The organism is Bradyrhizobium sp. URHD0069 (assembly GCF_000701345.1).
Lineage (GTDB): Bacteria > Pseudomonadota > Alphaproteobacteria > Rhizobiales > Xanthobacteraceae > Bradyrhizobium.
The window spans coordinates 57,672-115,342 of sequence record NZ_JNIJ01000016.1 but is presented as its reverse complement, the minus strand read 5'-3'; the positions used below and the strand labels follow the sequence as shown (position 1 = coordinate 115,342).

General features: G+C 61.2%; 51 protein-coding genes (2 of these 51 cut by a window edge). 28 read left to right on the top strand and 23 right to left on the bottom strand.

What is annotated here, in order from left to right; translation table 11 throughout:
- The 12 genes from N554_RS0110995 to N554_RS0110940 form a co-directional block, all read right to left on the bottom strand.
- On the bottom strand, nt 1–78 hold the 5' portion of the coding sequence (locus tag N554_RS0110995; RefSeq protein WP_029583518.1) for a phenylacetate--CoA ligase family protein. 1,149 nt of this gene lie to the left of the window's left edge; only the first 78 of its 1,227 coding nucleotides appear in the window; it begins with the start codon at nt 76–78; the stop codon falls past the left edge of the window.
- A 184-nt stretch (nt 79–262) separates the two neighbouring features.
- Nucleotides 263–1,102 carry an ABC transporter ATP-binding protein gene (locus N554_RS0110990; protein WP_029583517.1) on the bottom strand — a complete coding sequence of 280 codons (840 nt, stop codon included), beginning with the start codon at nt 1,100–1,102 and terminating at the stop codon, nt 263–265.
- Nucleotides 1,103–1,290: 188 nt separating this feature from the next.
- Nucleotides 1,291–2,571 (bottom strand): ABC transporter substrate-binding protein, encoded by a 1,281-nt coding sequence (locus tag N554_RS0110985; protein ID WP_029583516.1) that lies wholly within the window; start codon nt 2,569–2,571, stop codon nt 1,291–1,293.
- Nucleotides 2,572–2,629: 58 nt separating this feature from the next.
- Nucleotides 2,630–3,703 carry a branched-chain amino acid ABC transporter permease gene (locus N554_RS0110980; protein ID WP_029583515.1) on the bottom strand — a complete coding sequence of 358 codons (1,074 nt, stop codon included), beginning with the start codon at nt 3,701–3,703 and terminating at the stop codon, nt 2,630–2,632.
- A 6-nt stretch (nt 3,704–3,709) separates the two neighbouring features.
- Nucleotides 3,710–4,603 (bottom strand): branched-chain amino acid ABC transporter permease, encoded by an 894-nt coding sequence (locus N554_RS0110975; protein ID WP_029583514.1) that lies wholly within the window; start codon nt 4,601–4,603, stop codon nt 3,710–3,712.
- Nucleotides 4,600–6,531, bottom strand: coding sequence for a long-chain fatty acid--CoA ligase (locus N554_RS0110970; RefSeq protein WP_029583513.1), 1,932 nt, complete (start codon nt 6,529–6,531; stop codon nt 4,600–4,602). Before N554_RS0110970 ends, N554_RS0110975 begins: the two co-directional genes overlap by 4 nt.
- The gene (locus N554_RS0110965; protein ID WP_029583512.1) at nt 6,528–7,349 is read right to left on the bottom strand and encodes an ABC transporter ATP-binding protein; all 822 of its coding nucleotides are present in this window, start codon (nt 7,347–7,349) and stop codon (nt 6,528–6,530) included. The genes N554_RS0110970 and N554_RS0110965 overlap by 4 nt, the downstream gene beginning before the upstream one ends.
- 231 nt (nt 7,350–7,580) lie before the next feature.
- Entirely contained in the window at nt 7,581–8,276 is a 696-nt protein-coding gene (locus N554_RS0110960) for an ABC transporter ATP-binding protein (RefSeq protein WP_029583511.1), read from the bottom strand.
- Nucleotides 8,276–9,025 (bottom strand): ABC transporter ATP-binding protein, encoded by a 750-nt coding sequence (locus N554_RS0110955; protein ID WP_029583510.1) that lies wholly within the window; start codon nt 9,023–9,025, stop codon nt 8,276–8,278. The genes N554_RS0110960 and N554_RS0110955 overlap by 1 nt, the downstream gene beginning before the upstream one ends.
- A complete protein-coding gene (locus N554_RS0110950; protein ID WP_029583509.1) occupies nt 9,022–10,323 on the bottom strand; it encodes a branched-chain amino acid ABC transporter permease in 1,302 nt (433 codons plus the stop codon). The genes N554_RS0110955 and N554_RS0110950 overlap by 4 nt, the downstream gene beginning before the upstream one ends.
- Complete coding sequence (locus N554_RS0110945) at nt 10,320–11,267, bottom strand: branched-chain amino acid ABC transporter permease (RefSeq protein WP_029583508.1); 948 nt, start codon at nt 11,265–11,267, stop codon at nt 10,320–10,322. Before N554_RS0110945 ends, N554_RS0110950 begins: the two co-directional genes overlap by 4 nt.
- A gap of 75 nt (nt 11,268–11,342) precedes the next feature.
- Entirely contained in the window at nt 11,343–12,578 is a 1,236-nt protein-coding gene (locus tag N554_RS0110940) for a branched-chain amino acid ABC transporter substrate-binding protein (protein WP_029583507.1), read from the bottom strand.
- A gap of 306 nt (nt 12,579–12,884) precedes the next feature.
- On the opposite strand from N554_RS0110940, the gene gmd reads away from it, so the two are divergent.
- Both gmd and N554_RS0110930 read left to right on the top strand, forming a co-directional pair.
- A complete protein-coding gene (gene gmd / locus N554_RS0110935; protein WP_029583506.1) occupies nt 12,885–13,970 on the top strand; it encodes a GDP-mannose 4,6-dehydratase in 1,086 nt (361 codons plus the stop codon).
- Nucleotides 13,951–14,907 (top strand): GDP-L-fucose synthase, encoded by a 957-nt coding sequence (locus N554_RS0110930; protein WP_036052898.1) that lies wholly within the window; start codon nt 13,951–13,953, stop codon nt 14,905–14,907. Before gmd ends, N554_RS0110930 begins: the two co-directional genes overlap by 20 nt.
- Nucleotides 14,908–14,976: 69 nt before the next feature.
- Here N554_RS0110930 and N554_RS0110925 read toward each other — a convergent pair whose 3' ends face one another.
- Nucleotides 14,977–15,840, bottom strand: coding sequence for a uroporphyrinogen-III synthase (locus N554_RS0110925; protein ID WP_029583504.1), 864 nt, complete (start codon nt 15,838–15,840; stop codon nt 14,977–14,979).
- Between the two features lie 137 nt (nt 15,841–15,977).
- Here N554_RS0110925 and purU point away from each other — a divergent pair, with 137 nt between their 5' ends.
- Nucleotides 15,978–16,841, top strand: a complete 864-nt coding sequence (gene purU / locus N554_RS0110920; RefSeq protein WP_029583503.1) for a formyltetrahydrofolate deformylase — start codon at nt 15,978–15,980, stop codon at nt 16,839–16,841.
- 142 nt (nt 16,842–16,983) lie between these two features.
- On the opposite strand, the gene N554_RS0110915 is transcribed toward purU, so the two are convergent.
- Nucleotides 16,984–17,268, bottom strand: coding sequence for a hypothetical protein (locus N554_RS0110915; protein ID WP_029583502.1), 285 nt, complete (start codon nt 17,266–17,268; stop codon nt 16,984–16,986).
- Nucleotides 17,269–17,654: 386 nt separating this feature from the next.
- Here N554_RS0110915 and N554_RS0110905 point away from each other — a divergent pair, with 386 nt between their 5' ends.
- From N554_RS0110905 to N554_RS0110840, 14 genes are all read left to right on the top strand, one after another.
- On the top strand, nt 17,655–18,839 hold the full coding sequence (locus N554_RS0110905) for an ABC transporter substrate-binding protein (protein WP_029583501.1): 1,185 nt from the start codon (nt 17,655–17,657) through the stop codon (nt 18,837–18,839).
- 135 nt (nt 18,840–18,974) lie between these two features.
- Nucleotides 18,975–19,844, top strand: coding sequence for a branched-chain amino acid ABC transporter permease (locus tag N554_RS0110900; protein ID WP_029583500.1), 870 nt, complete (start codon nt 18,975–18,977; stop codon nt 19,842–19,844).
- Between the two features lie 8 nt (nt 19,845–19,852).
- Nucleotides 19,853–20,884 carry a branched-chain amino acid ABC transporter permease gene (locus N554_RS0110895; RefSeq protein WP_029583499.1) on the top strand — a complete coding sequence of 344 codons (1,032 nt, stop codon included), beginning with the start codon at nt 19,853–19,855 and terminating at the stop codon, nt 20,882–20,884.
- Entirely contained in the window at nt 20,881–21,633 is a 753-nt protein-coding gene (locus N554_RS0110890; protein ID WP_029583498.1) for an ABC transporter ATP-binding protein, read from the top strand. The genes N554_RS0110895 and N554_RS0110890 overlap by 4 nt, the downstream gene beginning before the upstream one ends.
- Nucleotides 21,626–22,336, top strand: coding sequence for an ABC transporter ATP-binding protein (locus tag N554_RS0110885; RefSeq protein ID WP_029583497.1), 711 nt, complete (start codon nt 21,626–21,628; stop codon nt 22,334–22,336). Before N554_RS0110890 ends, N554_RS0110885 begins: the two co-directional genes overlap by 8 nt.
- Nucleotides 22,337–22,522: 186 nt before the next feature.
- A complete protein-coding gene (locus tag N554_RS0110880) occupies nt 22,523–23,641 on the top strand; it encodes a cobalamin-independent methionine synthase II family protein (RefSeq protein WP_029583496.1) in 1,119 nt (372 codons plus the stop codon).
- Between the two features lie 236 nt (nt 23,642–23,877).
- Nucleotides 23,878–25,233: a hypothetical protein gene (locus N554_RS0110875; protein ID WP_029583495.1), complete on the top strand. Its 1,356-nt coding sequence runs from the start codon at nt 23,878–23,880 to the stop codon at nt 25,231–25,233.
- 57 nt (nt 25,234–25,290) lie between these two features.
- Entirely contained in the window at nt 25,291–26,487 is a 1,197-nt protein-coding gene (gene metK, locus N554_RS0110870; protein WP_029583494.1) for a methionine adenosyltransferase, read from the top strand.
- 219 nt (nt 26,488–26,706) lie between these two features.
- A complete protein-coding gene (gene ahcY, locus N554_RS0110865) occupies nt 26,707–28,137 on the top strand; it encodes an adenosylhomocysteinase (RefSeq protein ID WP_029583493.1) in 1,431 nt (476 codons plus the stop codon).
- Between the two features lie 165 nt (nt 28,138–28,302).
- A complete protein-coding gene (locus tag N554_RS0110860; protein ID WP_081851226.1) occupies nt 28,303–29,544 on the top strand; it encodes a glycosyltransferase family 87 protein in 1,242 nt (413 codons plus the stop codon).
- Between the two features lie 100 nt (nt 29,545–29,644).
- Nucleotides 29,645–31,108 carry a flavin-containing monooxygenase gene (locus N554_RS0110855; protein WP_029583491.1) on the top strand — a complete coding sequence of 488 codons (1,464 nt, stop codon included), beginning with the start codon at nt 29,645–29,647 and terminating at the stop codon, nt 31,106–31,108.
- Between the two features lie 292 nt (nt 31,109–31,400).
- Nucleotides 31,401–31,706: a hypothetical protein gene (locus tag N554_RS0110850; RefSeq protein ID WP_029583490.1), complete on the top strand. Its 306-nt coding sequence runs from the start codon at nt 31,401–31,403 to the stop codon at nt 31,704–31,706.
- Between the two features lie 148 nt (nt 31,707–31,854).
- The gene (locus N554_RS39810; RefSeq protein ID WP_156041883.1) at nt 31,855–32,040 is read left to right on the top strand and encodes a hypothetical protein; all 186 of its coding nucleotides are present in this window, start codon (nt 31,855–31,857) and stop codon (nt 32,038–32,040) included.
- Nucleotides 32,041–32,137: 97 nt separating this feature from the next.
- Nucleotides 32,138–33,190: an alpha/beta fold hydrolase gene (locus N554_RS0110840; protein WP_029583488.1), complete on the top strand. Its 1,053-nt coding sequence runs from the start codon at nt 32,138–32,140 to the stop codon at nt 33,188–33,190.
- A gap of 377 nt (nt 33,191–33,567) precedes the next feature.
- Here N554_RS0110840 and N554_RS0110825 read toward each other — a convergent pair whose 3' ends face one another.
- The 4 genes from N554_RS0110825 to galE form a co-directional block, all read right to left on the bottom strand.
- Nucleotides 33,568–34,914, bottom strand: coding sequence for a globin-coupled sensor protein (locus N554_RS0110825; protein ID WP_029583486.1), 1,347 nt, complete (start codon nt 34,912–34,914; stop codon nt 33,568–33,570).
- 271 nt (nt 34,915–35,185) lie between these two features.
- Nucleotides 35,186–35,887 (bottom strand): fumarylacetoacetate hydrolase family protein, encoded by a 702-nt coding sequence (locus N554_RS0110820; protein ID WP_029583485.1) that lies wholly within the window; start codon nt 35,885–35,887, stop codon nt 35,186–35,188.
- Nucleotides 35,888–35,931: 44 nt separating this feature from the next.
- Nucleotides 35,932–37,740: an ABC transporter ATP-binding protein gene (locus N554_RS0110815; RefSeq protein WP_029583484.1), complete on the bottom strand. Its 1,809-nt coding sequence runs from the start codon at nt 37,738–37,740 to the stop codon at nt 35,932–35,934.
- A 117-nt stretch (nt 37,741–37,857) separates the two neighbouring features.
- Nucleotides 37,858–38,871 (bottom strand): UDP-glucose 4-epimerase GalE, encoded by a 1,014-nt coding sequence (gene galE / locus N554_RS0110810; protein ID WP_029583483.1) that lies wholly within the window; start codon nt 38,869–38,871, stop codon nt 37,858–37,860.
- A gap of 127 nt (nt 38,872–38,998) precedes the next feature.
- Here galE and N554_RS0110805 point away from each other — a divergent pair, with 127 nt between their 5' ends.
- Nucleotides 38,999–40,045, top strand: coding sequence for a glycosyltransferase family 4 protein (locus N554_RS0110805; RefSeq protein WP_029583482.1), 1,047 nt, complete (start codon nt 38,999–39,001; stop codon nt 40,043–40,045).
- On the opposite strand, the gene N554_RS0110800 is transcribed toward N554_RS0110805, so the two are convergent.
- The 3 genes from N554_RS0110800 to waaF all read right to left on the bottom strand — a co-directional run bounded on the left by N554_RS0110800 (nt 40,027) and on the right by waaF (nt 42,308).
- Nucleotides 40,027–40,569 carry a D-glycero-alpha-D-manno-heptose-1,7-bisphosphate 7-phosphatase gene (locus N554_RS0110800; RefSeq protein ID WP_029583481.1) on the bottom strand — a complete coding sequence of 181 codons (543 nt, stop codon included), beginning with the start codon at nt 40,567–40,569 and terminating at the stop codon, nt 40,027–40,029. The two genes, N554_RS0110805 and N554_RS0110800, sit on opposite strands and share 19 nt — an antisense overlap.
- Nucleotides 40,566–41,156, bottom strand: a complete 591-nt coding sequence (locus N554_RS0110795; protein WP_245283569.1) for a D-sedoheptulose 7-phosphate isomerase — start codon at nt 41,154–41,156, stop codon at nt 40,566–40,568. The genes N554_RS0110800 and N554_RS0110795 overlap by 4 nt, the downstream gene beginning before the upstream one ends.
- 81 nt (nt 41,157–41,237) lie before the next feature.
- A complete protein-coding gene (gene waaF, locus N554_RS0110790) occupies nt 41,238–42,308 on the bottom strand; it encodes a lipopolysaccharide heptosyltransferase II (protein WP_029583479.1) in 1,071 nt (356 codons plus the stop codon).
- Between the two features lie 163 nt (nt 42,309–42,471).
- On the opposite strand from waaF, the gene rfaD reads away from it, so the two are divergent.
- The 5 genes from rfaD (at nt 42,472) to N554_RS0110765 (ending at nt 49,488) form a co-directional block, all read left to right on the top strand.
- Nucleotides 42,472–43,452 carry an ADP-glyceromanno-heptose 6-epimerase gene (gene rfaD / locus N554_RS0110785; RefSeq protein WP_029583478.1) on the top strand — a complete coding sequence of 327 codons (981 nt, stop codon included), beginning with the start codon at nt 42,472–42,474 and terminating at the stop codon, nt 43,450–43,452.
- 23 nt (nt 43,453–43,475) lie between these two features.
- Nucleotides 43,476–44,948 carry a D-glycero-beta-D-manno-heptose-7-phosphate kinase gene (rfaE1, locus tag N554_RS0110780; RefSeq protein ID WP_029583477.1) on the top strand — a complete coding sequence of 491 codons (1,473 nt, stop codon included), beginning with the start codon at nt 43,476–43,478 and terminating at the stop codon, nt 44,946–44,948.
- Nucleotides 44,945–46,222 carry an O-antigen ligase family protein gene (locus N554_RS0110775; protein WP_029583476.1) on the top strand — a complete coding sequence of 426 codons (1,278 nt, stop codon included), beginning with the start codon at nt 44,945–44,947 and terminating at the stop codon, nt 46,220–46,222. The genes rfaE1 and N554_RS0110775 overlap by 4 nt, the downstream gene beginning before the upstream one ends.
- Nucleotides 46,223–46,314: 92 nt before the next feature.
- Nucleotides 46,315–48,222, top strand: a complete 1,908-nt coding sequence (locus N554_RS0110770; protein ID WP_029583475.1) for an SDR family NAD(P)-dependent oxidoreductase — start codon at nt 46,315–46,317, stop codon at nt 48,220–48,222.
- Nucleotides 48,223–48,282: 60 nt separating this feature from the next.
- On the top strand, nt 48,283–49,488 hold the full coding sequence (locus tag N554_RS0110765) for a glycosyltransferase family 4 protein (RefSeq protein WP_029583474.1): 1,206 nt from the start codon (nt 48,283–48,285) through the stop codon (nt 49,486–49,488).
- A 62-nt stretch (nt 49,489–49,550) separates the two neighbouring features.
- On the opposite strand, the gene N554_RS0110760 is transcribed toward N554_RS0110765, so the two are convergent.
- Both N554_RS0110760 and N554_RS0110755 read right to left on the bottom strand, forming a co-directional pair.
- On the bottom strand, nt 49,551–50,567 hold the full coding sequence (locus tag N554_RS0110760; RefSeq protein WP_029583473.1) for an MraY family glycosyltransferase: 1,017 nt from the start codon (nt 50,565–50,567) through the stop codon (nt 49,551–49,553).
- A 17-nt stretch (nt 50,568–50,584) separates the two neighbouring features.
- Entirely contained in the window at nt 50,585–51,544 is a 960-nt protein-coding gene (locus tag N554_RS0110755; RefSeq protein WP_029583472.1) for a lysylphosphatidylglycerol synthase transmembrane domain-containing protein, read from the bottom strand.
- A gap of 196 nt (nt 51,545–51,740) precedes the next feature.
- Between N554_RS0110755 and N554_RS0110750 the strand changes: the two genes are divergently transcribed.
- The 5 genes from N554_RS0110750 to murJ form a co-directional block, all read left to right on the top strand.
- On the top strand, nt 51,741–52,757 hold the full coding sequence (locus N554_RS0110750) for an NAD-dependent epimerase (protein ID WP_029583471.1): 1,017 nt from the start codon (nt 51,741–51,743) through the stop codon (nt 52,755–52,757).
- Between the two features lie 13 nt (nt 52,758–52,770).
- Nucleotides 52,771–54,183, top strand: a complete 1,413-nt coding sequence (locus N554_RS0110745) for a mannose-1-phosphate guanylyltransferase/mannose-6-phosphate isomerase (RefSeq protein WP_029583470.1) — start codon at nt 52,771–52,773, stop codon at nt 54,181–54,183.
- Nucleotides 54,184–54,426: 243 nt separating this feature from the next.
- Nucleotides 54,427–55,434: a Gfo/Idh/MocA family protein gene (locus N554_RS0110740; RefSeq protein WP_029583469.1), complete on the top strand. Its 1,008-nt coding sequence runs from the start codon at nt 54,427–54,429 to the stop codon at nt 55,432–55,434.
- 39 nt (nt 55,435–55,473) lie between these two features.
- Nucleotides 55,474–56,625: a DegT/DnrJ/EryC1/StrS family aminotransferase gene (locus N554_RS0110735; RefSeq protein ID WP_029583468.1), complete on the top strand. Its 1,152-nt coding sequence runs from the start codon at nt 55,474–55,476 to the stop codon at nt 56,623–56,625.
- Between the two features lie 103 nt (nt 56,626–56,728).
- Nucleotides 56,729–57,671 carry the 5' portion of a murein biosynthesis integral membrane protein MurJ gene (gene murJ / locus N554_RS0110730; RefSeq protein WP_029583467.1) on the top strand. The gene runs 587 nt beyond the window's last position, so 943 of the gene's 1,530 nt are visible here — the first part of the coding sequence; the start codon lies at nt 56,729–56,731; its stop codon lies off the right edge, out of view.

The window sequence follows — 57,671 nt, the reverse complement described above, 5'->3', positions numbered from 1 at the left end:
GTCCGGCAGCCCTGAGAACAGCTCCGCCTCGCGTTCGGCGGGGGCGCGCGTTTCAAGGGCGTCGTAGTGCTCGGTCATCTCTTGGCCATTCCGGGGCGCGAGTGAAACGAGCGAACCTGGAATCCATAACCACGATCGGGGGCATGGATTCCGGACCTGCGCCAGCCAAGTCGGCTGTTGCCGACTTGGCTAATGATATTGCCGAACTCGGATAAACCCGAGTTCGATTGGCGCATCCCAAAATGACGTGCTGAGAGGACGTTCACAGCCACCGTTTCCTTCGCTTGAAACTCTTCAGATTCTTAAAGCTCTTGCGCTGGTCGCCGGCGCCGCCGAGGTAGAACTCCTTGACATCCTCATTGTTGCGCAACTCGTCGGCGCTGCCGTCGAGCACCACCTTGCCTTGCTCCATGATGTAGCCGTGACTCGCGACCAAGAGCGCGGCGCGCGCGTTCTGTTCGACTAGCAAAATGGTGACGCCCAGATCGCGGTTGATATCCCGGATGATCGCGAACACTTCCTTGACCAGGAGCGGCGACAAGCCCATCGACGGCTCGTCCATCAGGATCATCTTCGGGCGCGCCATCAGCGCACGGCCGATCGCCAGCATCTGCTGCTCGCCGCCGGAGAGATAACCGGCGAGGCCAGTTCGCTCCTTCAGGCGCGGGAAATAATTGTAGACCATGTCGATGTCGGCGCCGACCTCATTGTCGCTGCGGGTGAAGGCGCCGAGCCGCAAATTCTCCTGCGACGTCATGTCGGCGATGATGCGACGGCCCTCCATCACCTGGAGGATGCCGCGGCGAACGATCCTGTCGGGATCGACGCTGTTGATGCGTTCGCCGTTGAAGACGATTTCGCCGCGGGTGACTTCGCCGTCTTCGGTCTTGAGCAATCCGGAGATCGCTTTCAATGTCGTCGACTTGCCCGCTCCGTTGGCGCCGAGTAGCGCAACGATCGCGCCTTGCGGCACCTCGAGGCTTAAGCCGCGGAGCACCAGGATGACGTTGTCATAGACCACCTCGATGTTGCGCACGCTGAGTAGCGGCGCAACAGCTTGTGCCGCTACCGGTGGGCGATCGATTTCAGTCGCTTCAATCATGCCCCACTCCTGGAGTTGTCGGGGGAGCGGCTTTCCGTTCCGCTTCCCGCCGTCATCACCCGCGAAGCGGGTGATCCAGTATTCCAGAGGCGCCTGCGATCAACCGAGAAGCCGCGGCGTACTGGATCCCCGCTTTCGCGGGGATGACGGCTCAGTAGATCGCTATCACCTGCGGACAACCCGCTGTCTCACCACCCAAGCCACTCGGCCTTGCGCGGCAGATCAATGGTCTTCACCTTATCGAGCTTGATAGCTCCGTTCTTGACAAGGTCGCCAAGCGGCGCATCGGTCGCACCCGCGACTTTCATTCGGTAAAGATCCACCTTGAGCGTGCCGCGATGATCCTTCTCGGTCCAGGTTGACGGATTGCAGACGCCGTCCATTCCGGCCGGCACCCAGTCGGCCTTCTGGTAGAAGCCCTTCTTGACGTTCTCGCCGGTCGCGCCGCCATTCTTGGCGGCCCATTCGACGGCTTCCTTCATGTAGAGCGCGGTGCAGACGCCGGCAATGTAGTGCACCGGACGATAGGCCGTTCCGGCCGCGTCAGACATCTTGGAGATTTCCATCACGGTTTTCATGCCGGGTGCGGTGCCGCCCCAGGCAACCGCGGTACGCAATGGAAATACCACGCCATCCGCGGCGGCGCCGGCGGCCTTGGCGGCGTTCTCGTCCATGCCCCAGACATTGCCGAGGAACTGCACGTCGACCCCCGCGGCCTTGCAGGCGTTCAGCACCGAGATGTTCGAACCTGCGGTGTTGCCGAGATAGGCGTAGTTTGCGCCCGAGCTCTTCAAGCTCAGGCACTGCGCGCTGTAGTCACCGGGAGTCAAAGCGAACACGATGGGGGGCAGCAGCTCGAAGCCGAGTTCGGCCGCAATGGCTTCACCCGCCGCCTTTGGTGCGTTCGGATACGGATGATTGGCACCCATATGGACGAATTTCGGCTTGCCGGCCTTGCCCTTGGCTTTCCAGTCCTCGGCAGCCCAAGTCAGCATGCCGCGAACAGCATCCGAATAGCTTGGACCATAGAAGAAGTTGTAGGGAGCGGGTTTCGCCTTGCCGCCGGCGCCGGTCGGGTCGGAAAGCGCCGCTGCGTAGGAAGCCGAAATATCGGGGATCTTGTCTTCAGCCAGGAAGCCTGTGAGGGCTTCGGTGTCGGCCGTGCCCCATCCGAGAATGGCAGCTACCTTGTCGGCGCCCGACCATTTCTTGTACTGCGCGATGGCCCGTGGCACCTGGTAACTGTAGTCAACCGTATCGACGTTGACCTTGGTGCCGTTGATGCCGCCGTTCTTGTTGATCCAGGCATAGGTATCGGCGACACCTTGACCAAAGGGTGTTCCGACGTCGGACGTGGGGCCCGAATAGTCGGCAAGATGCCCAAGGGCGATCTGGGCCTGTGCCGTCCTCGCCGCGCCGCCGAGCAGCAATGCAAGGCAAGCCGCACTCAACAATGTTTTCGTTGTCATAGACTTCATCCTCCGGTTTCCTCTCAAAAGGTTTTCTTATATCTGTCCCGTTCGGACCTCAATGCGAGAACGGGTAAAGTTTCCAGTAGGTTTTGATTTGGCGCCACCGATGCGCCAGCCCGTCTGGTTCAAAAACTAGAAAGACGATGATGATGACGCCGATGGCCATCTCGCGCAAGAACGCGATGTTGTTCTTGAGACCCAGAAACCGGTCGATCGGGCTGTCGCGAAGTGCGACGCTGAGCCATTCCATCGATTCCGGCAGCAATACCATGAAGGCCGTGCCCATCAGCGTGCCCATGATCGAGCCGAGGCCGCCGATGATGATCATGGCCAGGAAAATGATCGAGCGCTCGATGCCGAAGCCCTCATTGGAGACCACCTGATTGTAGTGCGCATAGAGCGCGCCGCCGACCCCGGCAAAGAATGCGGCGAGACCGAACGACAGCGTGCGGTATTTCGTCAGATTGATGCCCATGATCTCTGCCGAGAGATAGTGATCGCGTACCGCGACCAGCGCGCGCCCGTCGCGCGAACGCATCAAGTTCGTCACCAGCAGATAGCAGACGACGACGTACGCCAGTACCACATAAAAATATTTCTTATCGCCGCGCAGCGAATAGCCGAAGATCGAGAACGGCTCCGCGCTGGCGGGAACGCTTCCGCCAGTGAACCATTCCGCGCGCGCGAAGAAATCCAGCAGGATGTATTGCGCGGCCAGTGTCGCGATCGCGAGATAAAGGCCTTTCAGGCGCGCAGCAGGCAGGCCGAAGATCAGGCCGACAGCCGCCGTGACCACACCCGCGAGCGGAACGCAGAAAAATACCGGAATCGCAAACCGGTTCGAGAGATAGGCGGAGGTGAACGCCCCGAAACCGAAGAAGGCGGCGTGGCCGATCGAGATCTGCCCGGTGAAGCCGACAACGATATTGAGGCCGAGCGCAGCAATGCCGAAGATGCCGATCTGAATAAGCAGGCTGAGGCTGTACTCGTTGAGAACATGCGGCGCAAAGCAGATCAATGCGATGCCGGCGATCATCGCATTGCGGCTGGTTTTGGTCGGAAACACGGTGGTGTCCGCGGCATAGCTGGTGCGGAAATCGCCGGCGGGGATAAGGGTCTGACCTGCCATGATTGACTACACCCGCTCGATATCTTTGGTGCCGAACAGGCCGTAAGGCTTGATCATCAGGATAATGATTAGGGCATAGAACGGTGCTATCTCGTAGAGATTGCCCCAGTGCAGATATTCGCTGTCGACGAAATGCGCGACGTTTTCCAGAAGACCGATGATGATGCCGCCGAGTACCGCCCCGCCGACACTGTCGAGGCCGCCGAGGATCGCCGCCGGAAACACCTTGACGCCGTAAGCGGAAAGACCGGCCGAGACGCCGTTGACGACCGCTACTACGACGCCGGCGACCGCTGACACGGTCGCCGAGATCGCCCATGCCATGGCGAAGACACTCTTCACCGATATGCCCAGCGACTGCGCCACCTGCTGGTTGAACGCGGTGGCGCGCATGGCGAGACCGTATTTGGACAGCCGGAAAAACCACGCCATTCCCACAATCATCGCCAACGAGACCGCAAGACTCATCAGATAGACGGTTTGGACCTGCAGCCCGAGAACGTTCACGTTCTGGGTGTTGAAGACACGCGGAAACGGCTGGAGATTGACGCCGAACATCCATTTCATCATCGCGGAGAATACGGTGGACAGCGCGATCGTCACCATGATCACCGAGATTATCGGCTCGCCGATCATCGGGCGCAGGATCACCACCTGAATCGCGATGCCGAAGACGAACATGAAGACCAGGGTGATCGGCATGCCCAAATAGAACGGCACCTGATATTTGGTGAGCAGCCACCAGCACACCCAGGCACCGATCAGCAGCAATTCGCCTTGTGCGAAATTCACCACCTGGCTCGCCTTGTAGATCAGCACGAACGACATCGCGACCACGCCATACAGCGTGCCGACCACGAGGCCGTTGATCAGGAGCTGGACCAGAAGCTGGGTGTTCATTCCGCGGCCTCCGCAAGCGGCGCTTCTTGCCCGAGATCAACGACCTTAAGCGTGGTGCGGATGCGCTGGGTGGTGCCGTCCTGGAAGCGGATCACCGTATCGACGGGAATGTCGCGCTTGTCGCTATAGATCGCGTCGATGATGTCAGCGTACTTCTCGTTGATGACGCTGCGGCGGACTTTACGGGTGCGGGTGAGTTCGCCGTCATCGGCGTCGAGTTCCTTGTAGAGCAGCAGGAAGCGGGAAATGCGCTGCGCCGGCGGCAGCGTGGCATTGACGGATTCAACCTCCTTGCACAGCAGCGCGTACACTTCAGGCCGCGAGGCGAGGTCGGTATAGGTGGTGAATGAGATCCGGTTTTTCTCCGCCCATTTCGAGATGATCGAAAAGCGGATACAGATCATTGCCGCGAGCGCGTCGCGGCCGGCGCCCAGCACCACAGTCTCCGCGATGTAGGGCGAGAATTTCAGTTTGTTCTCGATATATTGCGGCGAGAAACGCTCGCCACGCGCGGTTTCCGCGAGGTCCTTGATGCGATCGATCACTACGAGCTGTTTGTTGTCGTTGAAATAGCCGGCATCGCCCGAGTGCATCCAGCCATCCTTCATATCGGCGGCGGAAGCTTCCGGGTTCTTATAGTAGCCGCGGAACATGTTGGGATGGCGCACCACGATCTCGCCGACGCCATGGATATCCGGGTTCTCGATGCGGATTTCGATATTGTCGGCCAGCGCCACGCCCGTGGTGTCGGGGTCGACCTGACTCAAAGGGTGCAGCGTGTAGGCGCCGAGCAGTTCTGTCTGGCCGTACAGCGTGCGCAGCGGCACGCCCATGGCTTGAAAGAATTTGAAGGTGTCGGGACCGAGCGCCGCGCCGCCGGTCGCCGCTGAGCGCAGCCGCGTAAAGCCGAGGCGATCGCGAAGCGCGCGGAACAGCAGCGTATCCAAGATCACGGAGCGCTTGCCCCGCGCCAGCGCCGACAATCCCGTTTTCATGCCGAGTTCATAGAGGCGTTGCTTGAGCGGGGAGGAGTCCATCACGCCGGCGCGCACGTCGGCGGCGATGGATTCCCAGACCCTTGGTGCGAACAGCACGAAGGTCGGCGCGATCTCGCGGAAATCGTGCATCATGGTGTCGGGCTGCTCGACGAAGTTGACCTTCATCCGGCACAGCAGGCCTTTGCCAAGGGCGTAGACCTGTTCCATGATCCAGGGCAGCGGCAGCACCGAGACGTATTCGTCGTCGGGGCCCTTGGGGTCGAAGGCGAGATAGGCCGCGCAATGCCGCAGTACCCGCCCGGCGGCGAGCATCGCCAGTTTAGGGTTGGCGGTCGTGCCCGAGGTGGTGCAGAGAATCGCGACGTCTTCGCCTTTGGTTAAGTCCACCAGGCCGTCGTAGAGATCGGGTTCGCGCACGGCGCGGTCGCGCCCCAGGCTGGCGAGCTTGTCGGCTTCCATCAGCCGGGGGTCGTCATACTTCCGCATGCCGCGCGGATCGGAATAGACGATGTGCTTGAGATGCGGCACGCGATCGGCAAGCGTCAGCAGCTTGTCGACCTGTTCTTCGTCCTCGGCGAAGACCAGTTTGGCTTCGCCATAGCTGAGCAGGTAGGCGGCCTCCTCGTCGAGCACGTCCCTATAGAGACCGAGACTCATGGCCCCGACGGCGTGGGCGGCGATTTCGGCCGACACCCAGTCCGGCCGGTTGTCGCCGATGATGCCGATGACGTCGCCGCTGCCGATGCCGAGTTCGACCATGCCGAGCGCGAAGTCGCGCACCCGGGTCTGGTAGTCGTTCCAGGTGAACAGCCGCCACAGCCCGAAATCTTTTTCGCGCAGCGCGATCTCGCCGCCATGTTCGTGCGCGTTGAGGCGCAACAATTTTGGAAAGGTATCGGCTTGCGCGACGCGGCCGGCGTAATCCATCATGCCATGCTCTCCGCCGGCGTCGGCTTATCGTCGGGATCGACCAGGACCGCGTCCTCTTCGCCGAGATAGGCGCGCTTCACATGGGGATCGGCCAGTACCGCGGCCGGACCGCCTTCGGCGATCTTGCGGCCGAAATCCAGCACCATGACGCGGTGGGAAATATCCATCACCACGCCCATGTCGTGCTCGATCATCATGACCGTCATGCCGAACTCTTCGTTGAGATCGACGATGTAGCGCGCCATGTCCTCTTTTTCCTCGAAATTCATGCCGGCCATCGGCTCGTCAAGCAGGATCAGCTGCGGCTCCAGCGCCATGGCGCGGGCCAGCTCGACGCGCTTGCGCAGGCCGTAGGGAAGGGTGCCGGCGGTTGCCTTCCGCACCGACTGCAGATCGAGGAAATCGATGATCTCCTCGACCTTGCGGCGATGCTCGAGCTCTTCGCGCCGCGCTCCGGTCAGCCAGTACAGCGATCCCGTGATAAAGTTGTTTTTCAGCAAGTGGTGACGCCCGACCATGATGTTGTCGAGCACGCTCATATGATGAAACAGCGCGAGGTTCTGGAAGGTGCGGCCAATGCCGAGCCGGGGCCGCGCATTGGGATTTAGCGCGGTGATATCCTTGCCGCGGTAGAACAGCTGGCCCTCGGTCGGCCGGTAGCGTCCTGAGATGCAGTTGACGATAGAGGTCTTGCCGGCGCCGTTGGGGCCGATGATCGAAAACAATTCGCCGTCGTTCACGCCAAAGCTGACGTCGGTGAGCGCACGTACGCCACCGAAGCGCAGTGACACCCCGCGCACTTCCAACGTGTAAGCCACTCATCCCTCCGAGATACGGCGCTTGACGCGCTCTTTATCTGTTATCTGTTCGTTGCTGTTAGCGGGCCCATCATATATCGACCCTCACGGTCAGGCCATTCCACTTAAGCCATCCCACAAGGTGCCCTGTGCCGCGGGCGGGGCTTGGTCCGCCACAATTCGGGTTTGGCACTAGACTTCACCGGGGTACCCGGGGCGGCCGTCCTGTTTCGATGCCAATCCACTTGGGTATCAGACCTCGAGCCATTCCTGGCGAACCGCCGCGTTGGCTTTGAGTTCGGCCGGCGTGCCCTCGAACACGATGCGGCCGTGGCCCATTACATAGAGGCGATGCGAAATACGCATCGCGATCGACAGTTTCTGCTCGACCAGCAGGATCGCGACGCCGCGGCGCGCAATCTCGGCAATGAGATCGCCGACCTGTTGCACGATAAGTGGCGCCAGCCCCTCGGTGGGCTCGTCGATCATGACGAGTTCGGGGTCGCCCATCAGCGTGCGGCAAATGGTCAGCATCTGCTTTTCGCCGCCCGACAATACGCCCGCAGCGGTATCTGCGCGTGCGGCGAGGTTGGGAAACATCTCCAGCATATCCTCAAGCCGCCACTTGCCCGCGCGCCTGGGATCCTTGATGCCAAGCATCAGGTTTTGCCGCACGGTAAGGCCGGGGAAGATATCGCGATGCTCGGGAACGTAACCAAGCCCCAGATGCGCGATCCGGTAGCTCGGCAAGCCGGCTATATCGGCGCCCTTGAACCAGATAGAGCCCTGCGGCGGAACTTCACCCATGATGGCCTTGACGGTCGTCGAGCGGCCGACGCCGTTGCGGCCGAGCAGGCTGACCACCTCGCCGGCATCGATATGCATATCCACGCCCTGCAGGATATGGCTCTTGCCGTAATAGGCGTGCAGGTCGCGGACCTCGAGCATCAGGCGGCCTCCTCACCAAGATAGGCTTCCCGGACTTTCGGATTGCCGCGAATCTCCTCAGGCGTTCCGGATGCGATGATCTGGCCATACACCAGCACCGAAATGCGGTCGGCGAGACCAAACACCACGCTCATGTCGTGCTCGACGATCAGCAGAGTGCGGCCTTCTGTCAGCCGGCGGATCAGCGCCACCGCGCGTTCGGTTTCGGCGTGGCTCATGCCGGCGGTCGGCTCGTCCAGTAGAATGACATCGGCGCCGCCGGCAATGGTGATGCCGATCTCGAGAGCGCGCTGCTCCGCGTAGGTCAGTAGACCAGCCGGCACGTCGCGCCGGGCGATGAGGTGGATATCCCCGAGAATTTGCGCGGTCCGGTCGCGCACTTCCGGCAGGTTGTCGATATTCTTCCAGAATGCATAGCGGTAACCGGCTGCCCACAGCACGGCGCAGCGAAGGTTCTCCCACACGCTCATATTGGCGAACACGTTGGTCACCTGAAAGCTGCGTGACAGCCCGCGGCGATTGATTTGATAGGGCGGCAGGCCGGAGATCACTTTGTCCCGCAACAGGATGCTGCCGGTGGTCGGGAGCATGTAGCCGCTGATCAGATTGAACAGGGTGGATTTGCCGGCGCCATTCGGTCCGATCAAGGCATGGCGCTCGCCCTGCGCGACCGCCAGGTTGACGTTACGGATCACCGAGGTGATGCCGAAGCTCTTCTCGACCCCGCGCAATTCGATCGCAGTGCTCACGAGGCGACTCCTTTTTCGCGCGCCACGCTGGTCGCGTCATCCCAGGCATGCCCGACCCATGTCCAGGTTTTGCGCGCCACCAGAAAGCCACCGATCAGGAGGATCGCCGCCATCGCCCATATGTACGGGTTCGCCGCATCGAACCTGACGCCGAACGCCTTGATGTGAGAATCTTCGCCGGGATTGACGGTGAAATGCACCGTCGTTTCAATCGCGAGGATGAGGCCTACGATCATCGCCAGCGTCGGCACGAAGGCGATCAGGTAGCTGGGCAGGACCTTGCTCAACCTGCCGGCCTTCAACAGCGGGCGATGCATCATCAGCAGGCCGGTGATGCCGCCCGGCGCAAACATCACCACCGCGATGAAGATCAATCCGAAATAGAGCTGCCATACCGGCGTCAGATCACTGAGGCCGAGCGAAAGCAGCGTGACGAAGATCGCGCCGATGATCGGTCCGATAAAGAAGCCGACGCCGCCGATATAGGTGGCGAACAGCACCGTCCCCGACTGCACGGCGCCGAGATAGGCCGAATTGGCGATCTCGAAGTTGATGGCCGCGAGCGCCCCTGCAATGCCGGCAAAGAAGCCGGAAAAGCAGAAAGCCAGATAGCGCACGACGTGCGGATCGTAGCCGACGAACTGCACCCGCTCGGGATTGTCGCGCACCGCGTTGCACATCCGCCCGAGCGGCGTGCGGGTGAGGGCGTACATGGCGATAACGGCCAGCAGCGTCCACGCCGCAACCAGATAATAGATCTGGATTTGCGGCCCGAAACTCCAGTCGAATACGCGGAATAGTTTGGTGCGGTTGGCGGAGATGCCGGCTTCGCCGCCGAAAAACGTCCGCAGGATCAGCGCCGAGGAGGCGACCAGTTCGGCGACGCCGAGCGAGATCATCGCGAAGGCGGTTCCGCTGCGCTGGGTCGAGACCCAACCGAGCAGGACCGCGAACAGCAATCCGGTCAATCCACCGATCAGCGGCACCACCGGCAGCGGGATCGGCAGCTTGTTCATGCCGATGATGTTGATGGCGTGAATCACCAGGAAACCGCCGAGGCCGTAATATACCGCGTGGCCGAACGACAGCAGGCCGGTCTGGCCCAGCAGGATGTTGTAGGACAGCGAGAAGATAATCGAGATGCCGATCAGGCTGAACGTGGTCAGCGATCCGCCTGAGCTGAATAGCTTCGGCAGTACCAGCAGCGCGATCGCGGCCGCAACCCACAATCCATAGAATTTGAACTTTTCGGCGGTGGCCGGATAGGGAGGCGCGGCGCTTGAGGTCAGGTCGCTCATGTGTCGCGTGTCCCGAGCAGGCCCATCGGCCGGAAGATCAGAATGAGGACCAGCAGCACGTAGGGCATGATCGGCGCGATCTGCGCGACGGTCACGTTCCAGATATCGGCGAGCCACGTCGTCGCATAGGCGGGGCTGAGCGGGCCGAAGGCCTCGGACAATGAGCCATTTATCGAGACCGCAAACGTCTGGACCAGGCCGATCAACAGCGAAGCGACAAAGGCCCCAGGCAGCGAGCCAAGGCCCCCGACCACGACCACCACAAACAAGATGGGTCCGAGTAGTCCGGCCATGTTCGACTGCGTCACCAGCGCGGGCCCGGCGATTACGCCGGCGACCGCGGCGAGCGCTGTGCCGACGCCGAACACCAGCATGAAGATGCGCCCGACGTTATGGCCGAGATGGCCCACCATATGCGGGTGGGTCAGCGCGGCCTGCACGATCAGGCCGATCCGCGTCTTTTTCAGCGTGATGAGCAGCGCCGCGAAAATCGCGACCGAGACCAGCAACATGAATATCTTGTAGGCGGGGTAATTGGTGGAAAAGATCGTGAAGGCGGGAAAATCGAGCAATGGCGGCACGCGGAAATCCACCGGACTCTTGCCCCAGATGATCTGCACGATCTCCTCGATCGCGAACGCCAGACCGAATGTGAACAGCAGTTCGGCGACATGTCCATTTTTGTGCACGCGGCGCAGTCCGTAACGCTCGACCCCGGCGCCGATTGCCCCGGCCAGCAGCGGTGCGATCAATAGCGCAGGCCAGAAGCCGAACCATCGGCTGATCTGAAATCCGAAGAAGGCGCCGAGCATGTAGAAGCTCGCATGCGCAAAGTTCAGCACTCCGAGCATGCTGAAGATGACGGTGAGGCCGCTCGCCATCAAAAACAGCAGCATGCCGAACAATACACCGTTGAGCGTGGAGATGACGATCAGTTCCAGCACGACGCACCGCTTGGAGATTAAGGGTCCGCGTCCGCCCCGAAGTTTGTCCGGGACGGACGAATTACGCGCGAACGATCAGTTCGGCCGTTCCATCTTGCAGGTGGTCGGAAGCACGGTCGCGGGAGTGTCGATCTTCGCAATGAGCTTCCAGCCCCAGCCGGTTTTTTCCTCGTCGAACGGCTCTTTTTCGGTGCGTTCGCCAAACGAGGAAATGTAGATCGGCTGGAAGAACTGATGATCGTCCTTCCTCATGTAGCCCTTGCCACCGTTGAACACCTCGAACTCCATGCCCTCAAGCGCCATTGCGACCTTGACCGGATCGATCGACTTGGCCTTGTCGGCCGCCGCCGCCAGCATGCGCATCTCGTTGACCGCGCGCGGATAGAACAGGCTGAAGTCATACTTCGCGCGGAGCGCTTTTTCGAAATCCTGCGACGGTTTGTTGTCGAGGTTTGGAATGCCTTCGCTGACCTGAAAAACCTGATGGTTGAGGTTGGCCTGTTTGACGGCCGTCGGACCGCCGGTACCGCCGGCATAGTAGGTGTACCAATTTACCTTCAGGCCGGCGTCGGCGGCGGCCTTCAGCAGCAACGCAAAATCCTGGCCCCAGTTGCCGGTCACCACGGTGTCGGCGCCCGACGCCTTGATCTTGGCGATGTACGGCGCAAAGTCGGTGATCTTGAGCAGCGGATGCAGTTCGTCGCCGACGATCTGGATGTCAGGTCGTTTGACGGCCAGCATGGCCTTGGCGGTGGATCGAACAGATTCGCCGAACGAATAATCCTGATTGATCAGGTAGAGCTTCTTGATGCTCGAAGCGGTCTTCATGTAGTTGGTGAGCGCTTCCATCTTGATGTCGGAATTCGCGTCCCAGCGGAAATGCCAGAAGCTGCACTTCGCGTTGGTAAGGACCGGGTCCACCGCGGCGTAGTTGAAGTAGAGAACTTCCTTGCCGGGATTGCGCTCGTTGAATTTGGTGACGAAATCCGACAGCGCGCCGGCGACCGACGAACCGTTGCCCTGGGTGATGTAGCGCACGCCGGCATCGATCGCCTTCTGCGCCTGGATCAGGCTTTCCTGCGGATTGGTCTTGTTGTCGAGCGGGACGATCTCGACCTTCTTGCCCTGAATGCCGCCCTTGGCATTTAGTTCGTCGGCGATGAACTGGAACGTCTTCAGTCCGACTTCGCCGATGCTGGCGCCACCTCCTGACAACGGATCGATATAACCGATCTTGAGCGTCTCCTGCGCCATCGCCGTGCTGCCGAACGTCAGCAGCGCGAAGGCCGCAGCCGTCATGAGTTTGCGCATGTCATTACTCCCTGAATTGGCTTTTGCTGGATATTGGCCGGGCTCGGTTGCCGGAATGGTTGAAGTTCCAGCCATTCCGGGCTCGGCCCTCATGTGACTTGATTGTGATCCAAGGCTTCATAACCCGCAAGCCCGGTCGTCGCCTAGCCAATAACGGCTACTCATTTGCCTGCGGGAAGGGGGTCATGATAGGGGTTTTGTCCGCCCGGTCTGCGTCCCAATTGGCAGTCGCGGTCCAGCGCGATATCGCGATTTGGCGTCGTTGGGCTGCTTTTGGGCGGCCCCCGGCGCGTTGTTGGAGTAGGCATGGCGGCTCAGGATTCGAAACGGCGCGTTGCGCTTCTTACCGGCGTCACCGGGCAGGATGGCGCCTATCTCTCCGAATATCTGCTTGGTCTCGGCTATACGGTGCACGGCATCAAGCGGCGTTCGTCCTCGTTCAACACCGCGCGCGTCGATCACCTCTACGAAGACCCGCACGCCGGCAATGTGCCGTTCCTCCTGCACTATGGCGACATGACGGATTCGACCAACCTGATCCGGCTGATGCAGCAGATCCGGCCGACCGAGATCTACAACCTTGCCGCGCAGAGCCATGTCGGCGTCAGTTTCGAAAGCCCGGAATACACCGCGAATGCCGACGCGATCGGCGTGCTGCGGCTATTGGAAGCGATTCGGATTCTCGGCATGGAAAGGGAGACGCGGTTCTATCAAGCATCCACTTCAGAGCTGTACGGGCTGGTTCAAGAGGTCCCGCAAAAGGAAACCACGCCGTTCTATCCGCGCTCGCCCTATGGGGTCGCCAAGCTTTACGGCTACTGGATCACGGTGAATTACCGCGAAGCCTACGGCATGTTTGCCTCCAACGGCATCCTGTTCAATCATGAAAGTCCGATCCGCGGCGAAACTTTCGTAACGCGCAAGATTACGCGCGGCGTCGCCCGCATCGAGACCGGCCTGGAAAACACGCTCTATCTCGGAAACCTCGCGGCGAAACGCGACTGGGGTCACGCCCGGGATTATGTCGAGGGCATGCACCGGATCTTGCAGGTGGACGCGCCGGACGATTTCGTACTGGCGACGGGCGAGACCCGCTCGGTGCGCGAATTTGTCCAACTTGCATTCGCGGAAGTCGGCCGCAAGATCGAATGGCGCGGCAAGGGCGTTGAGGAAACCGGCGTTGACATGAAATCCGGCAAAACGGTCGTTCGCATCGATCCGACGTATTTTCGCCCCACCGAAGTCGACCTCCTGGTCGGCGACGCCAGCAAGGCGCGCGAAAAGCTCGGCTGGACGCCGAAGACGAGCTTCGCGCAACTCGTCCAGGAGATGGTGGCCGGCGATCTTGCGATAGCCCGCCGGGAGGTTGCCAGTGGCAAGGACCCCGTTTGAGCTGAAAGGCAAGTCGGTCTACGTTGCCGGGCATCGGGGGATGGTCGGGGCCGCGCTGTTGCGCAGGCTCGCCATGGAAGACGTCGAACTGCTGACGGTCAAGCGCAGCGAACTCGATCTGCGCGATCAGGCTGCGGTGTTCGGCTGGTTCGCGAAAATGCGCCCGCAGGTCGTGTTTATGGCGGCGGCGAAGGTCGGCGGCATCGCCGCCAACAACGCCTTGCGCGCCGAATTCATCTACGACAACGTCATCATCGCCGCCAACGCCATCCACGCCGCGCACACAAACGGCACCGAGAAGCTGATGTTTCTCGGCTCGTCCTGCATCTATCCCAAGCTCGCGCCGCAGCCCCTGCGTGAAAATTCCATGCTGACCGGACCGCTTGAGCCGACCAACGAGCCTTATGCGATTGCCAAGATTGCCGGAATCAAGATGGTCGAAGCCTATCGCACCCAGTATGGCTCCGACTTCATCAATGTGATGCCGACCAATCTCTACGGGCCCGGCGACAATTACCATCCCGAACACAGCCACGTCGTCGCCGCGCTGATCCGCCGGTTTCATGAAGCGAAGCTTGCCGGTATCTCGAATGTGGTGGTCTGGGGTACCGGCACGCCACGACGGGAATTCCTCTACGTCGATGATATGGCGGACGCCTGCATTCATCTGATGAAGACCTATTCCAGCGATGAACTGATCAACATCGGCACCGGCGAGGACATCACGATTGCCGAATTCGCCGGCGTGGTCGCCGCTGCTGTCGGGTACACCGGCGAAATCAGCTTCGACCCATCGCGGCCCGACGGCACGCCGCGCAAATTGCTCGATGTCAGCCGGCTCGCCGCATTGGGCTGGCGTGCGCGCACCTCGCTCGAGGATGGAATTCGATTGGCCTATCGGGCTTATCTCAGCGAATCCAAGCAGGCGGCGGAGTGATCATTGGGTGGGCACGTGATCTTTTCGTCATTGCGAGGACCAGGGTGACGCAACAATCCAGTTGTTCGTTTAGGCTTGCTTCGCGTCGCTCGCAATGACGGTCGCGCGCGGCGGATTTTTGCCAAGCGCCGCCGCCATCGCCGAAATCAGCGGCTTCATGAAAAAGGCATCGTTGGCGGGATAGATGTCGGTGCGCAGGCCGTGGGACTTGAGTTCGTCCGATACCACCGGTCCCACCGAAGCAATCGGCGTGCGGTCGAGCCCTTCGCGTAACCGATCTTCATAGCCATGCGCCCGCGCGACCTCCACGAGACGGCGGACCTGCCCTAAATTGGTCAGCGCAACGGCGTCGATGCGGCCCTGTGCCATTTCGTCGATCGCGGTAACGATGTTGGTGTCAGCCGCCTGCGCGTCGTAGACATATGGCAGCACGGTATCAACCTCGGCGCCCTGCGCCGACATGGCCCCGATCAACGTGCTGTGATCCTTGTCCGGATAAAGCTGCAATCCGACGCGATGACCTCTGAGGTCGATGCGCGACAGCATCTCGGCGATGCCTGCGGACGTCGGCTTCTCTGTCGTCATCTGCGGCTCCAGCCCGATTTCGCGCAGCGCCCGCCCGGGCTTTGGGCCGCGCGCAAATTTTCGCGCTTTGCCGAGCGCGGCGATGAAATCCTGATCGAGATCGATCCGGCGCGCCACCTTCATCAGGCGCCGCAGTCCCTCGCCGGTCATCAACACCAGATCGTCGCACGGCTTTTCGATGAAACGGCGGATCCAGGCCTCGATCGGCTTGGAATCGGGCGCGTCGTGGATGGTGAACATCGGGCATTGCACTACATCCGCGCCCTGCTCGGTGAGCAGACGTGAAAACTGCGCTTCCTCGCGCGTTTCCAGGATCAGGATGCGATAGCCGCTCAATCGGTCTGCCATGATTTTCTCCAACGCCCATCGCCTGTTGTTTGTTCAACATGGCCCCTGGGGCGGGATTGGCGCAAGGGCGCTGCCGGTGATAGAGCAGGGCCGCAAATCGCGGTTCCCTCTTCATCTTCTTGTAATCAAGCCACTCCATGCCCGATCATCAATTCGTGTTGACCTTGTCCTGCCCGGATCGCCCCGGCATCGTATCCGCAGTGTCGACGTTTCTAGCCCATAATGGGCAGAACATTCTCGATGCCCAGCAATTCGACGACGTCGAGACCGGCCACTTCTTCATGCGGGTGGTGTTCAACGCCGCCGATCTGGCGGTCAATCTGGCGGCGCTGCAAACCGGCTTCGCAGCGATCGCGGAACGCTTCCGTATGGACTGGCAGATGCGCGACCGCGCCACCCGCCGCCGGGTGATGCTGCTGGTTTCGAAATCCGACCATTGTCTCGCCGATATCCTCTATCGCTGGCGCACCGGCGAACTTGAGATGATCCCAACCGCCATCGTCTCCAATCATCCGCGCGAGACCTACAGCAATCTCGATTTCGGAGAGATTCCTTTTCACTATTTGCCGGTGACAAAGGAGACCAAGCGCGAGCAGGAGAGCGCGATCTGGGATCTGGTCGGCCAAACCAGGACCGATCTCGTCGTGCTGGCGCGCTACATGCAAATCCTGTCGGACGAGATGTCGGCGAAGCTCTCGGGGCGCTGCATCAACATCCATCACTCGTTCCTGCCGGGCTTCAAAGGCGCGCGGCCCTATCATCAGGCGCACGAGCGCGGCGTCAAATTGATCGGCGCTACCGCGCATTACGTCACCAGCGCACTCGATGAAGGTCCGATCATCGATCAGGACGTCGAGCGTATCAGCCATCGCGATACGCCCGCCGATCTCGTTCGCAAGGGCCGCGATATCGAACGCCGCGTGCTGGCCCGCGCGATACGCCATCATCTGGAGGACCGTGTGATCCTCAACGGCCGCAAGACCGTGGTGTTTATGGATTGACCCTTCTCGTCATTGCGAGGAGCAAAGCGACGAAGCAATCTACTCTTTCTTGCGGCTCTGGATTGCTTCGTGGAGCCTGTCATCAGGCGCGCATTCACGCGACCCGTTGGCTCGCAATGACGATTTCAAGACGTCGGTCCTTTCAGTGAACGGCGTCCAGCCCTGAGGACGCCGCCGATGGCTTGGCCGCCTCATCCTTCGCTGGCGCGGGCTCCAGGCGTTTTCTCTCCCGCTCTTTCATAAATTCATCGTATTTGGCGGTGCCGGGACGGGGCGGCGCATCACGTGGCAAGCCGCCAACCCAATGCGGGATGCTATCGGAAACTCCGGCTGCGATTTTCTCGTTGATGGTGCCGCACCCGGCCAACCCGCACGCCAGAAGTGCGAAGGTGGTGATGACGGCAAGATGGCGGAAGCGAATGAGCATTTTGCGAGCAACGCAACCTTACGCGATGGGTTGGCACCGGTTTTTGGCTGGTGCGTTCGATTTCTTCCCTGATGCACTTATGGCGTCGCGCAGCCTGGATGCAGGCCGAGACTACCCTCTTAAAGAGGCTACCTCCTTAAAGGTAAAATTGGCTTATTCGAGAGGGTGAGGTAATATAATACCTCAGTGTCAGAACATTTGACCTGCTGTCCAGGGCTCGACGGGCAAGCCACCGGTCCCAGCAATCGCACCAATCGTCGCGATTGACATCGCCGCGCGCCTGGGACGCCATGCCGCGCCGGTATACGGCTGAAAAATCTGGGCTAAGGTGCGGCAAGGGCCGGGGACTCGGTTCGAGGCACGAAACCGATCAGGGGAGAACGTTCATGTTCATTCGCACCAAGGCGTTGTTGGCCGCGGCCGGCGTTGCAATCCTAAGCGCGGCCGCCTTGGCGCCCGCGCAGCCGCAGGCGCAGGAGACCGTGAAGATCGGCCTGATCCTGCCGATGACCGGCGGTCAGGCGTCAACCGGCAAGCAGATCGACAATGCGGTGAAGTTGTACATGCAGCAGAAGGGCGACACCGTCGCCGGCAGGAAGATCGAAGTCATCCTGAGGGACGACGCTGCGGTTCCAGACAACACCAAGCGCCTGGCGCAGGAATTGATCGTCAATGACAAGGTGAATTTCATCGCTGGATTCGGCGTTACTCCTGCCGCGCTGGCGGCGGCGCCGCTGGCGACGCAAGCAAAGGTTCCGGAAATCGTGATGGCGGCGGGCACCTCGATCATCACCGAGCGTTCGCCCTATATCGTGCGCACCAGCTTCACGCTGGCTCAGTCCTCCACCATCATCGGCGACTGGGCCGCCAAGAACGGCATCAAGAAAGTCGCAACCCTGACCTCGGACTACGCCCCCGGCAACGACGCGCTGAATTTCTTCAAGCAGAATTTCACCGCCGGCGGCGGCGAGATCGTCGAGGAGGTCAAGGTGCCCCTGGCCAATCCCGATTTCGCGCCGTTCCTGCAGCGGATGAAGGATTCCAAGCCCGACGCCATGTTCGTGTTCGTGCCGGCGGGGCAGGGCGGCAATTTCATGAAGCAATATGCCGAACGCGGTCTCGACAAGGCGGGCATCAAGGTGATCGGGCCCGGCGACGTCATGGACGACGATCTCCTGAACGGCATGGGCGACGCGGCGCTCGGCACCGTGACCGCACATTTGTATTCCGCAGCCCACCCGTCGGCGAAGAACAAGGATTTCGTCGCTGCCTACAAGAAGGCCTTCAACTCGCGTCCGGGCTTCATGGCGGTGGGCGGCTATGACGGCATTCACCTGATCTATGAGGCGCTGAAGAAGACCGGCGGCCAGACCGACGGCGACGCGCTGATCGAAGCCATGAAGGGAATGAAGTGGGAAAGCCCGCGCGGCCCGATCTCGATCGATCCGGAAACCCGCGACATCGTGCAGAACATCTACATCCGAAAGGTCGAGAAGGTCGACGGCGAACTCTACAACGTCGAATTCGCGACCTTCGAGGCCGTCAAGGATGCCGGCAAGACGAAAAAGTGACGCCGTCTTCGGTGTCATTCCGGGGCGCTGGCGAAGCCAGTGAACCCGGAATCTCGAAGTTGTTGAAAAAGATTCCGGGTTCAGCGCTACGCGCTGCCCCGGAATGATCGATCCAGATTTGTCCGGCCTTTACCCATGACCACGCTGTTCACCATACTGTTCGACGGCGTCGCCTATGGCATGCTGCTGTTCGTGCTGGCCTGTGGCCTTGCCGTGACACTCGGACTGATGAATTTCGTCAACCTCGCACACGGCGCGTTCGCCATGACAGGCGGTTATGTCTGCGCGGTGCTGGTCAATCGATCAGGCTGGCCGTTCTTCGCGGCGCTGCCGCTGGCGTTTGTCGCAAGCGCCTTGATTGGCGCGCTGCTGGAGCGCTCGCTGTACCGTCATCTCTACAACCGCAGTCATCTCGATCAGGTGCTGTTCAGCGTCGGCCTGGTCTTCATGTCGGTGGCGGCGGTCGACTACATCATGGGATCGTCGCGGGTCTTTATAAAACTCCCGGCCGCGCTGGAAGGCCAAATCGATTTCTTCGGCGTCGGCATCGGCCGCTACCGGCTAATGATCATCGTGATCTGCGGCTTGCTCACCGCAGCGCTGCAACTGGTACTGGCGCGCACGCGGTTCGGAAGCCGGTTGCGGGCGGCGGTAGACGATCCGCGCGCGGCAAGTGGGCTCGGCATCAATGTGCCGCAGGTATTCGCATTCACGTTCGCATTCGGCTGCGGTCTGGCCGGCCTCGGCGGCGCGCTGAGCGCGGAAATTCTCGGGCTTGACCCGTACTTTCCGCTAAAGTTCATGATCTACTTTTTGATCGTGGTGACCGTCGGTGGCTCTTCCAGCATCACTGGGCCGTTTCTGGCGTCCCTGCTGCTCGGCATCGGTGATGTCGCCGGCAAGTACTACGTGCCGAAGATGGGGCCGTTCGTCATCTACACCATCATGATCGTGATCCTGATCTGGCGCCCGAACGGCCTGTTCGGCCGCACCGCCGCCCGCTGAGCGCAGCCATGACCGCGCGAGCCGACGTCGGATATCACGCCACCCGGCAGGCGCGCTGGCGTTGGACCGAGATCGCGTTCTGGATCCTCGCACTCGCCTGCGCGTTGCTGTTCCCCTCTCGCTATCTCATCATGACGGATATCGTGCGGCTGGCGTTGTTCGCGCTGTCGCTCGATCTGATCCTGGGCTACGCCGGTATCGTTTCCCTCGGCCACGCGGCGTTCTTCGGCATCGGCGCCTATTGCGCCGGGCTGCTCGCGTTGCACGGCATCATTGCCGAGCCGGTGATCGCGCTGGTTGTTGCCGGTCTCGTCGCCATGGCGGTCGGCTTTCTCACCAGTTTTCTGGTAATAAGGGGCGCCGACCTGACGCGCCTGATGGTGACGCTGGGCATTGCCTTGCTGCTGGAGGCGCTGGCCGAGCGTTTTTCCAACATCACCGGCGGTACCGATGGTTTGCAGGGCATCGAGATGCAGCCGATCCTCGGGCTGTTTACCTTCGACATGTTCGGTAAGGTCGGCTTCTTCTACTCGCTTATCGTTCTGTTCCTGTTGTTCCTGCTGGCGCGGCGGATCGTGCACTCGCCGTTCGGCCTGTCGCTGCGTGCGATCAGAAACAATCCTCTGCGTGCGGCTGCGATCGGCATCCCGGTCAACCGCCGTCTGATCGCGATTTACACGCTCGCCGCATTTTATGCTGGAATCGCCGGCGCGCTGTTCACCCAGACGACGGCGCTCGCCTCGCTCGACGTGTTCTCGTTCGAGCGTTCCGCGGATTTGATGCTGGTCTTGGTGATCGGCGGCACCGGCTATCTCTACGGCGGATTGATCGGCGCGGTGGTGTTCAAAATGCTGCAGGAAGTGTTTTCGACCATCACGCCGCAATACTGGCAGTTCTGGATCGGCCTCGTGCTGGTCGTGATCGTGCTGGTCGGCCGGGCGCGCCTGCATCGCTGGGCGCTGTGGGCGCCGAACCTGATCATCAGGCAGTTCGGCGGACGAAGAGCCATCGTCGCCGTTCCCGAAAGCGACGCGCCATGACGATCGCGCTGGAAACCAGGGGGCTCGAAAAGCAGTTCGAGGCACTGAAGGTCACCCGCGATCTCTCGCTGAAGATCGAGGCCGGTGCGCGCCACGCGCTGATCGGCCCGAACGGCGCCGGTAAGACCACCGTCATCAATCTCTTGACCGGCGTGCTCAAGCCCAATGCCGGGCGTATCCTGCTCGAAGGCAACGACATCACGGATTTGCCGGTGCACGCGCGTGTGCGGCGCGGGCTGTCCCGCACCTTCCAGATCAACCAGCTCTACGCCGATCTGACGCCGCTCGAGACCATCGGGCTTGCGGTGTCGGAACGGCTCGGCCGTGGCGGCGACTGGTGGCGCCGGATGGGGACGCGCGACGACGTCAACGCCGAGATCGCGGAAAATCTCGCGCGCTTCCATCTGCTTGATGTGATGAACGACCTCACTGCGACGCTACCCTATGGCAAGCAGCGCCTGCTGGAGATCGCGGTCGCCATTGCCGCCCAGCCGCGGGTGCTGCTGCTCGATGAGCCCGCCGCCGGCGTGCCGGAAAACGAACGCCAGGATATCTTGGCGGCCGTCGCCGCGTTGCCGCGCGATGTCACGATACTTTTGATCGAGCACGACATGGATCTGGTGTTCAGTTTTGCCGACCGCATTTCGGTGCTGGTCAATGGCGCGATGCTGGTCGAAGGCCCGCCGGCTGAAGTAGCGCGGGACGCCAGAGTCAAGGCGGTCTATCTCGGTGAGGCCGCCGATGCCTGATCTCCTGCGCATCGAAGGCCTGCGCGCCGGCTATGGGGAAGCCGTGGTATTGCCCGGCATGTCGCTGCGGCTAGCGGAAAGCGAGGTGCTGGCACTCTTGGGGCGTAACGGCACCGGCAAGACCACCCTGATCAATTCGATTGTCGGAATTACCCACCGCTTCGGCGGAAGCGTTATCCTTGGCGGTCAGGACATCACCGAGATGCGGCCCGACCAGCGGGCGCGGGCGGGCATCGGCTGGGTGCCGCAAGAGCGCAACATCTTCCGCTCGCTGACGGTGGAAGAGAACATGACTGCGGTGGCGCGCCCCGGACCGTGGACGGTGGCAAAGGTCTACGAGATGTTTCCGAGGCTGAAAGAGCGCCGCAACAATTTCGGCAACCAGCTCTCCGGCGGCGAGCAGCAGATGCTGGCGATCGGCCGCGCGCTCACGCTCAATCCAAAAGTGCTGCTGCTGGACGAGCCGACCGAGGGGCTGGCCCCGATCATTGTCGAAGAGCTGCTCAAGGCGCTCGGTACCATCACCCGCGCCGGGGGTACCTGTTCGATTATTGTCGAGCAGAATGCGCAAAAGATTCTGGGGTTGGCCGACCGCATCGTGATATTGGAGCGCGGCGCGATCGTTCATGATGCGGCGAGTGCCGCCTTGAAAGCCGATCCCGCGGTGCTCGAGCGATACCTCGGCGTGGCGGGTAAGTCGTGACACCGTCGAATTTTCGGTCCTTGCGAGGAGCGAAGCGACAAAGCAATCCAGTTGTCCGTTATATTTATATTTCTGGATTGCTTCGCGGAGCCTGTCATCGGGCGGCCTTTTGCGCCGACCCGTTTGCAATGACGACTGGATGGTGTTGCAATCATAGGAACTGGCCAAGCGTCGTAGGAGCAAGACATGCAACGAATAAAAGCCCCGTTCCGCGCCGACGAAGTCGGCAGCCTGCTGCGGCCGCTGCGCATCAAGGAGGCGCGCGCCAAACTGGAAAAGGGCGAGATCTCGGCCGACCATCTGCGCAAGGTCGAGGACATGGAGATCGAAAAGGTCGTGCACAAGCAGGCGTCGATCGGCCTGAAGCTTGCGACCGACGGCGAGTTTCGCCGTTCGTGGTGGCATTTCGACTTTCTCGCCAAGTTGACCGGCTGCGAACTGTTTCATCCCGACGAGGGCATCCAGTTCGCAGGCGTCCAGACCCGGCCCGACGCGGTGCGTGTCATCGGCAAACTTGATTTTCCTGACGATCATCCGATGTTGGCGCATTTCAAGTTTCTGAAAAAGCAGTGCGAGATTGCGCACGTCATGCCGAAGATGACGATCCCATCGCCGGCGGTGCTGCACTTCCGCGGCGGCCGCAGGTCGATCTCGAAAGAGGTGTATCCGGACCTCAAGGCGTTCTTCGAGGATCTCGGCAAGACGTACCGCAAGGCCGTGAGAGCTTTTTACGACGCCGGCTGCCGCTATTTGCAATTCGATGACACCGTGTGGGCCTATCTTTGCTCGGAAGAGGAATTGAAGAAAGCGCGCGAGCGCGGCGACAATCCCGATGGCCTGCAGGAAATCTACGCCCGGGTCATCAACTACGCGATCGCGGAGCGGCCGGCCGACATGACGATCACCACCCATGTCTGCCGCGGCAATTTCCGCTCCACCTGGGTTTCGTCCGGCGGCTATGAGCCGGTGGCGGAGACCATGTTGGCCGGCACCAATTACGACGGCTATTTCCTCGAATACGATTCCGACCGTGCCGGCGGCTTCGAGCCCCTGAGATTTTTGCCGAAGGGCAACAAGATCGTGGTGGTCGGGGTCATCACCTCGAAATTCGGCGAACTCGAAAAGAAGGAGGACATCAAGCGGCGGCTGCAGGAGGCGAGCAAGTTCGCGCCGCTGGAGCAGCTCGCGCTATCGCCGCAATGCGGCTTCGCCTCGACCGAAGAGGGCAACCTCCTTACCGAGGACGAGCAGTGGGCGAAGCTGAAGCTCGCGGTCGATGTGGCGAACGAGGTGTGGGGGAAGTGAGTTGTTCTCCCTCCTTCAGGGAGCGTCCGAGAGCCTCCGTGTCCCGGACGCGAAGCAGCGTCCTCCCGGCGGCCGGAGGCCCACCGAATCGGTAAAGGCCTTACTGCGAGCGGCCGTCCAGGGATCACGCGCCCTTATCCTCCCCGGGGGACTTGGCCCGTATCCCCCGTTGGGCAGATGATGGTAGGACAACCGTGTCATCCACCGCTGCCCACCAACCTGGCCCAAACCGCCCGATGAAAAACGACCAGATCCTGAGCCAGATTTCCGAATTCTGCCGCCAGGTCGATATGGCGGAATCGACGTTCGGGCGCCGTGCCGTCAATGACGGCAAGCTGGTGCATCGGCTGCGCGAGGGCAAGCGCATCACCATCGACACGCTGGATCGCATCCAGGCCTATATCGCCGCCTCGATGCCCGGCGGGGCGCCGCCGCCGCGCGGCCTTGAAGTCTCGGCCGAGAAGCGCGATCCCCGCGGCAACTTCCGGTTTTTCGAGAATCGGCAGAAATACCTGCTGTTCGTCCATACCTGCAGCGAAAAGCGGGTGATCGCGGAACGGGTAGCGCTGGAACTGGGCAGCATCCACCCCCGGCCGCCGGCGCTGCGGGTATTTGATGCCGGCGTCGGCGACGGAACCGTGCTGGCGCGCGTCATGCGTTCCATGCATGGCCGCTTTCCCCATATGCCGTTCTATGTCGCCGGCAAGGAACTCAGCCTCGAGGATGTCCGACTGACGCTGGCGAAGGTGCCGGACCGGCTATTCGAGCACCCGGCGACGGTTTTTGTCCTCACCAACATGTATTACGCCGAAGCGCCCTGGCTGGCGCCAGCCGCTCCAGCGGCGGCAGCAAGCATGATCTGGCACGAAGTGGCCTTGCGCGGGGCCTCCTCGGGGGAATTCGAAGCTCAGATCGCCGAACTCGGCCCATTTCTTGAGCAGAACTGGCGCGCCAATGTCAGCCCGCGCTCGGGCATGCCGGTCTATGAGCGGCCGGTCGCCATCGTGCTGTACCGGGAAGACCACCGGTTTTTGCTGGATTCGATCATCCCGCGCGCCGGGCGCTCCGAGGCCAATTTCGACCTGATCATCGCCTCGCAGCCCTATCGTGCCAAATCTTCAGTCAATTTTCGCGCCAAACGCATCATTGCGCCGCTGGCGCGGGCACTGCGGGCTGGCGGCCGTTTGATCGGAATTCACTCTCACGGTCAGGACCCCGGCCTGGAGATTATTCAGGCAGTGTGGCCTGGAGAAAACCCTTTCTCGGTAAGCCGTCATGAGCTATTGCGCGCGGTGAAATACGAACTGGGTTCGGCCGGACGCGACCTAAACTTTAACGCCTATGCCGATAACCGCTCGATCTTTCGCTATGATATGGAAGCGTTGCCCAACGAGGTCACCGGATCGATCGGATCCTCAACGGCCTTTGCAGCGTGGAACGCGGCAGTGTATGTCGCCCAGATCGAAGACGACAGGTTGGCGGAAATGACTCAAAGCGGCCGTACCCTCGATGCCACCAGGGAGGTTTTGCGCAAGCATAATGGACTCTGGTTCTACGACGAATCCTACGTCATCTCGCGCCGTCGCGACTGACATTCAGGACATATCACCAAAGAAACCGCCGAGGTTTGGCGGAAAAGGGGTTAGTTGATGCGCGCGTCTTATCTGTTCACCAGCGAGTCGGTTTCCGAAGGCCATCCGGACAAAGTCTGCGACCGGATTTCCGACGAAATCGTCGATCTGTTTTTCCGCGAAGGGCCCAAAGCGGGTATCGATCCCTGGGCGATTCGCGCGGCGTGTGAAACGCTTGCCACCACCAATAAGGTGGTGATCGCCGGCGAAACCCGCGGCCCCAAGTCGGTCACCAACGATCAGATCGAAAGCGTGGTGCGCGCGGCGATCAAGGACATCGGCTACGAGCAGGAAGGCTTCCACTGGAACTCCTGCGACATCGAAATCCTTTTGCATCCTCAGTCCGCCGATATTGCGCAGGGCGTCGATGCGCTGCAGCCGGGCACCAACAAGGAGGAAGGCGCGGGCGATCAGGGCATCATGTTCGGTTACGCCACCAACGAGACGCCGGATCTGATGCCAGCGCCGATCTTCTACGCGCACAAGATTTTGCGGCTGATCTCGGAAGCGCGGCACTCCGGCAGGGAGAAGGTGCTGGGGCCGGACTCCAAGAGCCAGGTCACCGTGCAATATGAGAACGGCAAGCCAATCGGCGTGCGCGAGATCGTGGTCTCGCATCAGCATCTGGTTGAGGACATGTCCTCGAACCAGGTCCGCGATCGCGTCGAACCTTATGTGCGGGAGGCGCTGCCCAAGGACTGGATCAACGGCAAGACCATCTGGCACATCAATCCCACCGGCAAATTCTACATCGGCGGTCCCGACGGCGATACAGGTTTGACCGGCCGCAAGATCATCGTCGATACCTATGGTGGCGCGGCCCCGCATGGCGGCGGCGCGTTCTCCGGCAAGGACCCGACCAAGGTCGATCGTTCGGCCGCTTATGCCGCGCGCTATCTCGCCAAGAACATCGTCGCCGCCGGTCTCGCCGATCGCTGCACGCTGCAGCTGGCTTACGCGATCGGCGTGGCGCGGCCGCTGTCGATCTATATCGACACCCACGGCACCGGAAAGGTTCCCGAGGACAAGTTGGAGATAGCCGTGGCCGAGGCGATGGATCTGACCCCGCGCGGCATCCGCAAGCATCTCGATCTCAACAGGCCGATCTACGCGCGGACCTCGTCCTATGGCCATTTCGGCCGCACGCCGGACAATGAGGGCGGGTTTTCCTGGGAAAAGACCGATCTTGCCGAAGTGCTGAAACGCGCGGTGTGATCGCGTATGTGAGCAGGCTGCTGCGACATATTTAAGCCGTCATGGCCGGGCTTGTCCCGGCCAAGGCGTCTTCTTTGTCGCGGCCAAGATGTGGATGCCCTGCATCGCAGACAAGTTTGTGCAGTCTGCGCAAAGCAGACGTGGCCGGGCATGATGAGAAATGAATTGCAGTCCGGTTCGCAAATAGACGTCGTTCGGGCCAAGACAAAGGAAGATTACATGACCGCCACCGCCAAGAAGCCTGCCTTCACCGACTACATCGTCAAGGACATCGCGCTCGCCGAATTTGGCCGCAAGGAAATCTCGCTGGCCGAGACCGAGATGCCCGGTCTGATGGCGACGCGCGAGGAATACGGCCCCAAGCAACCCTTGAAGGGGGCGCGGATCGCCGGCTCCCTGCACATGACGATCCAGACCGCGGTCTTGATCGAAACGCTGGCAGCACTCGGCGCCGACATCCGTTGGGTCTCCTGCAACATCTATTCGACGCAGGACCATGCTGCAGCCGCAATCGCCGCGGCCGGCATCCCGGTGTTCGCGGTGAAAGGCGAGAGCCTCACCGAATACTGGGACTACACCGCCAAGCTATTCGACTGGCATGGCGGCGGCACGCCCAACATGATCCTCGATGACGGCGGCGACGCCACCATGTTCGTGCACCAGGGCCTGCGCGCCGAGCGCGGCGATACCGTATTCCTCGATCAGCACAACAGCGAGGAGGAAGAGGTGTTTTTCGCGCTGATCAAGCGGATGCTCAAGGAGAAGCCGAAGGGCTGGTTCGCCGAGATCGCCAAGAACATCAAGGGTGTCTCGGAAGAGACGACGACGGGCGTACACCGGCTCTACGACATGGAGAAGACGGGCACGCTGCTGTTCCCTGCGATCAACGTCAACGACAGCGTCACCAAATCGAAATTCGACAACCTCTATGGCTGCCGCGAATCGCTGGTCGACGGTATCCGACGCGGCACCGACGTGATGATGTCGGGCAAGGTGGCGATGGTCGCGGGCTTCGGCGACGTCGGCAAGGGCTCGGCCGCCTCACTGCGTCAGGCCGGCTGCCGCGTCATGGTGTCGGAGGTCGACCCGATCTGCGCGCTGCAGGCGGCGATGGAAGGCTATGAAGTCGTCACCATGGAAGATGCCGCCCCGCGCGCCGACATCTTCGTCACGGCCACCGGCAACAAGGATATCATCACCATCGACCACATGCGCGCGATGAAGGATCGCGCCATCGTCTGCAACATCGGCCATTTCGACAACGAGATCCAGATCGCGCACTTGCGCAATCTGAAATGGACCAACATCAAACCGCAGGTCGACGAGATCACTTTCGCTGACGGCAAGCGGATGATCCTGCTTTCGGAAGGGCGTCTCGTAAACCTCGGCAACGCCATGGGCCATCCGTCCTTCGTGATGTCCGCGTCCTTCACCAACCAGACGCTGGCGCAGATCGAACTGTTCGCCAACAACAAGGACGGCAAGTACGAGAAGAAGGTCTATGTGCTGCCGAAGTCGCTCGACGAGAAGGTGGCGCGGCTGCATCTTTCCAAGATCGGCGTGAAGCTGACAAAACTGCGCCCCGACCAGGCCGAATATATCGGCGTGAAGCCGGAAGGCCCGTTCAAGCCGGAGCATTATAGGTATTGAGACCTGACCTTGAGACCCGCAAAAAGCCCCGGAGCGATCCGGGGCTTTTCATTTAAGGCGTGTCCTGGCATGGCCCAATCCACTTGGGCTTCGCATACCCAAACTCATTAACGCGACGCTAACGCGCTGACCGCATCTTGCATGTACGCAATGATGAGGCAGGCCATGACGTTGTTAGATCAATCCGCAAAGAATCCTGCGGTACCGTCAGATACTTCGGCTGGTGTGCTGACGAACCCAACGCGGCTCCGGTTGATCGCGCGATGCTGGATCGTCATTGCGTTCGCAGCATATCTGATCGATCTCCTGCGTCAGACTCACGACGGCCTGAGTGACGGTATTCGTCGCCCATTTGGCGACGATTTCGTCAACTACTGGTCAGGCGCATTTCTCGCGCTTCATGGCCGCGCGAATGAAATCTATGACTTCCTCGCTTTTCATAGATTTGAGCAGTCGATCACCGGCCCGAACATCGACGCTTATCACTACTCCTATCCACCAGTTCTCCTGTTGCTGACGTTGCCGCTTGCACTCATTCCATATGTGCCTGCGCTTGGCGTCTGGCTCGTTGCGACGTGGTATGGTTTCTATCGAGCACTCAAACTCTCGTCGAGCGAAGATGTATTGCTGCTTTCGCTGGCGATACCGGCGTTGTTCATCAACGCCCTCGGCGGACAGAACGGCGCCATGACAGCGGCATTGCTCGGCGGCGGGTTGGCGTTGATGGATCGCCGCCCGCTCGTCGCAGGCCTTCTGTTCGGTTTGCTGGCCTATAAGCCACATCTCGCGCTGATGCTGCCATTTGCGCTCATCGCCGGCAGACGGTGGTTGACGGTAGGCGCGACGGGCGTAACGGTCATAGTATTGGCGACCGTGAGTGCAGTTGCCTTCGGAGTTGATCGCTGGCTGGAATACGCAAACAACCTCTCGCTGCTGCGAACGAGCATTCTCGAAGACGGAACCGGCGTATGGCATCGCATGTTGTCGGTTTTTGTGTTTGCCCGCCGGCTTGGAGCAGACGTTGGACCGGCGTATGCGTTGCAGGCGGCTACCGCCCTAGCGGCGGCGTTCTTCGTCGCACGATCCTGGCTGCGTGATGACCCAGCCCATATCCGCAACGCAATGGTTATTGTCGGCACCTGCCTCGCGACGCCTTATCTGCAGGATTACGACCTGGTGATCGGTGCGTTCGTCGTTGTGTGGCTGCACAGGGAAGAGGCGCGTTCGCGGATTCCAGCGCCATGGATCAGGACCGGAATGGCTATGATGCTGCTCGTGCCGCTCGTGGCTGCGCCGCTTGCCAAGCTTACAGGACTCGCCTTCGGGCCATTGTTTATTATTCCGGTGTTCGCACTGCTGATGTGTCTGGCGGCGGAGCACCATCGGGTCGGAGCCGGTCAGCGCTGAGCAAGCTCGTGACCTTTGGCCTGTGAAATGCATTTTTCTCCGGTTTTGCCGATTGACTGCCTGCGTTGGCGATCGGACAATTCGCCTTTCGGGGGCCGCCATGTCATCAGAACATTTCGATGTGTTGATCGTCGGCGCCGGGCTGTCCGGCATCGGCGCGGGCTATCACCTGCAGCATAAATGTCCGGGCAAGGGCTTCGCCATTCTCGAGGGCCGCGACTGCATCGGCGGCACCTGGGATCTGTTTCGCTATCCCGGCGTACGCTCCGACAGCGATATGTTCACGCTGGGCTATTCGTTCAAGCCATGGACCGAGCCGAAGGCGATCGCCGACGGGCCGCGGATCCTGAACTACGTCCGCGAAACCGCCGCCGAGAACGGCATCGACAGGAAAATCCGCTTCAACCATCGGGTCAAGCGCGCGTCGTGGTCGACGCAGGATGCGCGCTGGACCGTGGAGGCCGAACGCGCCCGGGGCGGCGACGGCGGTGCCGACATCGTGCGCTTCACCTGCAATTTCCTGTTCATGTGCTCTGGCTATTACAAATACGAGGAAGGCTATACGCCCGAATTTTCCGGCACCGGGAATTTCGCCGGCCGGATCGTGCACCCGCAGAAATGGACCGACAACGTTGACTACGCGGGCAAGCGCGTGGTGGTGATCGGCTCGGGCGCTACCGCGGTGACGCTGGTGCCGGAAATGGCCAGGACCGCCGGTCACGTCACCATGCTCCAGCGCTCGCCGACTTATGTGGTCTCGCGTCCGGCGCAGGACCCGCTCGCGAACAAGTTGCGGCGCAATCTGCCCACCAAGCTCGCCTATCATTTGATCCGCTGGCGCAACGTGCTGTGGGGCATGTATTTCTTCCAGCTCAGCCGGCGCCGGCCCGCGCGGGTCAAGCAACTGATCCTGGGCGGCGTCAGGATGGCGCTCGGTCCCGACTACGACATCGCCGCGCATTTTACGCCGCGCTACAATCCCTGGGATCAGCGGCTGTGCCTGGTGCCGGATGGAGACCTCTTCAACGCGATCAAGGAAAAGCGCGCCTCGGTGGTGACCAACGAAATCGACACCTTCACGAAAAACGGCATACGATTGAAAGACGGCAGCGAGCTCGAAGCCGACATCATCGTCACCGCTACCGGCCTTAATCTGCAGGTGCTCGGCGGTTTGGAAGTCAGCGTCGATGGCCGCGCCGTCGATTTCGCCCGGACGCTGAACTACAAGGGCATGATGTATTCTGATGTGCCCAACCTGGCATCGTCATTCGGCTATACTAATGCGTCCTGGACGCTGAAATGCGACCTGACCTGCGAATATGTCTGCCGCCTGATCAATTACATGGACCGCCGTGGCTACAGGCAATGCGTGCCGCACAATGCCGATCCTGACATTACTGAGTTGCCGTCGCTCGATTTCTCCTCCGGTTACGTGCAACGCTCAATTGCGAAAATGCCGAAGCAGGGCTCGAAGCGCCCATGGCGGCTGTATCAAAACTATGCGCTCGACATCGTCACGCTGCGCTACGGCAAGGTCGATGACGGCGTGATGCGGTATTCGTGACGCGATGCGGCGCCATCCGCCTAACTCGCGCAAGCCTTACTTATGATTGATATGGGCACGGACGGGCCGCCCGGCTACGGCAAGTCGATGGCGGCGTGACGTAGTATTTGCGACGGGCAAAGCGAGCATCGGCTCTGCGCGCGGCAGTGGCACGATCCTCGGCAAATTTTTTCTTGATCCGGCAATTTTTGCCGTGTGTGGCGCGCCCTCGACGCGAGGCAATCCAGCGTTGGCGGCTTTGACGACTGGCATGAGCTTTGCTCGACCTGGTGAATCCAAATCGGAGTTCGCCATGTCAATTTCGTTTTCAGGCGCTTTGCCGCCAGTTTTCGACAACCTGAAGTCGGGTTCAATGACCGCCAAGCCCGTCGAAGCCAAGACGGCGGAGCAGAAATTTCTCGACTACGCGAAGATGACGCCCGCGGAGCGCATGCACGCCGCCATGCTCGCGCAGATGGGTATCACCGAGGACGAGTTCAAAGCGATGGATCCCGCCGCGCAGCAGAAGATCGAAGACAAGATCCGCGAGATGATCAAACAACAGGCCGCCGAGAGCAGCGACAAGCGCACCGGGTTGATCACCGACAAGTCGGTCTGAGCGAGGCCTGCGTCGGCTTGGCGTAGTAGATTATCGGATGGCGGCGCCGGGCAAGATAGCCGACGGCCTCCTTCGTCACGGAGAAGTCAGCAAGCCTGACGGCCAAACCTGCTAAGACCAAATCGGCGAATTTCTCGAATATGCGAGGATGACACCCGCCGAGCAGATGCATGCACAGATGCTCGCTCAGTTGGGGCTCACCGAGGATCAGTTCAAAGCGATGGATCCTGCCGCTCAGCAGAACATCGAAGACAAGATTCGGGAAATGATCAAACAGCAAGTCGAGACCAGTACCGACAAGCGCACCGGGATGATCACCGACAAGTCCGCCTGACGGATGGCTTGACTTTAACGGGTCCGTGAAAGCTCATTTATTCAAGGAGGTGGACGGCGGGGCGCACTTCTTAACTAAACACGATGGAACGATCAAAATGCCCGAACAGGTCAACCAACACCGCCGCCGCTTTTTCGGCACCGCGGCCATGTCCATTGCCGCCGCCCAGTTTGCCCTAAGCGGTTCCGCGTATGCACAATCAGGCAAGGCAAAACCGAGAGATATGCCTGCGGTCAAGCCGGGGAGCCACACATCGTTCGGCCCCCTGAAGCAGATCGATGCCGGCCTTCTCAATGTAGGCTACGCCGAGGCCGGCCCCGCCGATGGTCCTGCCGTCATTCTGCTGCACGGCTGGCCCTACGACATCTACAGCTTTGTCGATGTCGCCCCGATGCTGGCGGCGGCGGGCTACCGGGTGATCATTCCCTATGTGCGCGGCTATGGCACGACGCGCTTTCTTTCAAACGATACGGTTCGGATTGGTCAGCCATCGGCGATCGCGCTCGATGTCGTCGCCCTGATGGATGCACTCAAAATCCAGAAGGCGACGCTTGCCGGCTTTGATTGGGGCGCGCGGACGGCCGACATCATCGCGGCGCTGTGGCCGGAGCGCTGCAAGGCCCTCGTCTCGGTCAGTGGCTATCTGATCGGCAGCCAGGAAGCCGGCAAGATGCCGCTGCCGCCAAAGGCTGAACTGCAATGGTGGTACCAGTATTATTTCGCCACCGAACGCGGCCGGGCCGGCTACGAGAAATACCGGCGCGATTTTGCCAAGCTCATTTGGCAACTCGCGTCCCCGAAGTGGAATTTTGACGACGCCACGTTCGATCGCTCTGCTGCGTCGTTCGACAACCCGGACCACGTTGCCATCGTGGTTCACAACTACCGCTGGCGGCTGAGCCTGGCCGAGGGCGAGCCGAAATACGACGCCTTCGAAAAGAGGCTTGCTGAAGCTCCCGTCATCACCGTGCCCACCATCACCCTTGAAGGTGATGCCAATGGCGCGCCACACCCGGACCCCAGCGCCTATGCCAAAAAATTCTCGGGCAGATATTCGCACCGGACCATCACGGGCGGCGTCGGGCACAATCTCCCTCAGGAAGCACCCCAAGCCTTCGCCGAAGCAGTCATCGAAGTCGCCGGTTATTGATCGGCGGTAGTCCGCGGAAGCGCTGCGAACTGACATCGATCAAGAAGACCGCCGATTGGTGCCGCTATGCGTTGTTTCACCTATTCGCCCTGGCAAGCGAATCGGCCATCGAAGCGAACGGTTAACGCCGTATTAATCGGCGAATTCTAAGCTTTCGCGGTTGAGGCTTAAGGCAACACGAGGAAGCCCATGGACGCTCAGAAAATTGCCGTCGATGCCGTGGTCGCGCTGACCGACTGCGACCGCGACGCGGTCACAGCCTTCATCCGCAAGCTTTATCTCGCCGGTGTGAAGGAACCCCAAGCGCCTGACCTTCAAGGGCCTGCAGGCAATGGCGCGGGCCTGACACCGCGCAAGGCCTTGTTCCTGATCCGCAACTACGCCGCGGCAGCAATCGACTTCAAGAAGCCATCGATCTCGGCCTGCAGGCTGGTTGTCGAGTCCGACAATTGCTTGGCCGATGACAGCAACTGGCTCGATGCCACGCCGGTCTGGTTGGCGCCCTGACTGACCTCGGCGATGGTGCCCGCGACTTGTGCAGTGCCGTCAGCGGTTCGCTGAATGTTGCCGGAAATTTCCTGGGTGGCGGCGCCCTGTTCCTCGATCGCCGCCGATATCGCGCCGGTGATTTCGGAAATCTTGCCGATAGTCGAGCTGATCATCTTGATCGAGCCGACCGCCTCCTGCGTCGCGGTCTGCATGCCCGCGATCTGGATGCCGATTTCGTCGGTGGCCTTGGCGGTCTGCGCGGCGAGTGCCTTGACCTCCTGCGCGACTACGGCGAAGCCGCGGCCGGCTTCGCCGGCGCGCGCCGCCTCGATCGTGGCGTTGAGCGCCAGAAGATTGGTCTGCTCGGCAACCGAGGTAATCAGCTTGATGACGTCGCCGATCCGGCTGGCGGCTTGCGACAGCGCATTGATGCGCGAATCCGTTTCATCGGCCTGCTTCACGGCGCTGGCGGCAATACGGTTGGATTCCTGAACCTGCGATGAAATTTCGCGCACCGAACTGGCAAGTTCTTCGGTCGCCGACGCTACCGATTGTACGTTGTTGGAGGCGTCTTCCGAGGCGTTGGCGACGACGGTCGCAAGCCGCGTGGTGTTGCCGGCATTGTCGCTCAGCGCACGCGCGGTGCTTTCCAGTTGGTTTGATGCGCTCGACAGTGATGTGACAATGGCGCGGAAGCGGTCGCCCGCCTGCGCGGTGGCATCCTTGCGGGCCTGACGGTTGGAGTTGAAGTAAGACGCGACGACCTTTTCAGTGTCCAGCATGTTGGCTTTAGCGATGGCGTTCAGCATCAGCGCCTTCTTGTCGCGCGCGGTCTGCGCAGCGCGGCCGAAGCGCGGGATCTCTATTTCGCTCTCGACCGCTTTCATCAGCTGGTCGGTAATGAACATCTGGTGGCAGCCGAGATACCATTGCGGCGCAACGCCCGCGCGCTGATTGAACTCGCAAAATCGCGCGATCGAATCAGCGTAAGTGGCGCCAAAATCGCCCGCAGCGATCAGGTCCCAGTGCTGCACCTGCATCCGAATCGCCTCCTGCATCGCGCTATCCTTAAAGATGCCGCAGGAAGGATCGTAGTGCCGGACTTTGTCGTAGAGCCGCGCCAGAATGCCGGGCAGGGCCTTTGCGAAAAGGGGCCGCATCTCGCGCAATGTCACCCGCATCGGCTCGTCGATCTCTAGCAAATCAAGGCGGATTGCGTTCCAGTCGGGGGTCATCGGCGGCTCCAGCGCGGGGATTGTGGCGGGTCCGCCCATTTAATGTCCGTATGGTTAACGGACCGCGAATTTTTTCGCAGTTCTACTGAAACGTGCGCAAAATAGCCGGCGCGTCCCGGACGCGGTGCCGCGTTCTCCCGGCGATGCGAAGCATCGTCCGGTAGGCTGCTCCGCAGAGCCGGGAGCCGTTTGTAGTTGATTCGGGTGGGGCTCCGGCCCAGTAGCGCACCGGACCCGCGTGCCCTGCGCAGCGTCCGGGGTGCGAGAGCAACTATGCCGGCTTGCCGATCGTGACCTTCAGGGTGCCGACGCCGTCGACCCCGCATTCGATTTTGTCACCAGGTGACAATGCCGCGACGCCGGCCGGTGTCCCCGTCATGATGATGTCGCCGGCGCCGAGCGTCACCTGCTCCGACAGCTTTGCGATGATCTCGGGTACGCTCCAGATCAACTCGGTGAGGTCGCCCTTCTGCCGTTCGGTGCCGTTGACCGAGAGCCAGATCTTTCCCTTGGCCGGATGGCCGATTTTGGAGGCCGGCTGCAGCGCGCCGCAGGGCGCGGAATGTTCGAACGATTTGCCGACTTCCCACGGCCGTTCCTTCTTGCGCGCGGCCAGCTGCAGATCGCGGCGGGTGAGGTCGATGCCGACGCCATAGCCATAGACGTGGTCGAGCGCCTTGTCGGCGGCAATGTTGAGGCCGCCGCTCTTCATTGCCACGACTAGTTCGACCTCGTGATGCAAATCCTTGGTCAGCGGCGGGTAGGGGATGGTGGCTCCGTCCGGCTCGATCATGTCGGCGTGCTTGGCGAAGAAGAACGGCGGCGCGCGCTCGTCATTTCCCATCTCTCGGATGTGCTCGAGATAGTTGCGCCCGACGCACCAGATGCGCCGAACCGGAAACGATTTGGTGTCGCCGGCGACGGCGATCGATGCTTGCGGAAGGGCGGGAATGACAAAGGATGTGGCGCTCATGAAAAGGTCTCGGCGGGTTTAAGGGCGGAAACTCGGGGGTTGCTTTAGGCGGTTGCGCTGATCGGAGCCAGGGTGAGGGGCCCGGCATCGCGGTGTTGCAGGCGGAAGAACGAGGCATAGCGCCCGCCGCGGCGCAACAGATCGTCATGCCGCCCGCGCTCGACGATCTCGCCGCCCTCGACCACGAGGATGGCATCGGCGTGCATGATGGTGTGCAGGCGGTGGGCAATGACAATGGTGGTGCGGTTCTGGCAGAGATGTTCGATCGCTTCCTGCACCTGCTTTTCCGATTCCGAATCGAGCGCCGCAGTCGCTTCGTCAAGCAGGATGATCGGGGCATTCTTCACCAGCGCGCGCGCTACCGCAATGCGCTGACGCTGGCCGCCGGACAATTGCGTGCCGTGCTCGCCGACCGGGGTTTCGTAGCCGAGCGGAAAGCCCATGATGAATTCGTGCGCGCAGGCCGCCTTTGCGGCGGCCGCTATTTCGGCTTCGGTCGCGCCCACCTTGCCGAACGCGATGTTCTCGCGGATGGTGTCGCGGAACAGATAGACGTCCTGCCCGACATAGGCGGTCTGCTGGCGAAGCGATTTTCGTGACACCGCGGAAATCGACTGTCCGTCGATCAGAATGTCGCCGCCGGTCGCCTCATAAAATCGCAGCAGCAGCGCCAGCACCGTCGATTTGCCGCCGCCGGAAGGGCCGACCAGCGCGGTGACCTTGCCGGGCTCAGCGACAAAGCTCATGCGGTTGAGTACCGGCTCGTTCGGACGGTAGGCGAAGCTCACGTCGCGCAATTCGACCCGCGCATCGCCGAGTTTCAAGGACGGCTTGTCGTCATCGGCGGGCTCGCTGGCCGGGCTGTCGACGATTTCCAGCAGCATGCGCGCGCCGACCAGGCTGCTGTTGAGCTCGATGTTGAGGCGTGCCAGACGCTTGGCGGGCTCGTAAGCCATCAGGAATGCGGTCAGGAACGAAAAGAACTGACCCGGCGTCGCGCCCATCGCGACGACGCTGTAGCCGCCATACATCAGTCCGCCGGCCACCGCGAAACCGCCCAGCGTCTCCATCAGCGGGCTCGAACGGTTGGAAACTCGCGCCATCTTGTTGGCATTGCGCTCGACCGCAGCGATGCTGGCGTCGATCCGCTCGCGCATGGTTTGCTCGAGCGTGAACGCTTTGACGGTGCGAATGCCCTGCAGTGACTCCTGCATGGTTTCAAGAATGTCGGCGGTGCCTGTGAACTGGTTGTGCGCGAGGCCCTTGATCCGCTTCACCAGCTTGCGCAGCACCAGCATGGCCGGCGGCGCCACCAGGAAGCCGAGCAGCGCCATATACGGATCCTGGGTCACCATGACGGCAACAAGCCCGATCAGCAGCAACAGGTCGCGCCCGAGTGCGTTGATCAAGAGGCTGAGAACCTGGGTGACGGAATTCGCGCCCGATGTCAGGCGCGCCAGAAATTCGGACGAGTGCCGTTCCGAGAAGAAAGCGACGCTTTCGCTCATCAGTTTGGCGAACAGCCGGCGCTGGTTGTTGGCGAGGATCGCGTTGCTGATCTTCGACAGGATCACCTGGTGACCGTAGGTCGCCGCACCCTTGAGCATAAAGATCAGGACGGTGACCCCCGACAGAACCGCGATGCCGTGGACGTTCTTGTCGACATAGGCCTGATTGATAACCTGGCCGAGGATATAGGCCGAGCCGGCGGTCGCGGCTGCCGAGACCCCCATCAGCGTGAACGCGAGCAGATAGCGCCGCCAATGGGCGGCTCCCTGCTCCGTGATCAGACGGCGAATCAGGATCGCCGCACCGTAGGGATCGTCAGTAATTTTTCTTGGAAATTCGGTCATCCGCGTTCCATCGACAGCGCCGGCGTACCGCCCGCGCGTCAGGGCTGCTGCGAAACGACTCCTTGCCCGCTATGTCGGGGTTTTTCAAGCCAAATCAGGCCTTGCGTCGCCCGAGATTTAGGCCGACGCCGCGTGGGGCATCTCGTCTTGACGCTCGCGGAACAATTTCTCTTCCCACGCCAGCGCATGGGCGACGATCGTCTCGAGATCATCATATTGCGGCGCCCAGTCCAGCGTGGTGCGGATGCGGCTGGTGTCCGCGACCATGGTCATGATATCGCCGGGCCTGCGCGGCGCATATTGAACCGCAAAAGTGCGCCCCGAAACCCGCCGCACCGCCTCGATGGTTTCGAGCACGGAGTAGCCACGGCCGTAACCGCAATTCAGCGTCACCGAGCCGCCGTTGCCACGCAGATAGGACAGTGCCGCGCGATGCGCCTGTGCCAGATCGCTGACGTGAATGAAATCCCGAATGCAGCTTCCGTCCGGTGTCGGATAGTCGGTTCCGAACACATCGATCTTCGCACGCTGCCCGGTCGCCGCCTCGACCGCGATTTTCACAAGATGGGTCGCGCCGACCGTCGCTAACCCAATGCGCGCCAGCGGATCGGCGCCCGCGACATTGAAGTAGCGCAGCACGACATAGTTCATGCCGTGCGCGGAGGCGACGTCATGCAACATGATTTCGGTCATCAGCTTCGAGGAGCCGTAAGGCGACAGTGGCCGCGTCAGTGCATGTTCGGAAACCGGCACCTGATCCGGATTGCCGTACACTGCCGCGGTCGATGAGAAGATGAAGCGGCCGACGCCGCATTTCACTGCCGCATTCAAGAGGCTGCGCGTCGTCATGGTATTGTTGCGGTAATAGGCGAGCGGATCGCGCATCGAATCCGGCACCACCACCGAACCGGCAAAATGAATGATGCTTTCCACGCCGTGCGCGGTGATGACGCCCTCGACCAGATTTTCATCCGCGGCATCGCCGATGAACAGCGGAACGCCCTCGGGCAGGAATGCGGAAAAGCCGGTGGACAGGTTGTCGATAACGACAACCCTTTCGCCGGCTTCCACCAGCGCATGAACCATGTGACTTCCGATATAGCCGGCGCCGCCGGTGAGAAGCACAGTCATGAGCTCACCCATCTCCCGATTAACCGGGCGATGCTATCCGGAGCGCGGTGAAAAGTGGGTTCCGGCGCAACCCAACTGGCCACTATGCTTAATGTTGCGTATAGGAAGGCGCGAAACGGAGCCTGACGTGGCGATCGAGAACAATTCCGCCGACAATCTACAGGTGATCGTGCCGAATCTGCACAAGCGCTATTCGGGCGTCACCGCGACCAACCGCATGGTTGCGCCGAAACTCGCGAAAATGTTCCGCGCGAAATGGCTCGGTCCGGATGCGCCAGACGGCATTGCGCGGATCGGCGTCGCGGATATTGCGAAGATATGGCGCCGCCGCACGCCGCTGATCTGGCACGCGCGGCGTAACAATGAGATGATTGTTGGAGTGCTGTTGCGATCGCTCGGCTGGCCGCTGAAGCTTGTGTTCACGTCCGCGGCGCAGCGGCATCACACCTGGATCACGCGGTGGCTGATCAACCGGATGGATGCGATCATCGCCACCAACGACATCTCGGCGTCATTTCTCAAGCGGGTTGCCACGGTCATTCCGCATGGTGTCGACACCAACCTCTACGCACCCTCGGCCGATCGTGCGGCGGCATTCGCTCAATCCGGCTTGCCGGGCCGCTACGCGATCGGCTGCTTCGGCCGGGTGCGCGCGCAAAAAGGCAGCGACGTGTTCGTGGAGGCGATGTGCCGGCTGCTGCCGCGCCATCCTGAGTTTACCGCTGTTATCGTCGGTGCGATCACGCCTGAGCAGACCGCGTTTGCCAACGATCTGAAAAGGCGGATCGAGGCCGCCGGCCTGCAATCGCGCATCGTCATCACCGGCGAGCTGCCGATCGAGGAAGTGCAGCGCTGGTACCAGCGGCTGACAATTTATGCCTTCACCTCGCGCAACGAAGGTTTCGGTCTGACGCTGATCGAGGCGATGTCGGTGGGTGCGGCGGTGGTGGCGTCGCGCGCCGGCGCTGCCGAACTGGCGGTCGAGGATGGCGTGACCGGCGTGCTGACGCCGCCCGGCGACGTTGATGCGCTTGTCGCCGCACTTGAGCCGCTGATGCGCGATCCGGCTCTGGCGATAGCGATGGGTGTACGCGCGCAGACGCGGGTGCTGGCGAAATTCAGCCTCAACGCGGAAGCAAGCCGCATCGCCGAAATTTATCGCGCGTTGGTCTGAGTTATTACGTTCGCAACAAACGCATCGAGGTCGCCGCCTGCGAACAGAAAGCCTGGCAGCCCCACGGCTTCCGCCGCCTCGATATCTGTCGGGCGGTCGCCAATGACAAAACTGCCTTCGCGCCGCACCGGCCAATGCTCCATCAGATCGAGGATCATGCCGGGCTTCGGCTTTCGCCAGTGGTGGTCTTCGAGATAACCGGCCACCGATCCATCGGGATGATGCGGACAATAACGGATGTCGTCGATTCGCGCGCCTTGCGCGGCGAGTTCAGCGAGCATCCAGTGGTGCAGCGTGTTGAGTTCGTCCTCGGTAAAGAAGCCGCGCGCCACGCCCGATTGATTGGTGAAGAAGAACACGAAATAGCCGGCATCGTTGAGGCGGCGGATTGCCTTCGCTGCATTCGGCATCCAGCGGATCCGCTCCTGCGTGCCCATATAGCCGTCGTCGTGGTTGACGACGCCGTCGCGGTCGAGGAAGGCGGCGGGCCGGGACGCAGAGTGGGCGGAGTCGATGCCGCTCATTTTTTCGCGGCTTCGCGCATCATGGTCTGCTCGATCTCGTCGCAGACCCCGTGAGCAATAGTGAGGTGAATCTGCTGGACCACGGGGGTGTCCTCGCTGGGCGATACCAACAGATGATCGCAGAGGGAGCCGAGTGATTCGCCCTTGCTGCCGGTGAAGCCGATGGTGACAAGTCCGCGGTCTCTGGCGATGCGCAACGCCGCCAGAATGTTCGGCGAACGTCCCGAGGTGGATAGCGCCAGCAGCACGTCGCCGCGTTGACCGAGACCTTCAACCTGCCGCGCGAACACCTGTTCGAAGCCGTAATCGTTGGCGATCGCCGTCAGCGCCGAGGTGTCGGTGGTCAGTGCCATCGCGGCGTAGCCGGAGCGGTCCTGTTTGTAGCGGCCGATGATTTCCGCAGCGATATGCTGGGCGTCGGCGGCGCTGCCGCCATTGCCGATGATCAGGAGCTTGTTACCTGAGCGCAGCGCCGCGATAATAACAGCCGCGATCTTGCGCGCGGCGGCGAGCAACGCCGCATCCTGCGTCACTCGCTGAAGTGCTGCGAGCGATTGTTCAAGGTGAGCGGCGATCGGGTCTTTCAAAGTTTGGCTCAAGACGCACCGTCAGGGTTGCAGTTCGCATCTTTGGTAATGATCGCATCGCGGCTGCGCAAGCTCGCGACGTTAGTGCGCAATGCGTGCCCCCGCATCAGCCAGTATGCGCTCGGCGATCGTCATCACGTCGGATGCGGGAATGTCCCGCATGCAGCGATGATCGTTCATGGTGCAGACCGGGCGGTGGCAGGGCTGGCACGGCACCACGGTTTTGGTCTGAACCGTTGCCGCAAGTCCGTTCAGCGGCGCCCAGTGATAGGGGCTGGTGGGGCCGAAAATGCCCATGGTCGGCGTGCCCAGCGCGGCGGCGATGTGCATCAACCCGGAATCGTTGGAGATCGCGACATCGGCCGCTGCCATCGCCAGAATGCCATTGCGCAGGTCAGTACCGGTGAGGTCGCGGACGCGCGGTCCGCCTGCGGCGACGATCTCCGTGGCAAGCGCCTTTTCGCCGGGCCCGCCAACCACCCAAACATCCAGGCCTCGTTGCGCAAGCAGGCGCGCGGCCTCCGGATAATAGGTCCAGCGCTTGGATGCGCCGACCGATCCCGGTGCCAGCGCCACGGCGCGACCCGTGCCCAGCCCGTTGGCTTTCCGCCAGCGATCGGCTTCCTCGGCGGAAACATTCAGTTGCGGCGCCGGCCATTCCGGCGGCAGCGGGGCCCCATCCGGCAGCGCCAGCGCGGCATTCTTGTCGATGAAGCGGGGCAGGGCCTTCTCGCCCCAGCGCCATCGGTTGATTAGTCCTAACCTGGCTTCGCCAACGAAACCTACCCGTTCCGGAATACCGGCCAGCGCAGGGGCAATCGCCGATTTCCAGGTGCGGGGCAGGACGAGGGCGGTTGCGTAGTTCCGAGCCCGGAGCTTTGCCGCCAAGCCCCATTGCCTGGCCACCGCAAGGCGGCTGCGCGGCAGGTCCCAGGCAATGCCGGCGCGGACACCGGGCATATAGTCGACCAGCGGAGCACACAGTGAGGTGGTGAGCAGATCAACGGGCCGGTTCGGCCATCGCTGTTTGAGGACCCGCACAACGGTATGGCCACGCACGAAGTCGCCAATCCACATATATGGAACGATGAGAATCGGACGGGTGTCGTCCGGGTTCTCAGCCTTCACCATATGGTCCGAATTAGCATTCATTTCTTGGACGATCTGCCTTCGCCTGATTCCATCTGTCGGTAACTGCTCCTCGTGGCGGGGTAAAGTCGAACCGCCTCAGTCTCACCAGGTCGGATTACTCAAGTTGCCTGCCGGGCGGGACTGGGGCAAAGCTGGCATTCTACAAATCAGGGCAGGGTACGGAATGTTGCTGGTGACCGGTGGCGCCGGTTTTATCGGATCGAACCTCGTGGCCGCGTTGAATGACGCGGGCGGCACCGACGTGGCGGTTTGCGATGTGCTCGGCCATGACGGCAAATGGCGCAATCTCGCCAAGCGCCGGCTTGCGGATATCGTGCCGCCGGCGGATTTGCTGGAATGGCTGAAAGGCCGTCGGCTCGACGCCATCATCCATCTCGGCGCGATCTCGGAGACGACCACAACCGACGGCGATCTCGTGATCGAGACCAATTTCCGGCTGTCGATGCGGTTGCTCGACTGGTGCACGGCCAATGCGGTGCCGTTCATTTACGCCTCCTCGGCATCGACCTATGGCGACGGCGCGCAGGGGTTTCGCGACGACCAGTCGGTGGCGGCGCTAAAAACCCTGCGGCCGATGAATCTGTATGGCTGGAGCAAGCATCTGTTCGATATGGCGGTCGCTGGACGCGCGGCCAAGGGCGAGAAGCTGCCGCCGCAATGGGCCGGCCTGAAATTCTTCAACGTGTTTGGCCCCAATGAATATCACAAGGGCCCGATGATGAGCGTGCTGGCGCGGCGCTTCGACGACATCAAGGCCGGCCGTCCCGTACAGCTGTTCAGGTCGCATCGCGAGGGCATTGCCGACGGCGACCAGCGGCGCGATTTCGTCTATGTTGACGACGTTGTGCGGGTGATGATGTGGCTGTTGGCGACGCCGTCGGTCAGCGGCATTTTCAACGTCGGAACCGGCAAGGCGCGCAGCTTCAAGGATGTGATGCTCTCGGCCTATGCCGCGCTCGGCGTGACTCCGAATCTCCAATATATCGATATGCCCGAGGCAATCCGCGGCAGCTATCAGTACTTCACCCAAGGCGATGTCGATCGTTTGCGCAGCGCGGGCTACAACGGCGGCTTCACGGCACTGGAAGATGCGGTCGAGACCTACGTCAATGGTTTTCTCGATCGCGCCGATCGGTTCCGGTGACGTGCAACAGATAACGAGTTTCGATGTTCGATTTTGACGCCCTTTCGCACGCGATTGTCCGCCAGACGGTGCTCTGCGTCGGCGACCTCATGCTCGACGAATTCGTCTATGGCGAGGTATCGCGCATTTCGCCGGAAGCGCCCGCGCCGGTCATCGCGGTCCAGCGCACCGAGACCAATATCGGCGGCGCCGGCAACGTCGCGCGCAACATCGCCTCGCTCGGTGCGCGCTGCATCTTCGTCGGGCTGATCGGTGAGGATGAGGCGGGCGCGAAACTGAAGGCGGCCCTTTCGCAGGAAGGCCTGATCGAAAGCGTGCTGATTTGCGATCCCGAACGGCCGACCACGCGAAAGGTGCGCTTCGTCTCCGAGCATTTCTCGACGCATATGCTGCGCGCCGACTGGGAACTGGCCTCGCCGGCCTCCGCGGATATCGAGCAGAAGTTGATCGACGCCATCCTGCCGCTGTTGCCGCGCGCCGATATCGTGCTGTTGTCCGACTATGCCAAGGGCGTGCTGACGGCACGCGTGATCCGCAACGTCATCGACGAGGCGCGCAAGCTTGGCAAGCGCGTGATCGTCGATCCTAAAAGCGCCAATTTCGCGATCTATCGCGGCGCGACGCTGCTCACGCCCAATCGCAAGGAATTCGCCGAAGCAACCCGCAGCCGCGCCGACACGGAGAAGAGCATCGCCGATGCCGCGCAAGACGCGATGCAGCTTGCGGACTGCGAGGCTGTGCTGGTGACGCAAGGCGAGCACGGTATGACCCTGGTGCCGCGGAAAGGTGAAGCCATCCATGTGCCGGCTCATCCGGTGAAGGTGCGCGACGTCTCGGGTGCAGGCGACACCGTTGCCGCGGTGCTTGCGGCGGCGCTGGGGGCGGGTGCTGATTGGGAGACGGGGTTACGGATGGCGAATGCGGCGGCTGCGGTCGCGGTCAGCAAGAAAGGCACCGCGATCGTGACATCGGCGGAACTGCGGCGAAAAATTCTGCCGCATGCTTCCCTGGCCGCGGAAGAGAAGATCATCGCGGCAGGCGGCGATCTTGCCTCGATTCTTCTGGATTGGCGCAAACAGGGGCTACGCGTCGGATTCACCAACGGCTGTTTTGATATTCTGCATCCCGGTCACGTCAAGGTGCTGACCGCGGCGCGCGGCGCCTGCGACCGTCTGGTCGTCGGCCTGAACAGCGACGCCTCGGTGAAGCGGCTGAAGGGCGAGGGGCGCCCGGTTCAGGACGAGCGCGCGCGCGCCGAGGTGTTGGCGGCGCTGGAGGCGGTCGATCTCGTTGCGATTTTCGAGGAAGACACGCCGATCAAGTTGATCACGCAGATCAAGCCGAGCGTGCTGGCGAAGGGCGGGGACTACACCCGTGACCAGGTCGTCGGCCACGAGATCGTCGAGAAGAGCGGCGGCGAAGTGCTGCTGGTCGAAGTGCTGCCGGGGTTCAGTACGACCTCGCTTGTCGATCGTGCACGGCGAGGCAGGGCGTGAGTGCGGTGGCAAAAGAGTGGGTGCCAGCCTTGTTTGGGAGGTCATGGCGCGATCCGGCGGCCTGGGCGACCACGGCGGACGTTTTCGTCATTCTGGTCGCGCTTTCGCTGCCCTGGTCGACGACGCTGGTCGCGATCTTTGCCGTCGGCCTGCTCGTCTCGATGTGCCCGTTCCTCGACGTCAGAGCCTTTCTGCAATCGCTGAGGCGTCCGATTTGTGCCGTGCCGATTGCGCTCTTTGTCCTGGCGGCGGTCGGAACGCTATGGTCGGACGCCCCGTGGGCTGCACGGCTCTATGCCGTCGGCCCGACTGCGAAACTGCTGATGCTGCCGGTGCTGTTGTATCATTTCGAGCGATCCGCGCGCGGCATGCACGTGTTCATCGCCTTCCTGGTGTCTTGTGTTCTGTTGCTGGCGATGTCCTGGATCGTCGCGTTCGATCCCAGGCTCGCGCTGAAGACGAACGCCAGCTATGGCGTGCCGGTCAAGAATTATATCGACCAGAGCCAGGAATTCGCCCTGTGCGCCGTGGTACTTGCCTATCCGATCATCACCTTGCTGCGCGCGAAAAGAACTTTGCCGGCGGTGTTGCTGAGCGCGATCGCGCTGAGCTTCGTCGTCAACATGGCATTCGTCATCGTTTCACGGACGGCGCTGGTCACCATACCGATCATGTTGGCGGTGTTTGCGCTGCTTCACCTGAAATGGCGAACTATCGTCGTCATACTGTGTGCGGCGATCGTATTCGCTGGGTTGGCGTGGACGACATCGCCTCACTTGCGTCGGACTACCGAAACCTTTGCGAGGGACTACCGACTCTACAAAGAGGAAAATACGCCCACTTCGATCGGCAATCGACTGGAATTCTGGAAAAAATCGCTTCGGTTCATTTCCGAAGCGCCGATCGTCGGCCATGGTACCGGATCGATACACGCACTCTTTCAGGAAGCTGCCGTAAACCAGTCCGGCGCGGCCGCCGAGGTCGTTGCAAATCCGCACAACCAGACTTTGAACGTCGCGATCCAGTGGGGCCTGATCGGTATTATCGTGCTATATGCGATGTGGTTGTTACATCTGCTACTGTTCCGCGGGGAGGGGTTGGCAGCCTGGATCGGGTTGATGGTGGTGGTACAGAATATCTTCACCTCGCTATTCAATTCTCACATAACCGATTTCCACGCGGGTTGGATGTACGTCCTGGGCGTGGGCATTGCGGCGGGAATGGTGCTAAGCACGAATTCGCGTGAAGCGGCCTTGGGAACGAAAGCCCGCTAAGCAAGGACGGCTGGCATGCGCGTGCGAGTTAAGCTATCAGCGGCCTCGCAACGACATAGCTCGATATTGTTTATTAGTTACCGGTCGGAAAAATGATGCGTCTCTCCAGTCTGACCTTGCGTAACGTGTTGATTGCAGCGCACGACGCGTTGGCGACCACGCTTGCGGTTCTTGCCAGCTTCTATCTGCGGTTTGAGGGGGACCTTTTCACCGAGCGGCTGCCGCTGTTGCTGCGTATCCTGCCGTACTTCATCGCGCTCAGCCTGGTTGTTTTCTACGTTTTCCGTCTGACCACCATGAAATGGCGCTTCATTTCGTTGCCGGACGCGCTGAACATCCTGCGCGCGGCAACCGTGCTGACGGTCGCGCTGCTGGTGCTGGATTACATATTTGTCGCGCCGAACGTTAAAGGCACATTCTTCCTCGGCAAGATTACCATCGTTCTTTACTGGTTCCTGGAGGTGTTTTTTCTGAGCGCCTCGCGTTTCGCCTATCGCTATTTCCGCTACACGCGCGTGCGCCGCCACGCCCGCGCTGAGGACGCGTCACCGACGCTGCTGATTGGCCGCGCAGCGGACGCTGAAATTCTCTTGCGTGGGATTGAAAGTGGTGCGGTCAAGCGGATCTGGCCGGTCGGCCTGTTGTCGCCGTCGAATGCCGATCAAGGTCAGTCGATCCGGAATATCCCCGTGCTCGGCGGCATCGACGACATCGAGGACGTGATCGGCGATTTCGCAAGACGCAACAAGCCGATTGCGCGCGTGGTCATGACGCCGTCGGCGTTCGACCCGGAGGCGCGCCCGGAAGCGGTCCTGATGCGGGCGCGCCGGCTTGGGCTGATCGTCAGCCGTCTTCCGTCGCTGGAGAGCGGGGATACGCCGCGGTTGACGACGGTCGCCGTCCAGGACCTGTTGCTGCGGCCGAGCGAAAACATCGATTACGCGCGTCTGGAAGCCTTCGTGAAGAACAAGGCGGTCATCGTCACCGGCGGCGGCGGCTCGATCGGTTCGGAGATTTGCGACCGCGTCGTTACATTCGGTGCCGCGCGGGTTCTGGTGATCGAGAATTCGGAACCGGCGCTCTATGCGGTCACGGAAGCGCTTGCCGCGCACGAGACCGGCGCTGTGATCGAGGGGCGGATTGCGGATATTCGCGATCGCGAGCGTATCCTGCGGCTGATGAGCGAATTCAAACCGGATATCGTGTTCCACGCCGCTGCTCTTAAGCATGTACCGATTCTCGAACGCGACTGGAGTGAGGGGGTCAAGACCAACATTTTCGGAACGGTGAATGTCGCCGATGCGGCGCTGGCGGCGGGCGCCGAGGCAATGGTGATGATCTCGACCGACAAGGCGATCGAGCCGGTTTCGATGCTGGGCCTGACCAAGCGATTTGCCGAAATGTATTGCCAGGCGCTCGATCACGATCTGACATCTCAGCAAAGCAGCAAGCCGCGGATGCGTCTGATCTCCGTGCGATTCGGGAACGTGCTGGCGTCGAACGGCTCTGTGGTGCCTAAATTCAAGGCGCAGATCGAGGCGGGCGGGCCGGTGACGGTCACGCACCCCGATATGGTCAGATATTTCATGACGATCCGCGAGGCTTGCGATCTGGTGATTACGGCGGCCACGCACGCGCTGGCGCCGCGGCGTCCGGACGTTTCGGTTTACGTGCTCAACATGGGGCAACCGGTCAAGATCGTCGAGCTTGCAGAGCGCATGATCCGGCTTTCCGGTCTGCAGCCGGGCTATGATATCGAGATCGTTTTCACCGGAATGCGGCCGGGAGAACGGCTAAACGAAATTCTGTTCGCAACCGAAGAGCCGTCGGTCGAGATTGGTGTCGCCGGCATTATGGCGGCCAAACCCAACGAACCGCCGATGCAGGCTCTGCGGAAGTGGATCGCGGCGCTCGAGCAGGCGATCAGCAGGGATGACCGCGCCACCATCAAAACCATCCTGAAGGACGCCGTGCCGGAATTCGGATCAACTGCGGCTTGATATGGACTGCTGTATGAGTGCCTGTGCGACGGCCGTGCCGGACCAATTCGAAAGCGATTGATGCGGACGCCTGGAAAAGTTGTCATCGTCAGCCAGCATTATCCGCCGGATCCCAGCACGACAGCCGCAATCACGTCGAAGATTGCCGAACATCTGGCCGCGGAGGGCCCGGTTCTGGTGCTTTCCGGAAGTTCAGGCTTCGCACCGGCCGCGCCCGCAAATTCGCAACAGCCGACCGTCATCAACATCAAAAACCGGAGGCCGGCAAAGGCTGCGCTGATCAGGCGCGCCATGGCCGAAATCTTCTTTGCGGCACGGATATTTCTGACGCTGCTGCTGAAATTGCAACGCGGAGACGTCGCGGTCACCGTCACCGCCCCTTTTATGTTGCCTTATGCGGTTGCCGCCGCCGCCAAATTGAAACGCGCACGATCGGTGCTGATCATGCACGACCTCTATCCCGATGTGCTTGTGATGGCCGGTCTGCTGAAGCCCCCATCGATTGCGACGAAAGCAATAAGTGCCGCCAACGGGCTGATGTTTCGTGCGCTGGATGTCGTCGTCATCATTGGGCGCGACACTGAGCGGCTTCTTTTGCGTCACCGGGGAATAACGCGCGACAAGATCCGGTTTATTCCGAATTGGGCAACGCTGGCCCCGGCTGTTCGTCCGATTGGGCCGAACAATCCCTATCGTCGCCTCGATGGCCCCCGATTTGTGGTCGGTCTTTCCGGCAATCTCGGTTTTACCCACGATCCCATCATCGTGTTTGAGGCCGCACGATTGCTCCGCGACGATCCGGACATTCATTTCCTGCTCTCGGGATGGGGGATTGGCTTCGAACGACTGAAGGATCTGCAAGCCGAGGCAAATCTTCAAAATGTCACGTTGGTCGATCGCGTCGAGGACGAATACCTCGAAGAATTTCTTGCGGCCGCGAACGTCTGGCTCATTCCCTATCGCAAGAACGTCGCCGGCGTCTCGGTGCCCAGCCGGTTCTACAACCTGCTTGCGGTGGGCCGACCTGTCATTATTGTTTCCGAGCCCGACGCCGAAGCGGCGTTGACAGTAGTGGAACACGGACTGGGTTGGGTGGTAAGGCCCGGAAGGTCGGACGAACTTGCAAGAACAATACGTCTTGCTGCTTCTTCCAAGGATATATCGCAGGCCGAACGCGCCTCTGTAATCGCGGGGCAGTTCAGTTTCACCCGAGCCATGGCGAGCTATTCCGAATTGGTCCAAAAGCTTTTGCGAGAAAGGTTGTGAACCAGAGGTCTTTTCATAAAGGACCATCGGCGTGGTGAATTCCGAGGTCGGCGCAACCAGGCTTATTGGAGCCGTCGCCGCGAAAACCGGTACATTACAATGGTTGTACCCAAGCCTCCGGCGATGAGAAACAAAATCCCTGCCGCCGCAGGCCGTGCCATCACCGACCCGATCGCCAGCGCGGCCAGAACCACGTTGAGCGCGAACACCTCGCTCACCACGCCCAATACCGTAAAGCCGTTATCTGTCGCGCGCTGATAGAAATGCGAGCGATGCGCCGCCCAGAACGGTTCGCCTCTCACCAGCCGGCGCAGCAGCGTCACGGTCGCATCCGACAAGTAATAGAGCGGCAGCAGCAGCGCGGCGACGATTTGCTGGTGCCAGGCCAGTTGCAACAAGCACCAGCCGAGCAACAGGCCAATCGGCAGGCTACCGACATCTCCGAGAAAGATTTTTGCGACCGGGCGGTTGAAAGGAGCGAAACCGAGCATCGCGCCGCAAAGCGCTGCAGCAACAATGGTCGCCGACAGGGGAAATTCGCCAACCGATCCCAGTACGACTATCGCGCCGGTGATCGGCACGACTTCAGCGACCGTCATCCAGTCCAGCCCATCCATGAAGTTGACCAGATTCACGAACCAAAGGCCGGCAAGCAAAAGCAAACCGCGTTCGATCCAGAGCGGACATGCCGGAACGATCCGCAGATCGCCGGGCGCCGTAAGCAGGATCGCGGCGACGGCGAGTGCCTGCAGTAACAGTCGCGGCGGCACCGGAATGGATTTGATGTCGTCCGCAAATCCCACCATTGCCATGAACAGCGACGCAGCGAAGATTGCGGCCGGGACATTCAAATGCGCCGTATCTGCGTAAGCGACGATGGCGCCCACGACCACCAGCGTGGCGCCGGTCACCGCGATGCCGGCTCCTTGCGGCGTTGGAATGCGATGCGACGACCGCGCGTTCGGCTTTGCCAGTGCATGTCGCAAGAGCCAGGGTCGGAGCGCCCAGGTTATGCCGGCCGAAAGCAGAGCCGCAGCAACGATGGCGAATATCGAAAGGGGCAACTCAGAAATGGTCATTCTATCCAATGCGGCCGTTACTTGAGCACCTCGATCGGTGCCGAACCCTGGGCGGCCTTCTCTGCGCTGAAAATCCACACCAACCCGCCGAAGGCGCCGACGATAAACGATACCGCGCCAAATAGCAGCGACACGTTCACGCCTTCGTTCGTCATCAGCCCGGCATATCCAAACGCCAGTCCCATGGTGGCCTCGCGCACCCCCCAGCCCGCGATCGAGATCGGCAGCATCGTGATCAGCATGACCGGAGGAACCAGTTGAAAAATCTGGCTGAATACCACCGGCGCCGCGATCGATTGGACCACGCACCAGACAATGACGACGGCGAGAACGTGAACAAGTACCGACAACACCGCAATCGTCGGTCCACGCTCCCGGCTGAAAATCACCCGGTTCGCGATTATCGAGCAGGCGTGAACATGATGCGTGCCCCACCAGCGCTTCAGCCAGGGCCACGGCAGCCAGCCGAGAACGAGGAATCCCACACCGCCCGCGAGCGCGGCGAAATCGACGAACAGCAGCGCTGACCGGCCGTGGGGATCAGCGATGAGGCTGTAGCTCCAGGGCAGGCTCGCGACGATGATGACCGCAAGCGCGATCAGGCCGATTGCGCGGTCGACGAAAATCGAATAGGTCGCCGCGCGCCATCCGGCGCCGCCGCGCGCGACCAGCCAGAGTCGCACGGCGTCGCCGCCGATCGAGGATGGTAGCGTCTGGTTGAAGAAAGTTCCGATCAGATTGAAACGCATCGCCTGCTTTGTCGCCAGCGGTGCGCCACACTCCGCGCTGATCTCGCGCCAGCGCAAGACGCCGACAAAAATCTGCAGGAACGTCATAGCAATCGCCATGCCGATCCAGCCCAGGCTCGCAATATTGATGCGTGAGGCAAGATCTGCTAAATCGACCTTGCGTAGCGCGAGGTAAAGCAGCGCCGCAGAGAGCAATATTTTTGTCGTCGAAAGCAGGATCTGGCGCATCTCGCCCGCGCTTCGTGAGGTATGAGAAGATGAAAGCAGCGCAAATCGGCGCCGCACGCCGAAACTTCGCCGCCTTGGTATGTTTTTAAAGCCGATCTGGCAATAGCCGCACAACAGGGTATTGCGACACCCTCAATGCGACGGGTAAAGAGGCTTCGGCCGGACCGGCGAAGCCGAAGCGATACCTTGAGGTTATATGTCGGATCAGACAATACTCGTCACGGGCGCGGCGGGCTTTATCGGCTTTCACGTCGCCCGCCAGCTCGTGGCTGGAGGCCGCGATGTTGTCGGCCTGGACAGTCTCAACAGTTACTATGACCCGGCGTTGAAGGAGGCGCGACTGAATATCCTGCGCAAGGATTCGCGCTTCAGCTTCGTCAACCTCGACCTGACCGATCGCGCGGCGATAAAGTCTCTCTTTGCGCAATACCGCTTCGCGTTCGTCATCCATCTTGCCGCGCAGGCAGGCGTTCGCTATTCGCTGGAGCATCCCCACGCATATGTGGATGCAAATCTCGAAGGCTTCATCAATGTGCTGGAGGGGTGCCGGCATACCAATTGCAAGCATCTTCTGTTCGCATCTTCATCCTCGGTATACGGCGCCAACACCAAATTGCCGTTTTCGGTGCAGGACAATGTCGATCACCCCGTCAGCCTCTATGCGGCGTCGAAAAAAGCCAACGAGTTGATGGCGCATGCCTATAGCCATTTGTATCGCATTCCCGCCACTGGTCTTCGGTTCTTCACGGTTTATGGTCCTTGGGGCCGTCCGGACATGGCGATGTTTCTTTTTGCGAAGGCCATTGTCGATGCAACGCCCATCAAATTATTCAATCATGGCAACATGCGCCGCGATTTTACCTACATCGATGATGTCAGCGAAGCCGTGGTGCGCCTGATGGATCGTCCGCCGCAAGGCAATCCGAACTGGTCTGGCGAAAAGCCCGATCCGGCAACCAGTGCAGCGCCATGGAAGATTTACAACATCGGCAACAACAATCCGGAAGAGCTGATGCACGTGGTTGCCCTTCTGGAGAAGGAATTCGGCCGCACTGCCGTGAAAGAGATGTTGCCGATGCAGCCGGGCGACGTGCTGGCAACCTATGCCGATGTCGAAGATCTGGCGCGCGAAGTCGGATTCCGGCCCGCGACCAGAATTGAAGAAGGTGTCGCACGGTTTGCGAAATGGTATCGTGACTATCACAATCTTTAGCTAGTAGGGCGCCATGGACAAACGTATCATTCCACTGATCATGTGTGGCGGCGCTGGAACGCGGCTGTGGCCGGCTTCGCGCGAGGTCCGCCCGAAACAGTTTTTGCCGTTGTTCGGGGTGCGTTCCACATTCCAGGATACGATCCTGCGGGTGTCGGATGCGACGTTGTTTGAGCGTCCGATCGTGATCACCAACACAGCGTATCGCTTCATGGTGCTGGAGCAGCTTGCCGAAATCGGACACGAGGCCGATGTGCTGCTGGAGCCGATGCGGCGGGATTCAGGTCCGGCGATATCGGCGGGCGCGGCGTTTGCGCAGATGCGTGACGAGGAGGCGACGGTTCTGGCGCTCGCCGCCGATCATGTCGTCCGCGACACAGATGCTTTCGTCATTGCCTGCCGCCAGGGTCTGGTCGCTGCCGATACGGGGCGCATCGTGACCTTCGGCGTTCAGCCCGAGCGTGCGGCCACCGAATACGGCTACATCAGTCCGGGTGAAGTGATTTCCGGGCAGGTCCGTGCGGTGGCGAAATTCGTCGAGAAGCCGGATCGCGCAACTGCCGCTGAATATACCGAGGCCGGTTACCTCTGGAACAGCGGCAACTTCATGTTTCGCGCCTCGGTTCTGCTCGATGAATACCGCAACGTCGATGCAGAGAGCGTGCAAGCCGTCACCGATTCCGTGACCAAAGCCGGACGCGATCTTGGATTTGTCATGCTGGAGGCGCGCGCGTTCGGATCGGCGAAGGCGATCTCTATCGACTATGCGGTGATGGAGAAGACTTCGCGGGCTGCTGTGGTACCCGTCGCGTGCGGCTGGTCCGACGTCGGCTCCTGGCATGCGGTGTGGGAATTGTCGGGCAAGGACGAGCAGGGCAACGCCGCGCAGGGCACAGCGGTGTTTGAGGATTCCCGCAACTGCAATGTTTCGACCGACAAGGCGCTGGTCGCGCTGGAGGGGGTCGACGATCTGGTGGTCGTGGCGACGCAGGACGCCGTGCTGGTGTCGCGTCAGAAGGACGCCAACGGACTGAAGCGGCTGGTCGCAAGGCTAAAAACTGTCGCGCCTCAGGTGACTGAGGATCATCTCAAAGTGCATCGCCCGTGGGGTTCATATCAGTCGGTCGATATGGGGGATCGTCATCAGGTCAAGCGTATCGTCGTGAAGCCGGGGGGCCGGCTGTCGCTGCAGAAGCATCACCATCGCTCGGAGCACTGGATCGTGGTGCGCGGCGCGGCTCGCGTGACCGTCAACGAGTTGGCCAAAACCGTGCACGAGAACGAATCGATCTATATCCCGATCGGCGCGGTTCATCGGCTGGAAAATCCCGGCAAGATTCTGCTGGAATTGATCGAGGTCCAGACCGGGAGCTATCTTGGTGAGGACGATATCATCCGCATCGAGGACGATTACCAGCGCTCCTGAATCATCGGAGCGAATCGCTTAGGCTTGGGAATCGTTTAGGTTTGGGAATCGTTCAGGTTTGGGAATCGTTTAGGTTGGAACTGGGCCTTCCGGGCACGTTGGTGCCTAAGCAGGCGGCAATCTGTGTAATTTTTGGAATCAAAACGTGTTCGGGTTCGCTTCAGGGAATTCGCCGCATGTGTGGCGACGTGCTAGGAGAAGCACCGGGGTGTTCTTGCTGGAAGACGATCGGGGGGTGACGACATGAGTTTTAAAGGGTCCGCATCGGACGTGAAGCGGTCGCTTCGGATCGGCGTCAGCGGCGCAGGCGTGATGGGAAGCAATCATGCGCGCGTGCTGGCCGGTTTGCCGGATGTTACGCTGGTCGGAGTCGTCGATCCCTTGCCGGCGCATCGAGCCCGCGCGACGGCGCTGACCAGCTGTCGCACCTTTGCAAGCCTCGACGAACTGATCGCGGAAGGTGTCGATGCCGTGACCATCGCCGCGCCGACCCACCTGCATCATGAGATCGCGCTCGCCTGCATCGCGCGTGGCGTTCACATCCTGGTCGAAAAACCGATCGCGTCATCGGTCGAGGAAGGACGGGACATCGTCGCCGCTGCCCGCCGCGCCGGCGTGACGTTGATGGTGGGGCACGTCGAACGGTTCAACCCGGCTGTCGCTGCCATTAAGCAGGCCATAGCGGGCGAAGATATCCTTTCGATCGCAATCACGCGCGTCGGACCATTTCCGCCGCGAATGTCGAATGTCGGGGTGGTCATTGATCTCGCCGTGCATGACATCGATCTGATCCGCTGGTTCACGGAGTCGGATATTGTCGAGGTGCAGCCGCAGCTCTCCAGTGCCGTCGCCGAGCGCGAGGATATCGCGCTACTGCAGTTCCGCACCGCCTCGGGCGTGCTCGCGCATATCAACACCAACTGGCTGACGCCGTTCAAGGCGCGTAACGTCACCGTCGCCACCCGCGGTAAGTACGTGATGGGCGATCTTCTCACCCGTCAGGTCACCGAGTGTTTCGGCTTCAGGCCAGACGGCAGCTACTCGATGCGCCATTTGCCGGTCGGCCATGACGAGCCGCTGCGCGCAGAATTGATCGCCTTCCTTCATGCCGTACGCTCCGGAGGGACCTCTGCGGTAACCGGCGAAGAGGGCGTAGCCAGCCTCGAAATCGCGACCCGCTGCCTGGAAACTCCCGCGAAGCCCGCAGCAGCCTCCACGGCGCGCAAGGTGCCGCGCCGCGTCGTCGGCTAACCCGCCCTGATGTCCCTTTCTCAATCCTTGCCAGGCCCCATGAATCAGCACCTGCGTCCAGAACCCGTGCCCTTCATCGACATCGCCGCGCAGCGCCGCCGGCTTGGCAAATCCATCGATGAGGCAGTCTCCCGCGTACTCGGCCATTGCCAGTTCATCAACGGGCCGGAAGTGGCTCAGCTCGAGGCGCAGCTTGCGGCTTTCAGCGGGGCAAAGCATGTCGTGACATGTGCCAGCGGCACCGACGCGCTGCTGATGGTCCTGATGGCGAAGGGCGTCGGTCACGGCGATGCGGTGCTCTGTCCGTCCTTTACGTTTTGTGCGACCGGCGAGGCGGTGGCGCTGACCGGTGCGACGCCGGTATTCGTCGATGTCGATGAAGCGACGTTCAACATCGACGCAAATTCGCTGAAGCGCGGCATCGCGAGCGCCATCAAACTCGGCCTCAAGCCCAGGGCGGTGATTCCGGTCGACCTGTTCGGCCAGCCCGCCGACCATGACGCGATCGGCGCAATCGCGGAAGCCGAAGGCATGTTCGTGCTCGACGACGCGGCGCAGGCATTTGGCGCAAGCTACAAGGGCCGACGTCTCGGCGCGTTCGGCCTTGCCACCGCGACCAGCTTTTTCCCGGCAAAGCCGCTCGGCGGCTTTGGCGACGGCGGCGCGATTTTCACCGACGATGCACAACTCGCGGAAACGCTGCGCAGCATTCGCGTTCACGGCCAGGGTTCGGACAAATACGACAATGTCCGTCTCGGGCTGACCGGTCGGCTCGATACCATGCAGGCAGCCATCCTGATCGAAAAACTGAAAATCTTCGAGGATGAAATCGCCGCGCGCAACAAGGTGGCGGAACGATATGCGCGCGGTCTCGGCAACGTCGTGACCGTTCCGCGTGTCGGCGGCGGCTGCACCTCGGTCTGGGCGCAATACACCATTCGGCTGCCCAAGGGCTGCGATCGCGACGGCTTCGCCACCGCGCTGCAGGTGCAGGGCGTTCCGACCGCGATCTATTATCCAAAATCGATGCATCAGCAGACCGCCTATCGGGACTTCCCCGTGGCAGATGGCGGCTTGCCGGCAAGCGAAACCTTGTCCTGCGACGTCATCAGCCTGCCGATGCACGCCTATCTCGATGAGCCGACGCAGGAGCGGGTCATCAAGGCTGTGCGCGGCGCGATTAGCGGATGATTTCGAAAAGTGGCGTCCGGTTTTCGGAAAAGATCGTGCGCAAACAGATGTTTCTGCTGATTTCGCCGTTTTGAAGCGCCGCCGCATGCTGTAGAAGCGGCTGATGCTCGGTCGTATTTTCACCGTCGGCGGCTATACGCTTCTTTCGCGGCTGACCGGCTTCGCGCGCGACATCATGCTCGCGGCGATCCTCGGCGCCGGGCCGCTAGCCGATGCGTTTTTCGTGGCCTTGCGCCTGCCCAATCACTTCAGGGCGATTTTCGCGGAAGGCGCATTCAATGCGGCGTTCGTGCCGGCCTACGCGCATGTCCACGGTGAGCGCGGCAAGGCTTCGGCGAGGCTATTCGCCGACCGCATCTTCACCTTGCTGTTTTCCTCGCAACTTGTTTTGCTCATCGCCGCCTGGTTCTTCATGCCGCAGGCCATGAGCATTCTCGCGCCCGGCTTCACCGACGACGTAGAGCAGCGGCGGCTGGCGATCGAACTGACGCGGATCACCTTTCCCTATCTTTTGCTGATCACGCTGGTGACGCTGTATGGCGGCATGCTCAACGTCATGCATCGCTTCGCCAGCGCCGCGGCGGCGCCGATTTTTCTCAACATCTCGATGATGGCGACATTGGCTTTGGCGGCGCTGTTTCCGGGTGCAGGCCATGCGGCGGCATGGGGAGTGCTGATATCGGGTTTTCTGCAGTATTTTCTGCTGGCCGGCGATCTCGCGCTTCATGGCGGGCTGCCGCGATTCGCACCGCTCAGGCTCGATGAGGATATCCGTTCGTTCTTCCGCGCGCTCGGGCCGGCGACGCTTGGTTCGATGGGGACACAGGTCGCGTTGTTCGCCGATACGATCATCGCGACCTTTCTTCCGGTGGGGGCGCTGTCGGCGCTGTACTATGCCGACCGGCTTAATCAACTGCCGATCGGTGTGATCGGGATCGCGATCGGTACGGTTCTGCTGCCGGAAATGTCGCGACGGTTGACGTCGGGCGATCATGCCGGGGCGATGGCGTCGCAGCGGCGGGCGTTCGAATTTACGCTGTTGTTTT

Bases quoted from the DNA above. Each gene is read 5' to 3' on its own strand.
- N554_RS0110990 (WP_029583517.1), bottom strand. From the start codon at position 1,102: ATGATTGAAGCGACTGAAATCGATCGCCCACCGGTAGCGGCACAAGCT.
- N554_RS0110985 (WP_029583516.1), bottom strand. From the start codon at position 2,571: ATGACAACGAAAACATTGTTGAGTGCGGCTTGCCTTGCATTGCTGCTC.
- N554_RS0110980 (WP_029583515.1), bottom strand. From the start codon at position 3,703: ATGGCAGGTCAGACCCTTATCCCCGCCGGCGATTTCCGCACCAGCTAT.
- N554_RS0110975 (WP_029583514.1), bottom strand. From the start codon at position 4,603: ATGAACACCCAGCTTCTGGTCCAGCTCCTGATCAACGGCCTCGTGGTC.
- N554_RS0110970 (WP_029583513.1), bottom strand. From the start codon at position 6,531: ATGATGGATTACGCCGGCCGCGTCGCGCAAGCCGATACCTTTCCAAAA.
- N554_RS0110960 (WP_029583511.1), bottom strand. From the start codon at position 8,276: ATGCTCGAGGTCCGCGACCTGCACGCCTATTACGGCAAGAGCCATATC.
- N554_RS0110950 (WP_029583509.1), bottom strand. From the start codon at position 10,323: ATGAGCGACCTGACCTCAAGCGCCGCGCCTCCCTATCCGGCCACCGCC.
- N554_RS0110940 (WP_029583507.1), bottom strand. From the start codon at position 12,578: ATGCGCAAACTCATGACGGCTGCGGCCTTCGCGCTGCTGACGTTCGGC.
- gmd (WP_029583506.1), top strand. From the start codon at position 12,885: ATGGCGGCTCAGGATTCGAAACGGCGCGTTGCGCTTCTTACCGGCGTC.
- N554_RS0110925 (WP_029583504.1), bottom strand. From the start codon at position 15,840: ATGGCAGACCGATTGAGCGGCTATCGCATCCTGATCCTGGAAACGCGC.
- purU (WP_029583503.1), top strand. From the start codon at position 15,978: ATGCCCGATCATCAATTCGTGTTGACCTTGTCCTGCCCGGATCGCCCC.
- N554_RS0110915 (WP_029583502.1), bottom strand. From the start codon at position 17,268: ATGCTCATTCGCTTCCGCCATCTTGCCGTCATCACCACCTTCGCACTT.
- N554_RS0110905 (WP_029583501.1), top strand. From the start codon at position 17,655: ATGTTCATTCGCACCAAGGCGTTGTTGGCCGCGGCCGGCGTTGCAATC.
- N554_RS0110900 (WP_029583500.1), top strand. From the start codon at position 18,975: ATGACCACGCTGTTCACCATACTGTTCGACGGCGTCGCCTATGGCATG.
- N554_RS0110895 (WP_029583499.1), top strand. From the start codon at position 19,853: ATGACCGCGCGAGCCGACGTCGGATATCACGCCACCCGGCAGGCGCGC.
- N554_RS0110890 (WP_029583498.1), top strand. From the start codon at position 20,881: ATGACGATCGCGCTGGAAACCAGGGGGCTCGAAAAGCAGTTCGAGGCA.
- N554_RS0110885 (WP_029583497.1), top strand. From the start codon at position 21,626: ATGCCTGATCTCCTGCGCATCGAAGGCCTGCGCGCCGGCTATGGGGAA.
- N554_RS0110880 (WP_029583496.1), top strand. From the start codon at position 22,523: ATGCAACGAATAAAAGCCCCGTTCCGCGCCGACGAAGTCGGCAGCCTG.
- N554_RS0110875 (WP_029583495.1), top strand. From the start codon at position 23,878: ATGAAAAACGACCAGATCCTGAGCCAGATTTCCGAATTCTGCCGCCAG.
- metK (WP_029583494.1), top strand. From the start codon at position 25,291: ATGCGCGCGTCTTATCTGTTCACCAGCGAGTCGGTTTCCGAAGGCCAT.
- ahcY (WP_029583493.1), top strand. From the start codon at position 26,707: ATGACCGCCACCGCCAAGAAGCCTGCCTTCACCGACTACATCGTCAAG.
- N554_RS0110860 (WP_081851226.1), top strand. From the start codon at position 28,303: ATGACGTTGTTAGATCAATCCGCAAAGAATCCTGCGGTACCGTCAGAT.
- N554_RS0110855 (WP_029583491.1), top strand. From the start codon at position 29,645: ATGTCATCAGAACATTTCGATGTGTTGATCGTCGGCGCCGGGCTGTCC.
- N554_RS0110850 (WP_029583490.1), top strand. From the start codon at position 31,401: ATGTCAATTTCGTTTTCAGGCGCTTTGCCGCCAGTTTTCGACAACCTG.
- N554_RS39810 (WP_156041883.1), top strand. From the start codon at position 31,855: ATGACACCCGCCGAGCAGATGCATGCACAGATGCTCGCTCAGTTGGGG.
- N554_RS0110840 (WP_029583488.1), top strand. From the start codon at position 32,138: ATGCCCGAACAGGTCAACCAACACCGCCGCCGCTTTTTCGGCACCGCG.
- N554_RS0110825 (WP_029583486.1), bottom strand. From the start codon at position 34,914: ATGACCCCCGACTGGAACGCAATCCGCCTTGATTTGCTAGAGATCGAC.
- N554_RS0110820 (WP_029583485.1), bottom strand. From the start codon at position 35,887: ATGAGCGCCACATCCTTTGTCATTCCCGCCCTTCCGCAAGCATCGATC.
- N554_RS0110815 (WP_029583484.1), bottom strand. From the start codon at position 37,740: ATGACCGAATTTCCAAGAAAAATTACTGACGATCCCTACGGTGCGGCG.
- galE (WP_029583483.1), bottom strand. From the start codon at position 38,871: ATGACTGTGCTTCTCACCGGCGGCGCCGGCTATATCGGAAGTCACATG.
- N554_RS0110800 (WP_029583481.1), bottom strand. From the start codon at position 40,569: ATGAGCGGCATCGACTCCGCCCACTCTGCGTCCCGGCCCGCCGCCTTC.
- waaF (WP_029583479.1), bottom strand. From the start codon at position 42,308: ATGAATGCTAATTCGGACCATATGGTGAAGGCTGAGAACCCGGACGAC.
- rfaD (WP_029583478.1), top strand. From the start codon at position 42,472: ATGTTGCTGGTGACCGGTGGCGCCGGTTTTATCGGATCGAACCTCGTG.
- rfaE1 (WP_029583477.1), top strand. From the start codon at position 43,476: ATGTTCGATTTTGACGCCCTTTCGCACGCGATTGTCCGCCAGACGGTG.
- N554_RS0110770 (WP_029583475.1), top strand. From the start codon at position 46,315: ATGATGCGTCTCTCCAGTCTGACCTTGCGTAACGTGTTGATTGCAGCG.
- N554_RS0110765 (WP_029583474.1), top strand. From the start codon at position 48,283: ATGCGGACGCCTGGAAAAGTTGTCATCGTCAGCCAGCATTATCCGCCG.
- N554_RS0110760 (WP_029583473.1), bottom strand. From the start codon at position 50,567: ATGACCATTTCTGAGTTGCCCCTTTCGATATTCGCCATCGTTGCTGCG.
- N554_RS0110755 (WP_029583472.1), bottom strand. From the start codon at position 51,544: ATGCGCCAGATCCTGCTTTCGACGACAAAAATATTGCTCTCTGCGGCG.
- N554_RS0110750 (WP_029583471.1), top strand. From the start codon at position 51,741: ATGTCGGATCAGACAATACTCGTCACGGGCGCGGCGGGCTTTATCGGC.
- N554_RS0110745 (WP_029583470.1), top strand. From the start codon at position 52,771: ATGGACAAACGTATCATTCCACTGATCATGTGTGGCGGCGCTGGAACG.
- N554_RS0110740 (WP_029583469.1), top strand. From the start codon at position 54,427: ATGAGTTTTAAAGGGTCCGCATCGGACGTGAAGCGGTCGCTTCGGATC.
- N554_RS0110735 (WP_029583468.1), top strand. From the start codon at position 55,474: ATGAATCAGCACCTGCGTCCAGAACCCGTGCCCTTCATCGACATCGCC.